Here is a 57671-nt window from a genome sequence, read left to right on the forward strand (position 1 = left end):
GTGAATTATAACCTGAATGGACAAGTGAACTCGGAGGGGAAGCTGAATGGAACCACTGTGGTGGAACGCGCAAGCTATGTTCGCGGAGACCGGCTGCTGGCGAAGAAGGATAAGATAGCCAACAAAGACTATTACTATCTATATAACGGTCATGGTGACGTGGTTCAGATCGTGGATTCAAGCGGCACAGTGAAGAACTACTACAGCTATGATGCTTGGGGAACCATCACGAGCCAGAAAGAAGAGATTTCTAACTCATTTAAGTATGCGGGTGAAACTTTTGATGCGGAGACAGGCCTTTACTATCTGCGGGCACGGTATTATGATCCAAGTATCGGACGGTTTTTAAATGAGGATACGTATGAAGGGCAGATAGATAATCCGCTGAGTCAAAACCTTTATACGTATGTGCATAATAATCCGTTGATTTATACAGATCCTACAGGGCATACTGCGGAATGGGGAGCTGGAGTTGGTGGAGATAGTCCTCCAAAATCAACCTGGGTGAAGGCTGGGGAAGGGATTTTTACAGCTGCTGATTTTTATACAGGCGGAGCAATTAGTGATTATGTGAATAATTACAGTGGGCAATCATGGAGTCCTCAACAGTTCTTGGATGCTGGTGTAATTTTAATTCAATTTATCCCGTTATCCGCGGCTGAAGCAAAGCTTTTACAGGTTGGTCAAGCGGCTGAAAAAGCAGGAGTAAGTCTTATACAAAAAGCTGGTCAGTGGATTAAAGTTGTTTTTAAAAGTGAGGAAAAGATATTCCTACCTAAAGCGGAGTCTTTAAAAATGACTAACACTGTAAAGAATCATATAGATGATATAATTAAGAAGGGGGCTTTAAAAGGAGAAAAATCTAGACCATATGTTGAATCCAATGGAACAACATTATTAATGCAGGAAATTATGAACGCTGGAACTCCTTTAGCAGATGCATCATTGAAGAATGGACTTAAGTGGGATGTGAGTGGGACTTTTCGAGGAAGTACTGGTGAGTGGCAGTTAGTTGTTGACCTAGATACAAACACAGTAGTCCATTTTAATTTCGTTACAAAAAAGTGAAGGATTTGATATATATGTTTTTGGCCGTAGATAATGGTAAAAAGCTATCAGGACAATTGTTTTATATAAAATCAGAGTATTCATTTGATGTTAGACCGAGTAGGAATTCTGATATTACTTTGATGTTGGACTTCTTGTACCTTGGGTTTGATTCAGAAACAATGTTGGCTCAACAAGTCTGGGGTTATAATCCTTATGTTACTTGGAACGAAAGGAATTTGATTTCCCCCTGTTACTTTGTAGGAGAACTTCGACTTCAAGAATTGTTCGAACCTGGAACTTCAAACCAACTGAAAGAAAAATGGGACACCAGTTATGATTCTAAGACAGGATGGTTATGCATTGGTAATGAAAAGCATTCGAAAAATGACATTGGTGTTGAATTTGCTAATGATATTATTGCTGTTGTGGCTGATACTGGTGAATTAAAGTCAATTTGGTTAAAACCATATATACAAGAATAAAGATTATCATCGTCTTGGTATGCATGAAAACACACTATGAACAAACGATATGTAATTATTTAACCACATGTGACTAATCTCCATGTGGTTTTTTAAATCATTCTTATTGACGTACATTTACGGATGAAAATGGAAAACAGCATGAGTACACAAAGTCCATTGACCCTCATCAAGAAGAGAAACACTGGATATACGCGGAATTGAAGTTGGAAAGAATCATTTTGATGCTTCAAGGTGCCTTATATGATGAACTGTACGCTGGGGAAAATAAAGATAAGGTGTATGAGATATTGGAAAGAACTTCGAACCTATTAAACGAATCTGCTTCCGATGATCTGAATGCCGAACAGCATTCTTAATGGGAGAGTAAGCATGACAAGCGTATTGAGGCGATGCGTTCCATGATGTATTTCATGGGAGTCACTGGATTCATGGTGTGGGATGAAGAAGAGGGAAGTTTCCATAACGAATTGTTCAAGCTATTGAAAAAGTATGATTTACTGTGGATGCAAGAATAAAGCTAGAACGTACCAAGGGAGGTGGTTACGAAGTAGGAGCATTATCTTTTCTTGTAACATAGCTAATCTGATCCAGAATATTAATCTATCCAGAAAACAGAAAGAAGGAAATGAATAATTGATACGGTAGTTATAAAAGTAAGACCAATCCATCTTGAACCAGTAGTATTATTAGACATTAAAAGTTGTAAAGAAGTTACATTTCTTAACAAGGAAACAGGTGTACTACAAACGATGAGGAACTGTCTTATATCAAGTATCTTAATGGTAGTAAAACATTGTCACTTCAAGTTTCCATACCCAAACTGCTGTATGGTAACAATGTGAACCAAATTACCGAGACCGATATTCCTCGTTTTTTTGAGCGTGTACAGAAACGCTTATTTCAACTTTTTTCAATTGACATTCCCCATTTGGAATGGTCAATCAGTCGAGCGGATATATGTTGGAATTTCCAAGTGGGTAATAATGTTGGTGAGTATGTGCAAATGCTCAGTAAACAAAAGTTCCCCTTTAAAAACACAAGAATCTACAATCAAGATCAAACAGTTGAATTTTATAATAAGAGTAGCAGAATTATCCTTTATGACAAACAACGTCAAATGCAAAAGGAAAAAGCTTCTTCTGAAATTATCGAGCAGTCCAAAGGAATCCTAAGGCTTGAAATTCGACCAAGTGTTAGCGATGTGAAGAAATTCTCAGTGACCAAAAATGCAATTGAATTACTTAACAAGTCATTCTTTGAGTATATGACGGGTAGAGTGCTAAATGAATTTAAGTATCCATCATCAGAGAGTCTGATGGACTTATCTTGGCTAATGGAGAACAGAGAGAACATATCCAAGATCGAAACTGTTCTTGGTTTCCAACTACTGCAAAGCATATTCGATGAGCCTGCATTAAGGCAGCTTTATACACCATCTACTTATGCCAATCGCAAAAACTTAGCCAAAAAAATAGCAATCCCCCAAGGGGACTGCCTAGATCGTCTTGCTATAAATAGCTAGAAGACACATCCTCACCGATGGACACGTTATTTTGCCGATAACGATAAAAAGTCCAACATGCTGGATGAAATAAAAATAACATAGTCTCTATTGTACTTGAAAATAAAGAGATTTCAACCCCTACCTTCCGGGAAATGTTCACCATTATGATAGGAAAACACCCGGGGGTGGTTTACATCAAAAAGCATGGTTCTTGTTGAAGAATAGGGCGTAGCACATCCAGCGCCCGACCCGACTTACATTTGAGCACCTTAAGCTTCCGAATCTTCAACAATCAGTTCATGGATGGAGATGTCTAGGGCTTCACAGATCGCTTCCAGCGTTCGGATATAGACTCTGTCTACTGAATCGGAACAGAGATGATTGATCGTTGCGTAGCGAATGTTCATTTGCATAGAGAGTTGACGTTGAGAAATTCCTTTCTCAGCAAGTATTTCTTTTAAGCGAATCTTTAATTTCATAGGAAAATAATCCTCCAACGTAAAAACGTACTATTAACCGTACTATATCACATTGTATCCAATCTAGCATTGATATATACGCTTAAAGGTACTATAATTACTATATACTCTTAAGGGTATATAGTGGCGGTGTTACAGCAATTCTAATTCATGTAACGCAAAGGTTATGCGAGGGAGGTAAACCTTATGAATGTCATAGGCTATGTACGGGTCAGTACGCAAGGTCAGGTAAAGGATGGCTACAGCCTCTCTTACCAGCAAGACGAGATTCAGTCGTACTGTGAGCAGCAGGGATGGCATCTGATTCACGTCTTTACTGATGAAGGCATCAGTGGAGCAAAAGTGGACGAGGAAGCCTTAGAAGTCGAACGAGAGGGCTTCCAAGACATGCTGACCTATATATCGAGTCACAAAGTGGATTACGTTGTTGTCCTGAATACAAGCAGATTATGGAGAAGTGATATTGTCAAAGTCCTTGTCCATCGGGAACTGAAAAAGCGCAATATCGACATTCGGAGTATTGAACAACCGACCTATAGCCTTTTTAAGAAAGACCCGTCTGACTTCCTCATTAACGGTTTGATGGAATTGCTGGATGCATATCAGCGGCTGGAGATTGCTATGAAGCTGGGACGTGGACGTAACAAAAAGGCTTCCGAAGGCAAGTTTGCAGGTGGAGGTATTCCTTTTGGTTACAAAGGGAAGCGGGGATCAAAGCAAATGTTCATTGACGAACAGAAGGCATCCACGTTTCAGCGGCTATTTCAACTGAAAGAGCAATACCCTGAATGGTCATTGTCGGCTTTAGCAGAGAAGTTAAACGAAGAAGGATTCACAACGGAACAAGGGAAAAGATTCACCAAAGTACAGGTGAAACGAATCCTAGATCGTAAAGCATTTTACCAAGGAACGTATCGTTATGGTCAGATCGAAGCAGACGGTAAACATCAAGCGATCCTACGGTCTGGAGAAATGTACTTGTGACGATATTACAAGATAAGTATGAATCGCTGGTTGAGCAAGAAGATCAGCTTCTAACAAGTCTCCGAACCACTGCCGCTTATGAAAATGCCGTTTTTCAAATTACACATGAACATGCTGCGGAAATTGACTTGCCGACAGCGGAGAAAATTATAGATAAGATTCACGAGTACACAGAAGAACTGCGGCTTGACCTGCTTTATGTACGTCTAGAGAAGTCACATGTTGCTGGAATGTTAAAACTTACAGCTTTCTAAGCATTATCGTAAACAAGAGATTGCTAACGTATCTTTGCGGCATCAACCGCTCGAACTGAGGATGCAAACTTGTTTATCCATGATGTTTTCGCCACTCATTTGAGTGGTTACTAATGGGCTGGATACATACAGATCAAGCGATAAAGACAGCAAAGATTCTTGAATGCAACGAGTCGAATCCATTAGTAACAATTCAAATACAGAGGGAGAAAAAGAGGATGATTGAACAGCAGAATTTAATCTATGTAGGAGTTGACCTGCATAAACAACATCATACAGCCGTCATTATTGACTGCTGGAGCAAGAAGCTAGGGGAACTAAAATTCGATAACAAGCCGTCTGCCTTTCCTTTACTGCTCAAGGAATTGAAGAAGTACACCAAGAAGGGCTTGTCCGTCGTCTATGGACTGGAAGATGTCGGAGGCTACGACAGAGGACTCGCCGTCTATCTTAAGGATAATCGTTGCTGGGTGAAGGAAGTGAACGCAAAGCTAGCTAACGCCAGAAGAAAGAGCCATGTGACCGTTCAGAAGTCGGATAGCTGGGATGCGGAATGTGTTGCCAAGGTACTCAGAGACGAGTTGGAGCGCCTGCCGGATGCTCAGCCTGTTGATCTGTTCTGGGCGATTAGCCAGCTTGTGACGCAGCGGAAATGGTTGGCTAACAGTTTAACGGAAACGGTAAAAAAGATGCACCAGCAGATTAGCTATTCCTATCCCAGTTACAAAAAGTTCTTCTCTGAAGTAGAGGGGAAAACGGCGCTTGCCTTCTGGGAGACCTACCCTTGACCGTATGCCTTGAAGGACATGTCAGAGGAAGCCCTTGCTGCCTTCTTGCGAAAGCACAGCAACAATGGATTGTCCCATAAGAAGGCAAATCAAATTCTTGCTCTGATCGACGCAGATGGAGAAACGTATCGGGATTTTCAGGATTCAAGAAATTCAGTTGTGATGAGTCAAGTGGAATCCGCTCGTTTTTTTCAAGAACAATTGGTCTGTATCGAGGGTAAGATTGAGCATTTGATGCAGCAGCTTGGCTTTCAGCTTGAATCCATGACAGGGATCAATGTGGTGACAGCGGCGCAGCTTGTGGCAGAGATTGGCGATATTCACCGATTCTCTTCCTCTGATAAGCTTGCCCGATTTGCTGGCATTGCACCTGTAACGGTTGGTTCAGGAAACAAGTCACGAAACTTCAAGAGTAAGCAAGGCAACAGAGAATTGCATGATATTATCAAGAGTCTTGCAATTCGTCAGATTGGTGTCACTCGTACCAAGCGAGAACAAAAGAATGCCTATTTTCATGCTTATTATGAGCGAAAGATAGCAGAGGGCAAGACGAAACAGCAAGCAATTGTGTGCTTAATGAGGAAGCTGGTAAACATCATCTACGTAATGATGAAGAAAAAGTCAGCCTACGTGATGCCGAATACACCAGTACAGCAGGCGGGATGATAGAATGGGTGGTAGCTGGGATTGCATTCTCATTCTCAGTTGCCACCTTCTTTATTCAAATCTCCGCTTTATAAACTAGGATACGTATGAAGGGCAGATAGATAATCCGCTGAGTCAGAATTTGTATACGTATGTAACTAACAATCCGTTACTTTATACTGATTCCAGTGGACATGATAATCAAATGGGACCCGGGTGGGGCGGCTTTGCTGGAGATAAATATCAAACCGACGATCCATGGAATTGGAGTGGGCCGGTAGCTGACATAGCTGATTTCCTAATATTGAGTGATATTAACACTCTTCGAAATTCCGATTCGTCATTGCTAGCTAAAAGCTTAGCAGCAGTAAATTTAGTGCCAATAGGGAAAATCATTAAAGGCAGCAAAATGACGCTTCAATTTCTTAACAAAGAAGGCAAGCTGATTGAAAAAGAGTTCCAGCTAACTGGAGACGCATTAACTGCTGCAAAGAAGGCTGGTTGTAATTGCTTCACTGCTGGAACTAAGGTCCAAACAGACGAAGGGGAGAAACCTATCGAGGAAATCGAGGTAGGAGATAGGGTTCTTTCTAAAAATGAAGAGACTGGCGAGCAGGCTTACAAGGAAGTCACGCATTTGTATCGAAATGATAAGGAAATCATCTTCGAACTTACAGTAGGCGACCAAGTCATCGAAACAACCGATAACCATCCGTTTTGGGTAGAAGGTAAAGGATATGTGCTAGCGGCTGACTTGCAGGTTGGGGATAGGCTACAACAGAGTAACGGAAATACCTTAACAATTGATAAAATCAATATTGTAAAACATGATGAAAAAGTTGAGGTTTATAACTTTACTGTTGCCGATTTCCACACGTATTTTGTAAGCGATTTGGGAATATGGGTTCATAATACTGGTTGCGATGTTATGAAAGTCTGGGATTTAGAGGGAACAGGCGATGCAATATCAAAGAAGAATCTTAAAGACATCACTGAAAATATGAAAAAGAACGGATGGGTTGGCGACCCGATAGAGATATATCAAGTAAATGGTAAAAACTTAATCGTAAATGGACATCATAGAGCTAAAGCAGCAAGACAAGCAGGGATTGAGAATGTACCTGTTAAGATGTTAACTGAGCAGGAACTCAAAGAAATTTATAAGAGAACACCAGAGCAGTTGCTCAATGAATATTACGGAAGGTGATTGTAATGGGTATGGAATCATACAACTTTTTATTAGTTCCATATGACTCCCAAGTTACTATTGAAGATGATGTTGTCGATTATGTAGGTGGAGAAAGAATACCTTTTTCCAAAGCAGTTGAAGCTATTTTATCTATAAAGTGGATTAGAGCTTATGTTCCACCCGATGTAGCTACGAGAAAAAATATAGAATGTTATTATGCTTATTCAGATGGTACAGGTATTGTTGAGATTGAAATAAACGCAGGTATATTTGAAATGGAAGGGATCGAGGAAATTTCCGTGCGTTTAGCGGTAACTAGCAATGAAGAAACATTTAAAGTGGCTATATCTATTTGCAAGATTTTGAACAAACAGTTACGAATGAAAACGATTGATATGCGACTGGGAGAGGAGATTGATGTAACAAACGATTTTCGCCTCAGAACGAGTCAGCAAGCGTTTGAGAAAAAAAAACGGAAGTTTTACGAAATGTATTCTCTACCTTATAATTGTATTACTGAACCCATGAATTGCGGAAAAGCATTTTTTGAAGCACTAAGAGGCAAGTAATCTGATATAAAAAATAGTAGGGTCAGATATTATAAGACCTTGAGGGCGGTAATCTTCAAGGTCTTTCTTTTACCTATACCCAGTGTCGATTGAATTGGGCGGCACGTCCCGAAAGGACTTAACCCCCATCACTCTCTTATGATATTCTTCTAATATGTCTGTACGCACAGAGTTGCTTGTGTATTTTATTACCTAATAGCGCTATTCTGTTTCATTAATTAGGTTGATTATGGTCAGATACCTCCATGATTGACCTGTTTTTTTGTTATCTTTGCGTTCTTGCGTTTTGAGTCGCAACTGTACATTATTTTTTCTCGATAAAGCGGGTAAAAAGGTCAAAAACGCATTTCAAGCTGCAAAAAGAACTAAAGTTTTAAGTATCCGATTCCTGAATTTCCCTTATACACTCGACTTTGGCTGGTACCAGAAAGAATTTGCAGTAGTTGTGATTAAAGATTCAGATTGGCAAAAGCCCGCACTTGAAAAAAGATGCACGAAGCCAGAACAACTGCACGAGCTGGTACAGGAATGTGCTGAATTTATCAGGGGAAAATTGAAAACCGAGCGGAGTCTTTAACCGGATATTATCATAAATAAAGCAGTATTTTTCCGCAGGCGGAGGAATGCTGCTTTTTTACTGGTTTGTGCTTCATTCACCATATTTTTACTATAAATACACGTATAAGAGAAGGGTTATCCCGTATGGATGTTGAAATTATTTACAGGTATATTTTATATTTGAATAAAATGGAACTGTGGGGGCGGCAATGATGAGCACATTTACTGCAAACTTTATATATGCACAGGCTGATGACGAGAATGATGTTTTGATGATAGGCTTCGCTGATGACCAGTATGACCCGCAGGCGTATATCCTCTTCCAACAAACCATGCACCCGGATGAGCAGGACCTGGCGCTGGGTTTTGATAAAATCCATATTACTTACAACGATGAATCACAGTCACAGTATGGCGGAATCGAAAAAGTGCTGCTTAAACCAGGCTCAATCGAAATTTCTCTTGACGAAGAAGCTGTTGAAGCATTGGCTTGTGAAGCAGCGGTGGTGCGGGTTAATTTTGATCCGGGGGCACTTAAATTAGAAGAGCGTAGAGAACTTTTTGAACAGATGTTTGGAGAGTTACTTGAAATAGACGCTGAAGCGGGGCTGCTATGATAATCTACCTGCTGCTATATTCAGATGGGCAAAAATGGTACTTTGAAGCAGATGACAAGGGCGTAGTCTATAGACAAATGATATTGGAAGAGGGCAAGGCGAGCAAAATTTCTAATGTGAAAAAATATGATTTTTTCCTGGCAGAGCATGAATTGTCTTTGGACGATCCTGAACTGGAGCCCATCCCCAAAGCGACATTCGAGGCAGTCTGGAATGAACTGATCAAGGAGCAGCTGCCGGATTGGCTCGAAACCAAACGTACCTTTACACAGGGCACCAAAATATTCGGCTATCTAGAAGTGCTATATCCGCATGGAGTTATTGTAAGCATTCCAGATACTAAAGCCCTTGGACTTGCTGACTATGACGAATGTGCTGCACATGCCGGGCATCGCAGTATATATAAAGGCTTGTTAATTGAGGCAACAGTCAGCGGATATGATGAGGTTAATGGCTGGCTTTTACTGGCAGATCCGTGTGTATGGGGATTTAGAGAGGAGTCCAGCATGGCAGACCAATCATCAGCTATTAAAGAGCTGGCATTGCACTATAAAAAGTTACACCGTTCTTTTCCATACCAGGATTCAGTACGCTTGAAGGAGGATTTTGCAGAAGCTTTTGCACATTTAAAAGAGGGATGGTTCGACGGGGACTTTAGTGAATATTGTGCGTTAATTGCTGGAACGGTCAGTTATGTTATTTATAACTCCGTTACTGAGATTCCTCAGAGACAGCTTACTTTGTTACGAAAAAGCTTTTTTGAGCGCTATCCGGCGTATGCTTTTATACAGCCAAGATTGTCTGATTATCCGACGATTTCAGCAGATCTGGAGGATCATGAGCGTGCCAGGGGGATGCTGCTTAGTCTGATACACGATATTGATGGTGAGGCATAGCTTATTTGAATAAAAGGAGGCAGAGAAAAGTGAATATAAAAGTTCACACGATGCAAAAGCTGATCTCACTAGGTGCTATACTGATTCTGCTTATCGGCATTTCACTCTACTCCGGGTATTCGTCGGGCCAAGCCGAGATTAGCTATAGGACAGATATCAAGCCAATCAGCGAGCGATTTCCCAACCTGGCGGGCATTGATAAAGTTTTTTGGAGCGGAAGCAGCATTGGCGGTGATTTTGGACCGACTAATTATTGGATGAGAGGGTATGTGTTTTTGAGCCAGGCTGCTTCAACAGCGCTTAAACAGAGCTATACTTGGGAGAATGCGCTGATTATTCCTGAGCTTCAGTATGATTTTAAAGGTAAGCTTCAGCATTGGAGCAGTAGTGAAGATTTTGATGCCTACATTAAAAGTTCAAGCTACGCAGGCAATTTTTATTTTGACCATAAGCGGAATGTTCTTTATTTTGATGTGGAGCGGTAGTGTCAAAAGGTAGAACACAGAGGTAGGAATGTCGGAGGTGTGGGCAATTAAGAAGAGACTTAAATATTATATTCCGGTGTATTCAGCTGGATATTGCCTATCTTTATGGATTACAGGTGTTCCTCATTGGTATTACCTGCTTCCGATCAAACTAATTCCTTTATGCATTATGATGATTGCAGGAAACAGCATGTATAATATCTCTGTTAAAAAGATGCCTCTATACAAAGCTAAACTTCTAAGCTTGAAGTATTTAATTATCTCAATTTTATTTTTGTTCATTTTCGCCATCCTATATCAGCTTTTGCTGCCATATTCCATTGATATATCTTCACTAATTGGAGTGTAGGAGAGAATTATTATAAGGTGTTGTAGAGATCGTACATAATAATGTGTATATGGTCACAGATAAAGATGTTGGGGAAGAGGAGTCCGAGCTGGAGAGACAGGTTAGGGAGGCTTTGCATGCAAATTGATCAAATACAAACTATAATGAAAAACCACCATCTGCATGAGATTTTTTCAGTAGGCGTTGTAGACTTGGAGGAAACAGGGCCAGCCGAATTCGTTACCTTAATGGACCGCCTTTTTTTCGAATTTGGGGAAGTGTTGATTAAAATGGAAACGATTGAGCAGTATTCGAAATTGGCACTCACGGCAGTGAATAGTATTCAATTCGAAGTTGATCTGGAAGATGTCATTTTGGCAAAAGCAAGAATCAGCAATTTTGTCTTTAACAACCCCTTGACTGATAATAAGGTAGCGGAAATTGTGTTATACAATATGGAAAATAAGGCTGAGGAGCTCATATGCGACGCCTTGAAAATTGTTTTGTTAAATCAGCAGGAAATCTTTATCGATCCGTCCTTTTTAGGTAGTAACATCGGAGGGCCTGAGGTTGAAGCCATATGGAGGTATAACCTGGCAGATAACTATACACCTGTCCCAACGATACTTAAAATCCATTCGAGATGATACATATCCCATTCTCCCCATCACACTCCATATGCTACATTTATTCCAACACAAGGTAACCTTTTAGCCCCTAAACGGCACTTATAGTTAAGAACATGTGAAAAGAGGTCCGGCAGGCATGGAAACGCGGTGGATTGAGGAAGCGCAGCAAGGGGATACGGAAGCGTTCGGGCGGCTGGTGGCGCATTTTCGCGGGATGGCGTTTGCGGTGGCGTATGACAGGCTGAGGGATGTACATTTGGCGGAGGATGCTGTCCAGGAGGCGTTTCTTGAGGCCTACACTTATATCGGCAGGCTGGAAGAGCCGGCTGCGTTCCCGGGATGGTTCAAAACAATAGTTATCAGACAATGCCAGCGGACGCTGCGGCGCAAACGGCACTCCAGTCTTCCGCTGGAAGTGGCAGTCCATCTTACGGACGGGTCACAGGCGGTAGCAGAGCTTGCCGAGCAAAAAGAGGGCGCACGCATTCTGCACCAATCGGTGGCGGAGCTGGGTGAGCGTCTGCGGGTGCCGCTGCAGCTGTTTTATTTTTACGGATATTCCCTGCAGGAAATCTCCGCATACCTCGACATTCCGCTGTCCGCACTCAAAAAACGGCTCTTCGATGCCCGGCGCAAGCTGCGCGGAGCACTTCCGGTCATCGACCTGGCTTCCGTGTTCAACAGCTTATATGAAGGAGGCAGGAACATGCTGCATATCGTTAACGGAGATAGTGTGGGTAATATGCTGAAGCAGGGCATCGTGCAGGGGGATGTGCTGGTTTGGAGAGAGATTTACTCGGCAGGGCCGAATTTTGTGAATTCCGGAGGTGACCAAGAGCGCGCCTTCCGGGCACAAGCACTCGAGCAGTCCATGGGCATCCCGTCAGCAGTATATATAGCCGGCTGTGCGGAGCAGGAGGAGAAATTGCACGGCTTCAGCCGCTATGAGGAAGTGGTGCTGTGGTTCGAGCATGACCTGTTCGACCAGAGTATGCTGGCCTATCTGCTGCACTGGTTCAAGGGTCAAAGGCTAGGCCGGACCAGGCTCAGCCTGCTCTGCATCGGGGAATTTCCGGGTATTGAGCTGTTTCACGGTCTGGGCCAGCTGACTCCGGAACAGCTTAGTACGTTGAACGGGACGTGGCGGACTATCGGGACTGAAGAGCTGGAGCTGGGCAGTGAGCTGTGGCAGGCTTATGCAGCTGCAGAACCGGATCACCTGGCAGATCTGCTTGAGCTGAGAAAAGATCAGCTGGCGGCATCCGCGCTGCCTTTTGCTTATCCTGCATTTCAGGCCCATCTGTCGCGCCTGCCCTCAGTGGAGAACGGGCTTGGCATCGTGGAGCAGACGACCTTGCACAAGGTGCGCGGCGGAGCTGACACTCCAATGAAGCTGTTCCGGCAAGTGGCAGATGAGCTGCACATGCTGGGGATGGGTGATCTGGAATACTGGCTGTATCTGCGGGGAATGGTGCAGGGGGCAAATCCGCTGCTGCATATTGACGGTGTGGAGGCTGCGGACAATTGGGATTTCCGGCAGGTGCCGGATTTTCTGAACCGGAAAGTAACGGCTACAATGCTTGGCGGACAGGTGCTGGAGGGTACAGCGGACCGGGTGGCTGCACAGGGTATTGATGTCTGGTACGGCGGACTGCATCTGCATGGCCATTCGGTGCCTTGGCGGTGGGACAGCTTGGCGCAAAGACCCGTGCGTATGTAGTTTTTGATGCTATAATAAGGTTCTGATATGTACCGGAGGGAGGAGAAGATCATCAGAACCTTAGTGGTTAGCGATATTCACGGCTGTTACCGGGAATTTAACGCGCTTTTGCGACAAGCAGATTATGTCCCGGACCGGGACAAGCTGGTGCTTATCGGCGATTATGTGGACCGGGGGCCGAACAGCAAGGCTATAGTGGAGCAGGTGATGTCTCTTCATGCGGAATATGGTGCAGTTATCCTGAAGGGCAACCATGACAAAATGGCCTGTGATGCGCTGCTCAGCGACGATGAGGACAAGCTCGATCTGCACTGGATGAACAACGGCGGGTTTTATACCCTGGCTAGCTATGCAGGAGCGGATGCAGATTTTGTACAACAGGATCTGGGCTGGGCAGAGTATATCCGGATCAAGCACTGGATCAGGCAGGCGTATAAGCAGCATCTGGATTTCTTGAGCTCGCTGCCGCTGTATCATGAGACGGAGGGCCATCTGTTCGTGCATGCCGGGATCGATCCGGCGCTGGCGGACTGGAGAACACAGAAGGATTATGATTTTATCTGGATCAGGGAGCCGTTCTACAAGCATCCGGTAACAAGCACCAGCAAAACTGTAGTATTCGGCCACACGTCAACCTTCGAGTTCCAGGATGACCCCGGCATCTGGTTCAGCCCGCACGGCGACAAAATCGGCATTGACGGCGGCTGCGCCTATGGCGGGCAGCTGAACTGCCTGGAGATCGGTGAGGATGGATATAAGAGCTATAGTGTGCGGCTTGGGGAGAGTAGCTGAGGAGCCACTAACAATCAATATTTTGTCCGGGATCGGGATTCTTTTTTATAGATTTACTGAGGGAATAGATTTAAGTAAAGTAACGATAATCGCAATGCTGCTTATATTATGGTGCATTCTGTTTCTAGTCAGAAGGAACTCCCGCAAGCTGGTGCGCTTTATAATCAGATAGATTTTTGGGATATTAAATATCATTCTAACCTACGTCTGCAGATAAGCAGTTTTATCGGACATAGCTGCACTCTATACACTTAAATCCAGCCTTTTACAGACTAAATAGAGTTTAGATGTACTTTGTGCAGCTATATTCAGCGATTATTGGCGTTTGGAGAGAATTTCCTGATTTTAGTTGTATGGAGTGTAGTTATTGGGCTGATTTTGTGAAAATGGGCCGGAATAGTTGTACAGAGTGCAGCTAAGTTGATGTTCTGATATGTGCAACACTCCATCTCGTGAAAAATAATACATATTCTTCCTGCTGATAGATTTATAGTAGGTTTGGAGCGCATTTTGTGAAGTGCTGAGCCAGCAGGATAGCAAGCGCAGGCAGAAGGCATCACAGTGTTTTAATTTTAAGCATGTTACGGTTAGTAAAAACCAGGAGGTCATTACTGTGAAAACAATATTGTCCAGAATCGGACTCGGATTATTGCTTTTGCTCATCGTATCCATTGGGGTATGCTTTTATATCGGTGAATTTAATTATGCCTATTCGCTGATGATTCTGCTGCTGTTCGTATTTGGCGGCATGGGGGCAATCTATAAGCTGCGCAATGACGAGTACATGTATGACAGGCACCTGAGCAGCAGAAGCAGCGGCAGAAGCGAATATGAGGAGTATACAAGGTAACCGTGGTCTTTATTGGATACGGTGAACCGGGCGCAAGGTCTGCCCGGGCTGAGTCTATCATAGAATAGGATAAGTCTTCATCTACTCTGCAGCGCAGGAGGTATGCCGGATGGATGAGAGGATTCAGTCACTTACCGTGTCTATCCAGGGAATTGTAACCGATATCATGGGGCCGCTGCGCCGGAAAAGCATCAATGAGCCTGCATTTGCCCGGTTATATGCGGCAATGGAAGAGGCGGAGCTGCTGATCCGGGAGGAGCAACAGATTGACCGGCAGCTGGCGGCACAGCTGTTCCAGGTCTATTCACAGCTGGTAACCCAGTCGGGTTACGTGTATGACAAAAGTCTTTTTGTCCCCCATATCGGCAAAATGCAGGGGATGATCCGCAAAATATTCGGGAGTCCCCTGCAAAATGTCTAAAGTTAACCGGTTGCCTGAAGCCCCTGTATTCCCTGTCCTGACAGAGAACACAGGGGCTTTTTCGTATGACAATAGATTTTTTTTAAGCAGGTGTTTAGATTTGTCCATTGCCAAACCATGGCAATCTATCTTACAATACTATAATGATAATGAGAATCAATTTCAGAAGAATGGGTGAGATTCATGAATCAACAGGCAACAGCCAGCAAGGGGCAGATCCCTACTGCGGATCACGTGAAGTTTCGTTCACGCCCGTGGGCGGCGACGCTGATCCTGATTGGCGGTCTGATTGCCTTGGTATTCGGTATTGCAGTTTCAGTATCGTTTGGAGCGGCGGATATCAAGCTGTCAGTGGTATGGACCGCTGTCTTTCACTTTAACCCGGATTTGACAGACCATCAGATTATCCGTGAGCTGCGGATGCCGCGGGTGCTCGGTGCAGCAATGGTTGGGGCAAGCTTTGCCGTTGCAGGTGCTATTATGCAGGGAATGACCCGTAATCCGCTTGCGGACTCGGGCCTTATGGGGATTAACTCCGGCGCCGGATTTGCGCTGGCGGTCTGTTTTGCCTTTTTTCCGCAGCTTCCGTTCATGTACCTGATTATGTATTCCTTTATAGGTGCAGGTATGGGTGCAGGCATTGTCTATGGAATCGGCTCCCTGTCCAGAGGCGGATTAACGCCTGCCAGGCTGGTGCTGGCCGGTGCAGCCTTCAGTGCGCTGCTCTCCGCGCTCAGCGAAGGGATTGCTTTATATTTTAACATTGGACAAGATCTGGCCTTCTGGTATGCCGGAGGGGTAGCCGGAACGAAATGGTTCCAGCTCAAGATCATGTTTCCGTGGATCGGCGGAGCCATTATTGGAGCTATCATCCTGTCCAGATCCATCTCCATGCTGAGTCTCGGTGAGGATATCGCCAAAGGACTTGGACAGCGTACAGGGCTGGTCAAGCTGGCAGGGGCGTTAATCGTGCTGATTTTGGCCGGAGCATCCGTATCAGTGGTCGGGGCTGTAGGCTTTATCGGCCTGATTATCCCCCATCTGACGCGCTATCTGGTGGGTGTCGATTATAAGTGGATTATTCCCTGCTCGGCAGTGCTTGGCAGCCTGCTTGCGATCTTTGCTGATCTGACGGCCAGAATGATTATCCCTAAGCATGAGACCCCATTTGGTGCGATTATCGCGCTGATCGGCGTGCCTTTCTTCCTGTACCTGGCCCGCAAGGAAAGAAGGGAGCTATGAGTGTGCAGAGAACGACAACGGGTATGTCCTATGAGTCTGCCAGACGCAGACGCGGACTGGGTATTCTGGCAGTGATTTTTGTGCTGATCGTGATTGCTTTTATTATAAGTGTGAATACAGGATACATACGTTTAACCCCGCTGCAGCTGCTGAACACAATGCTGGGAAAGGGCACGGACAAGCAGGAGCTGATTCTGTTTGATTTCCGGCTGCCGCGGATCGTCATCTCGCTGCTGATCGGTGCCGGACTGGCTGTTTCCGGGGCCGTTATGCAGGGTGTCTTCCGCAATGACCTGGCTGACCCTGGTATCCTTGGCATCAATGCCGGTGCCGGGCTGATGGTCATGCTGATGGTTTCCTTTTATCCGACAACCAATGCGGCTCCGGTCTATTTTCTTCCGGTCATTGCCTTTGTCGGGGCAGGGCTGACTGCGGCCCTGATCTATGTACTGGCTTACAAACGGCATGAGGGCATCAAGCCGATCCGTCTGCTGCTGACCGGTGTTGCTGTGGCTGCCGGAATCAGCGCCGCGATGATTGTACTCACACTGCGCCTCGATCCCGACAAATACCAGTTCGTTGCGACCTGGCTGGCGGGCAGTATCTGGGGGACCAGCTGGAAGTTTGTCCTGTCTCTTTTGCCGTGGATTGTCATCCTGGTACCCTATGTCATCTATAAGGCGCGGGTAATGAATGTGCTTAACCTGGGTGAGCAGACAGCGGTTGGCCTGGGGGCTAACGTCAACAGAGAGCAGTTCAAGCTGCTGGCAGCCGCTGTCGGCCTCGCTGCATCCAGTGTTGCGGTCAGCGGCGGAATCGGATTTGTCGGTCTCGTCGGGCCGCATCTGGCCCGCCGCCTGGTTGGTCCCAAGCATCAGCTGATGCTGCCGGCCTCAGCATTGCTGGGTGCTCTGCTGGTGATTACGGCCGATACGATCGGCCGCTGGATCCTGCAGCCGTCGGAGATTCCGACCGGCATCGTCGTCGCCGTCATCGGCGCACCTTATTTTTTGTATCTGCTGGCACGTACGAAGTCATAGACAGCTTGACCAACATTTAACCGGAGGGGATAACATGAGTGATCAGGAACTGGAATTATATGATGTGACGATAATCGGCGGGGGACCTGCCGGGATGTATACAGCTTTTTACAGCGGGATGAGAGATTTGAAGACAAAGCTGATCGAAGCCAAAGAAGAGCTGGGCGGAAGAATGCTGATCTACCCCGAGAAGATGATCTGGGATGTGGGCGGCGTTACCCCAACCCTCTGCGGTGATCTGATCAAACGGCTGGAGGAGCAGGCACGTACATTTGAACCGTCCATTGTACTCGGGCAGCAGATTGTTAACCAGGCACGCCAGGAGGATGGCACGTTCATTCTGACTTCGGCTACAGGGGAGCAGCACTGGACACGGACTGTCATTCTGGCCATCGGATACGGCATTCTGCAGATGGCCAAGCTGGAGATTGAAGGTGCTGACCGTTACGAAGTAACCAACCTGCATTATACCGTGCAGGAGCTGGAGCCGTTCCGCGGCAAGCATGTGCTGATCTCCGGGGGCGGCGACTCCGCGGTAGACTGGGCCAATGAGCTGGAGAAAATCGCTGCCAGCGTTACAATTGTGCACAGAAGAGATCAGTTCGGCGGACATGAGAAAAATATCTCCCGTATGAAGGCATCCTCAGTTAAGGTACGGACACCGTATACAGTAAGCCAGCTGCATAGCAGCAACGGCGAAGCCATTGACCAGGTGACAATTACCCATGCCGATTCCGGCGAGAGCGAGCAGTTTGCAGTAGATGCGGTTATTGTGAATCATGGGCTGAGGAGTGATTTCGGCCCGCTGCGTGACTGGGGCATTGAGATGGGCGAATGGTGGGCCAAGGTTAGTCCTCGGCTTGAAACGAACCTGCCCGGTATTTTTGCCGCCGGAGATTTTGTTGATTATGACAGCAAGGTCCGCCTGATTGCCGGAACGTTTACGGATGCGGTGCTGGCACTCAACAGCGCCAAGCTGTTCATGGACCCGGATGCGCCTAAATATGCTTATGTATCCTCGCACAATGACCGGTTCAAGGAGAAGAACAAGGCGCTGGGCGTAAGTGATGATCACTAGAAGACAGCTGGTATTCCGGCTAACCTTCCTATTATAGATTAATAGTTACCTGGGCTGCCGGCCTGTAGGATGTTCTACAGGCCGGCAGCCTTATTTTTGCTTGCGGCCCTGCTCATTCCATAAGCTGCATAAAAAAAGTTTCGCAGGCAAATAGTAACAGGGGAGGTGCTGAGCATGCCAAATGAGACAACAGAATCCAGACCTGGAGAGATCAGCAACAGCAAGGAGCAGGGACCGCCCATCTATTTAAAGCTTGAAGATAATATTAAGCAGATATGTGACAGGCTGGGGAACAGCCCGGATCTGATTGTGCGCGCCTATGAATCACCGTTTCAGAATATCCGTGTAAAAACATTGTATATCAACGGTCTTATCGATAAAGAGCTTGTAGAAGAGTATATTACACATGCTTTGTCGTTTGACTCTTTGCGGCAGGGTATAGAGCCGGCTGCTGAAGAGGCCTTTGCTTATGCCAAGGAAAAAGCCCAGAATATCGGCAAAGAAAAGATAGTAGAGGACCAGAACAGTCTGCTGGAGGGGCTTCTGTCCGGGGATACGATGATCCTTTTTGACGGCCTTGAGAAGGGAATCAGCGTAAGCACAAGCGGCGGTGAAGGCAGGTCTGTTACAGAGGCAACGACACAGGTGAATATCCGCGGTCCCAAGGACAGCTTTACGGAATCGCTTGGGACGAATCTCTCGCTAGTACGCAAACGGATCAAGAATCCGAATCTCTGGGTTGAGACCCTGACCATAGGCGCTGTAACCAAAACGGACGTATCCATTGTGCATATTCACGGCCTGGCGAAGGAAGAGACACTGCAGCAGATCAGAAAGAAGCTGGCGGATATCCATGTGGATTCCATCCTGGAATCCGGCTACATTGAGCAGCTGATCGAAGAAAACAATTATTCGCCGTTTCCTACACTCTATAATACCGAACGTCCGGATAGTGTGGCCGGGAATCTGCTGGAGGGGAGAATTGCCATTTTTGTGGACGGGACTCCCTTTGTGCTGATTCTTCCGGCTACCTTTTTTATGTTTTTTCATACAGTTGAAGACTATTACCAGCGTTATGATATTTCCTCAATTATCCGGATATTGCGGTTTATTTGTCTGCTGGTTTCCCTGTTCGGCCCGGCGATTTTTGTTGCTGCGCTTAACTTCCACCAGGAGATGATTCCAACGCCGCTGCTGATCAACTTTGCCTCCCAGCGTGAGGGGGTGCCGTTCCCGGTAGTTATTGAGGTGCTGCTGCTGGAGGTGACCTTTGAAATTATCCGCGAAGCCGGTATCCGCATGCCCTCGCAGATCGGCCAGACGGTCTCTATAATCGGCGGTCTTGTACTGGGGCAGGCAGCCGTTCAGGCAGGGATCGTCTCGCCGGCAATGGTCATTGTCGTTTCGCTGACGGGAATATCCAGCTTTGCGACGCCGGCCTTTAATATGGCCCTGTCCATCCGTATCCTCCGCTTCATTATTACTTTTGTCGCTGCTTATATCGGACTGTACGGGATTGCCATTATCGGGCTTATGCTCGTTGCCCATCTGTGCAGCCTGCGTTCTCTGGGTGTGCCGTACATGTCGCCGGTAGCACCTTTTGCATCGGGTGACCAAAAGGATATCTTTCTGCGCACACCGCTGCATTTCATGAAGACACGGCGCCGTCTGATCAGCAAGGACAGCAAGGTGCCGGGAACTACCGCACAGCTCAGCCGGGACGGCCGTCATGAAAGCTAAGCTGGCGCTGCTGCTCGCAGCTGTTCTGGGCTGCTCCCTGGTGCTAAGCGGCTGCTGGAACAGCCGGGAGCTGAATGAGCTGGCGATCGTCAGCGGAATCGGATTGGATGCTCTCGACGGCAAGCCGGGCTACCGGGTAACCTTTCAGATTATTAATCCGTCCTCATCCGCACAGACAACGGGATCTGCCAGCAATCAACCGCCGATTATCATCGTCTCGGCAACCGACCGTACCATTTTTGGGGCACTCCGCAAAGCATCGCGGCGGGCAACCCGGCAGCTCTTTTTTGCCCATACCCAGCTGGTGCTGATCGGAGAGTCCCTGGCGCAAAAAGGAATTACCAGCCTCTTTGACATTTTTGAACGGTCCCATGAGCTGCGGCTGAATTCAGCGGTGCTGGTCTCCAAGGGGACGGATGCGGCATCGGTTCTCAAGCTTCTGACGACACTTGAGAGCATGCCGTCCATGGGACTTCTCAAAAAAATGCAGAACACCTCCAAAGTATGGGGGGAGAACCGAATCATTACGGTGTTTGAGGTGGTTAACGGCATTACCGGGGAAAGCGATTTTACCATTAATGGTGTAGAGATAGTAGGGGATGCAGCAGAGGGGGAGAAAAAAAGCAGCCTGGAGCAGTCTGAGCCGATGGTTGGTTCACTAATGAGCGGGCTAGGCGTCTTTAAGGAGGGCAGGCTGATCGGCTGGCTGAACGGGCCTGAGTCGAGGGGAACGCAATGGGTACTTGATAAACTGAATGAAACCAATGTGAACATCGTTTCTCCGGACATGGAAGAAGATATCGCCGTAAATATTTTTTATTCCAAGACCCGTGTGAAGGTGGACCTCCAGGACGGCAAGCCGGTATTTCATGTCCATATCAGTGAAGAAGGGATTATCAATGAAACCGGGGGGTTCGTGGATTTGGGCAAGGAGGACGAACTTCAGGCGCTGGAAAAGGGTATCGCAGACAAAACAGCGGCCGAGGTCCGGCAGGCGGTTAAGGCTGCACAGGACATGAAAACAGATATTTTTAACTTTGGCAATGAACTGAAGCGAATCCATCCGCAGGATTGGGAGACGGTAAAAGAGGACTGGAGTGGCGCTTTTGCCGAAGGGGAGCTGGATCTCAAGGTGGATGCCTACATCCGCAGTACGGGAATGCGGCTCAAGCCGTACATTCCCGCCAAAAAATAAAGCCTGGTGAGGAACGGGGGCGTAGTATGCGAAAGGAAGTCATAGGACCGTTTCAATTGTTTGCGATGATCGTTCTGTTCGAGCTGGGAACGGCGGTGGTTGTGCCCATCGGCCTGGAGAGCGGGCATGCGGTATGGATCTCCATCCTCATGGCGCTGCCCGGCGGCATCCTGCTGTATCTTGTGTACGCCTACCTGTACCGCCAGTTTCCGGATCTTGTAATCAGCGGGTATACGCGAAAAATTCTCGGCAAATGGATTGGCTGGCCGCTCAGCCTGCTGTACCTGCCGGTTCTGACCTATAACGGCTCGCGGAACCTGCGGGAGGCTGGTGATCTGCTGATCTCCTCATCGTATGACCGGACACCGATTTTTATTATCAATTGCATTATGGTTATTGCTGTTATGTACATCCTGTATCAGGGAATCGAGGTGTTCTCAAGAACAGCAGAGATTTATTTCTGGGTGATTGTCCTGATGGGGCTGATTGCGAACTTCGTGGTAATTATAGCCGGTCTGGTACAGTTCAAAAATCTGTTTCCGATTCATCCCGGGGAGTGGGTGGAGGCGCTGAAATCAGCTTATCCCAATATTTGGATTTTTCCATATGGAGAGCTGGTTTGCTTTACTGCGATTCTGCCGCATTTCAATTCGAAGCATAAAATCGGAAGGACCGGGGTTGGGGCGATGGCGCTGAGCGCCTTTCTGCTGAGCTTTACCCATGCGGTTGAAATGTCAGTGCTGGGCGAGGATATTTACAGCCGGACCACTTTTCCGATGTTTACTACGATTACGCTGGTCAATGTGGCTAATTTTCTGCAGCGGCTAGACGCACTGGTTATATTGACACTAATTATCGGGGTTTTTTTCAAAATGTCCATTTACTGCTATGCGGCAGTCTCCATTGCGGCTGATTTATTCCATGTCAAGGAGCCCCGGAGGCTTGTGATTCCAGTGGGGTCAGTGGTTCTGTACAGCTCGTTTGTCAGTGCAGAGAATTTCCCGCTGCATATGAATGACGGTAAAGTGTTTCTGGAGAACATCCTGCCTATTCTGTGCGCGGTGATTCCGGTTCTGTTATTTATCGTGCATCGTATCCGGCGGAGGTTCGGATGGTACAAGTAGGCTTATTTACGTGTGGGCTTACGGGGTCTGAACATATCTGCTGCGGCAACAAAAACCGGCAGGGCAGCAAAAACAATCATACAGAAGGCTTCCTGCAGTGTTGTGGTAGCAAATACAGTGACAAGAGAGTGCAGGGAACGGGCCATGGGGGTTCCGCCAATCATATCAACGCCAACAATCATTCCCATCGTCAAAAGGGCGAGTACCAGATAAATTCCGATGATTTTCATGACTAACAATCCTCCTCCTGTTGCCGAAGCGGCAGACAAAGGTATTATCCCCATTTGCCGGAAAAGGTAGTCGCCTTGCCTTCAGATAAGTAATAAGGGGGATTAAACAGACGCCCTCTCAAAAAAACACGGCCAGCAGGCCTGTGAAGACCCGTTAGCCGTGTACTGTTATTGTGCTGAGGTGAGCCAGTCAGCCAGCTCCTCTGTCTGGGAAAGGACGGCAATCGGATCATAATACCAGGAGCGTTCTTCCTTCCATACGTAAAGATGACCGTTCTTAACGGCAGGCAGACTGCCCCAGACCGGGTCTTTTGTAAAATCATCCGCAGTCAGAGTGTTGTCCGTTATGATAAGGTAATCCCCGGCATAGCTGTTCAGCATCTCTGCAGAAATTTCGGCCCACTGCTTCTCCATAATCTCATCCGCTACTGCTGCCGGTGGTTTGCGGCCAAGCGCCTGATAGACTGGCTGTCCGCCGCGTCCAAAATTGTCGCCATAAGCCCAGGTGGATTTGTCGGCATGCTCCAGAATGCTGAAGGTGGCATCCGCCGGAATGGCTGCGTCCACTTTGGCTTTGGCTGCAGCAATACGTGTATCATAATCGGCCAGCCAGTCTTTGGCTTCCTGTTCCTTGCCCAGCAGCTCCCCGAAATAAGTCAGCTCCTCATGGGCATTCTTCAGGTCACCGTAAGGAACAATGACTGTCGGCGCAATCTGGCTCAGCGTTTCATAGCTGTCGGCCATACCTGAGATAATCAGGTCAGGCTCCAGTGCGATAATATTCTCAGGAGACATTTTCCCGTAGGTTCCGGTATCCGTCACTCCGGCAAGCGCTTCTTTAAAGTAGACATTTTCCAGGGTCAGGCCCGGGGCACCGACCGGGATCGTTCCCAGGGCAATCAGGCTGCCGAGGTATTCTTCCGCAACGATGCGTTTCGGTTCCGCCGGAATTTCGATTTCACCATTGATGGTGGTAACGGTTTTGAAAGCGTCTGGTGCAGCGGTGGCTGCGGGCTGCGGGGATGCGGTGGCTGTGGCGTTGTCCCCTGTATTGGCCGTTTCCGTATTAGTGTTGCCGCTGCTATTTCCGCAGGCGGATGCCACAAGGGCCAGGATCACCAGCAGAGGAAAGAGGCTCCAGTATTTTCGTGCTTTTCGTTGTTTGCTGCCGTACTGCCGGTTAATCAAAGTTATTGCCCCCTTATTTATATTGATTATCATTCTCATTTACACTTTACAGATAACGGCCCGTGAAGACTATGGCCGGATGTGATCATGTCCCATGTAAATTTGTGATCTTATAGATTGCATTAGCGTATTCAGCTGTGCCAGCGAAGACAGGGGGTCAAAGCCATAGAACATTTCCGTCTGGTCTACCAGATAAACCCGGTTGTTACGGACTGCCGCAAGCGTCTGCCAGCGCGGAGAATGCAGCATGCTGCTGAATCGCTCGTGTCCGGCAGGCGTAGAAGGGCCGCTGGTAATGAAGATATGATCTGCATTATAATCCGGCAAATGTTCAATGGCAGTCTCAAGATACCCGTGGCCGAGTAAGCCCTGCTCAAGTAAGGCAGCAGGCGGACTGAACCCGAGATCACCGTAAAGGATCTGGGAGCCGTGCCCATAGCTGCTGCTGTAGCAGTAGGCTGCTGCTCCGCCGACCTCCCAGGCAACGGCTGTCCCGCGCGGGCCGATCAGCCGGTCCAGCTCCCGGTTATAGCGGCAGCACAGCTCATCATACCGGCTGAGCCATTCTTCAGCCCGGAGCTTGCGGCCGGTGATATCCGCAATGGCTGTGAACTGTTCCCGCCAGCCCATCTGCATATAGGGAAGCTCAATAACCGGAGCGACGGGCAGAAGCTGCTCACGTCCCCCCGGGAGCGTATAGCTGATTATGACATCAGGCTTCGCAGCGGCTACCGAACGGTACAGATCAGTGCCGTTAGTACCCTCTGCCCGTAGTCCTGGGTAGGCGGGCACGAGCTCAAGCTGTTTCATCCAGCCCGAATAAACACCCAGCTCAGGCACAATTTCCAGCGCCCTAAGACTGGCAGTATGGTTAAAATTCAGCGAAGCAATTCTTTTGGCTTTGCGGTGATAGACCGCCGGTGAGACACCCACCACCTGTTTGAATTTACGGCTGAGATAAGTGCCTTCGCTGTAGCCTACTTCAAGTGCCAGCGTGCTGAGGCTCTGTGTTTCAGTCAGCAGGCGCTGCTGAACCCGGCGGATCCGCTGCAGGGTCAGATATTCACTGAAGGAGCGTCCGGTAGCCTTGCGGAAGGTCCGTGAGAAATGCTCCGGACTGACCTGTGCCAGCTCGGCCAGCTGTGATCTGGTCAGGTCTTCATTGTAATGCCCGTCTATGTATTGCAGAATATGGTCAAGCCAGTGCTCCTGCGGATGAATAATCTGAGTATGCAGCTTGTAGAGCCCGGCCAGCAGCTCAGTGAACAGCAGCTGTACAGCAAACGGGTTATCCTCTGACGGTTCATTCCATTTCTGCAGCAGCCGGCAGGCCAGGCTGCAGATCGCTGCGGGGGCTGAACTGTGCAGCCCGCTGTTATTTAGCGGGCTGGCATCTGCATCTCCCGGCCGGGTGACAGAGGTATATTCTATCCACACACCCTGAAGACTGAACTGGGCATTCAGGGAGAGCGGCAGGCTGCTGCTGCAGCACAGCATGCTGCCGGCGGTGAGGACATGCTGATTGCCATCTACTTCTATGCTGCCGCTGCCTCCGGATACGATCATCAGAATAGAGCAGGGAGCCGGAGCACCGGGGCCGCTGCTTGCCGGTAGTCCGGACAGATTAACGATCCGGCGGGGGAGCTGGAAGCTTGCAGTAAGCGGGAACGGGGTGCCGGAATAAGGAGCGGTCATATTAATATTCCCTCTTTTCATATGATAACAGTTCTCAATTAGAGTATATCAAGTTTTTTGGCTATTGACGATCCTCCCGGAGATACGTAGTGTTTAGGTTAATCTGTGATCAGGGTATAATTGAGTACAAGGAGGGGACTGCCTGTGACGACCTGGAACCTGCAAGGAACGGTAAGCCACCTGCTAATCTGCAATGGAAGCAGCTGCAGAAAGAACAAGGGTGAGGAAATAGCCGAAGCAATCGAAGACGAAATTGAGAAGCAGGGGGCCGGAAGCCTTATTCATACGACTGTTACCCGCTGTAACGGAAGATGCTCCGATGCCTGTGTGGTGATCTCTTACCCTGAGGGTGTATGGTACCGGGAGATGACCCCTAAATCCGGTAAAGCGCTGGTACGCAGGCTGATTGAGGGCGAGCGGCTGGAGGATAACATCTTATACACGTATGACGGCCAGCTTACCGCAGCTTCTGCCAAGGGTACCAAGGGGAAGAAGAAAAAGTGACCGGTTCAGCTTTTTTCTGATACATAAGGTTAACATGGGTTATTTGACTTGCAGGGCCTGCGTTGACTATGCTTATTGCAAGTGCATTTTATCACACTATTAGATGAAGACTTGTTGCAAGGGGGAGCATTAGCGATGGAGAGGCTGCAGGTATGGCCTGAACGGTTTAGAAGATTTTTTCTGAATAACAGATTTGTCGTATCATTACTGGTTGTTCTGCTGATTGGCATTAACATTCTGGTATTTTCCAAGGTTCCGTTTATATTCAAGCCGGTATCGGCGCTGCTGCATACGGTGGCTGCACCGCTGCTGCTGTCGGGAATTGCCTATTACCTGCTGAATCCGCTCGTAGACCGGATGGAGTCAAAAAGCCGGATTAAGCGGGCTTACGGTATTGTCATCCTGTATCTGGGTATTGCAGGGATTGTCACGCTCATCCTGCTGACTGTAATTCCGATTATCCGCACACAGCTCGTAGGTTTGATCGATAATTTCCCCAAATACAGTAACCAGATCCAGGAGGAATTTATTAATCTGACCGGAAGTGAGCTGTTCGGACGGATTCAGGAGAATGTCGGTGTAGGCACAAGCCTAGACTTTGGAGATTTGACGAACAGGGCGACCACTTGGGCCACCTCTTTTTTAAATAATGCGGTTAGCGGTGTCGGCAACTTTGTCGGTGCGCTGACGGAGGTTGTACTGGCTGTGGTCACTACTCCATTTATCCTGTTCTATCTGCTCCGGGACGGCAAACGGCTGCCTGACTATCTGATGCGCTTTATCCCTAATGCCCTGCAGCCGCAGACCCGTCTCGTCATGAAGGAAATGAACAGCCAGGTGGCTTCTTACATCCGCGGGCAGATTATTGTCAGCTGCTGCATTGGCGCACTGCTGTACATAGGTTACCTGATTATCGGCCTTGAGTATTCACTGGTGCTAGCCATTGTTGCGGCGTGTACGGCAGTTGTCCCTTATCTGGGTCCGGCAATTGCCATTACTCCGGCCCTGATTGTCGCCCTGGTTACCTCCCCGTTCATGCTGCTTAAGATGATCTTTGTCTGGACGGCAGTCCAGCTTATCGAAGGTAAGTTTATCTCACCCCAGATCATGGGCAAATCACTGAAGATTCATCCGATTACGATCATATTTGTTATTATTTTTGCCGGTAAAATGTTCGGCGTGCTCGGTATCATTCTGGCTGTTCCGGGTTATGCCGTGCTTAAAGTTGTCGTTACGCATATTTTTCAATGGTTCCGGTTCCGCTCCGGGCTATACAGGGTTGAAGCCGCAAAAGAAGTTGAGCAGGAACAGCCTGCCGAGGAATAGCATGAGAGGATGATTGTAAAATGACTAGACCCGTTGCTGATACGGTATACGGAAAAGTAAAGGGAGCGCATAGCGGCGGAGTGAACGTCTGGCGCGGCATTCCGTTTGCGGCACCGCCTGTCGGGGAGCTGCGCTTTCGTGCCCCTCAGCCGCCGGAGCCCTGGCATACCGTAAGGGAATCCGAGGCATTCGGCCCGGCAGCCCATCAGCCGCCAAGCTCAAGCAGCATCCGGTTCGGCGGGACGCAGCCGGTCTTCTCGGAGGACTGCCTGTATCTGAATGTCTGGTCACCGGCCGGAGAGCAGACGGCGCTGCCGGTTATGGTCTGGATTCACGGAGGCACCTTCTTAACGGGAGCAGGCAGCCAGCCGATGTTCGACGGGGCAAGGATGGCGGAGGCCGGCAAGGTGATAGTCGTAACTGTCAATTACCGGCTGGGGCCGTTCGGTTTCCTGCACCTGTCACCGTTCGGCGAGTACGAATCAAATCTCGGCCTGCTGGACCAGATTGCTGCGCTGGAGTGGGTACAGGATAATATCGCCGGCTTCGGAGGCGATCCGGCAAGGGTAACCGTGTTCGGCGAATCTGCCGGCAGCATGAGTATTGCCGCCCTGCTGGCGATGCCTGCGGCCAAGGGACTGATCTCCGGGGCCATTATGCAGAGCGGGGCGCCGCAGACAATGAAGCAGGAGACAGGTGCGCAGATTGCTGCTGCCTTCCTTGCCGAGCTTGGCGGTGATGCCGCTTCTCTGCAGGCTGCACCTGCAGAGGAGATTCTGGCAGCTGCGGCCCGGATGGCTTATAAGGTGGCTGGCAATTCGCTCAGCCTGCTGTTTCAGCCGCAGATTGACCCGGCAACCCTGCCGCTGGAGCCGGCGGAGGCTGTAGCCGGGGGCGCAGCCGCCGGAATCCCGCTGATGATTGGTACGAATCTGCACGAGGGCTATCTGTTCTTCCGGGGCGACCGGGAAGGTGCAGGCTTTGACCAGTCGCTGAAGGCGCTTGAGCTGATGCTCGGAGTGGAGAATCTGGCGGAGCTGGCCAGCCATTACCCTCACAACTGGGAAGGGCAGGCGGACATGATGACTGACCTGTACTTCTGGGACAGTTCTATCGCCTTTGCTGAGCGGCAGCTGGCGCACGCGCCGGTCTGGATGTACCGGTTCGACTGGACGATTCCCGGCCATCCGCTGCTGGATAAAGCGGTGCACGGTGCAGAGATCTATTATGTATTTAATACAATAGACCTGCTGCATCAATACGGGGTGTCCGTCAGCCCTGAGCTTACAGCGCTGGCGGAGCGGATGCAGGAGGCCTGGACCGCATTTGCGCACCGGGGCAGCCCGGATTCAGCCGGCCTGAGCTGGCCGTTATATGTGCCGGGTGAGCGTGCCACAATGATCTTCGGTCCGAGCATTCATGTGCAGACCGACCCGGACCGGGAGAAGCGCAGACGGCTGCTGTCGGCGCAGCAGGGCAGCTGAGCCCGAAATAACATAAAAAGAGTGCTCCCCGGATACAGCGCGGGAGCACTCTTTTTAATATACACGTTCTCAGTTAACCGGCACATAGCCGGTCTTTGCTACCAGCTCCTGCCCTTCCGGGGAGATGATCCAGTCGAGGAATTCCTGCTGCTTAGGTGAAGGTGTTCCTGTTGTTACGGCATAAAAGTTAACCGTGTACGGATAAGCACCGCTGCTGATGTTCTCTCTGTTCGGCTCAATCCCGTCGATCGCAAGCAGCTTAAGCTCGTCGCTGCTGTTCATCTGGGAGGCATAGTAGAGGAAGCTGAAGCCGATGGCGTTTTTGTAGTTACGGTAGTTGGAGGTCCGGGAGATAATGCCGCTCATCAGGTCCATCACATCCTCAGAGGGGGGCTGCATCAGGGTGCGGTCCTGCATGATTTTTTGCAGCATGGACTGGCTGCCGCTGCCCTCATCACGCTGGAAGGCCCGGACCCGGTCGTTCCGTCCGCCGGCATCCTTCCAATTGGTCAGCTCACCGGAATAGATGTCCATAATCTGCTCTGTGGTCAGGCTGTCCACCGGGTTGCGTTTATTAACAAAAAAGACAAAGGCCTCACGGCCAATCGGGGTAAGCACCAGCTCGCGCCCGGACAGCTTTGCATCTTTTTCCTGGGCGAGTGAAGGGGTGGCGGTAAAGATGATATCGGTCTCTCCGGAGATCAGCCGCTTATAGGCATACGAGGTAGAGGAGCACACTACCGGACTAACGTCAAAATCATACGGATCATACTTATCCTCGGGATATACAGCCTGCACAAAGGCAGAGTAAAGCGGATAAAGCGCAGTGGCCCCGTCAAGACGCGGCGGTACCGTGTCCGTGATCTGATAGGATGCCGGCGCGTCCAGCACCGCAACCTTGGATTCAGCATGGAACGGCTGGTACTGCTCAAGAGAAACCTCCTGCTCGCGTACTTCAGCCAGACTGTTCACATAGGCTTTATTGATCTCGTATCCGCCGGTGGCCAGCAGACACAGTCCCAGGAATGAAGCGAAGGCAATACCCCGGGTGCGCGGCTCAAACCAGTCGAAGATGGCAGCGACAATGTAGGCAGCTAGGACGGCAGCGACAACGGCAGAGAGCGGAGCGTAGAACCTGAAACCGCCCATTAGGGCGATCAAAAAGTACCCGATAAAGGCTACCAGGGCGAGTGGAACTACAGCTGCAACGGAAAATAGCAGGTTTAACCAGACGGATCTTTTCACAGCTACCTCTTTCTTGTTGATAAAGTATGGAAAAAACAGATGATTTTATTATACCTTAATAATTCAGTATTTTCTTCCAAATATCTCGGCCTGTTGGCTAAGCCCTGTAATACGAAAATGAAATAAAGCAAAATATTTTCATAAAAGACTGGACGAAATGACATAATGGAGGTATTCTGAGATTGTGAAAAATATAACGGAATACAAGATTCTCGGGGTAAGGTGAAATTCCTGACCGGCGGTGATGTTCAAAGCGAACTAAGCCCGCGACTCAAGCTCCGCTGTTAAGGCGGAATTGACTGATCTGGTGACAATCCAGAGCCGACGGTAAAGTCCGGATGGGAGAGGATCAAAGAATAAGGACACGGGTGTATTCCTGCTGCCTTTTATTCGAAATGCCCCCGATAATAGCCCTTTGCAGGGTGTATCGGGGGCTTTTGGTCTCTTATCGAGGGTTTGTATCGACAAGGAGAATGAATTATGAGTAATGCATCGGCTTCATCATCAGGTATGCGCACAGCGCCGGTCCGCAGCGGCTTCTGGCTGGTTGTAATGGGCGCGGCGCTCTGGGGCGTCGATCCGCTGTTCCGGATCATTTTATTAGAATCTTTGACGTCCTCACAAATTGTTCTGCTGGAGCATGTGGTGCTGTTTCTCGCAGCTGCACCTGTACTGTGGCGTCACCGGGCTGAGCTGAAGGGCATCCGTCTCCGCCAGGCGGGAGCATTGCTGGTTGTTTCCTGGGGCGGTTCCGCCCTGGCAACTATTTTGTTCACCAAAGCATTATCCAGCGGTGATCTGAACGCCGTCCTGCTGCTGCAGAAGCTTCAGCCGGTATTCGCTATCGGCCTGGCTGCCGTTATTCTGAAGGAACGCCTCCCGCGTAACTTCGGCCTGCTGATTGTGCTTGCTCTGGGCGGAACTTATCTGCTGACCTTCGGCTGGACGGTTCCTTTCGGCCATGTTAACAATTTTGTCAGCGTAGGCAGCCTGATGGCAATGGGCGCTGCCGCACTGTGGGGCGGCTCAACGGTTATGGGCAGATACCTGCTCGGCTCTTTGAGCTATGAGACCGTAACCTCGCTGCGTTTCATTCTGGCCCTGCCTTTGCTGTTCGCCCTGACTACAATGGAAGGTGCCCCGTGGCAGGTAAGCGGCGGCCTGGGAGCTACGTCGCTCGTTGCAGTTAACCTGCTGCTGCAGGCGCTGCTGCCCGGACTGCTTAGTATGCTGCTATATTACAAAGGCTTGAATACGACCAAGGCCTCCTTTGCAACGCTGGCTGAGCTCAGCTTCCCGATGACCGGGATTCTGATTAACTGGATTGTTTATCACCAGCTGGTAACCATGGCTCAGGTTGTCGGATTCGCTCTGATCTGGACGGCGCTGTTCTATATTTCCAGCCAGCAGAACAGACAGGCGCAGGCAGAATTAAAGCAGGCAGCCTAACCATATATACGATAGATGCCTGAGGGGATAGACCCCAGGGCCCGAATACAGGAAGAGGATGTCATCACGCAGCCGTACGGCCGGGAGGACATCCTCTTTCTTTGTATGCCTGGCTTAAACCGCCCGAAAGGCAGCTGGAACTGCATGCAACCTCTTTTTTAAGCGTGAGCTCTCCCTCCGCTTACATAAAAAGGAGGTTTTTTTGTGCTTAAGAGTAAAAATAAGGCCTTTCTCCCATACTACCGATATTCTGCTGTCAACCTTTGAGGAGGTGTATGAAGATGATGGATAAGCAGGCACCCGCCATTTACATACAGCTGAAGAACAGGGTCACGGTGCCCAAGGGGCGGGGCGTTATGCTGCGGGATGTGGCCTACCTGATTGCCGGACCGGAGTGGAGGGAGCCGTTAGACTCGATTCTGCTGCACCAGCCGGAGCAAAGTGACGGCAATCTGATCCTAATTGATCTGCTGAGCATTATTCCGCGGATTCATGAGCTTGTTCCGGGGGCTGATATTCAGCCAATCGGTGAGGGGCGGACTATTGTGCAGATTGAAGGTCCGCTTGAGGCGCGCAAGCCGTCTATTACCCTGTTTGTACTGGTCTGGCTGCTGCTGTTCTTCGGCTCGGCACTGACGATTATGAATTTCCATGCCGACGTCAGCATGCAGGAGGTGCATGTACGGATCGTGGAGATGCTGACCGGGCGGCGTGACGAGCATCCCTATGTTTTTCAGGTAGCCTATTCGCTGGGAATCGGCTTCGGGATGGTTGTTTTTTTCAATCACCTGTTCAAGAAAAAATGGAATGAGGAGCCGACACCGCTGGAGGTGGAGATGTTCCTGTACCAAAAAAATATCGATCATTATGTCGTGCATGAGGAATACAGCAAGCTGGAGCACCGGCAAAGCACCCAAGGTAAGAAGGGGGGAGTTCCATGACTGCGCCGGTTTCCCTTGGACTGCATCTGCTGCTGGGTGTAGCTGCCGGAATTGCCGTCGGCGGAGGGGTCATAGCCCTGTTCATTGTGCTGGATATGGTGCCCCGGCTTGCCCAGCTGACTTCATCCTACAATAAGGTGCACTGGTATGAAGGCGCGATGGTCGGCGGTTCACTGCTTGGAACGGTGAGTGATTTCTGGAACTGGAAAATATCCGCAGGTCCGCTGGCTGAGCTGGGAGTGGGCCTGCTCGACGGTATTTTTGTCGGCATGCTGGCTGCGGCCCTGACGGAAGTGCTGAACGTGCTGCCGATTCTGGCGAAACGCCTGCATATGACACATTATATGTTCGGGCTTCTGATGGCGATGGTCTGCGGCAAGGTTGCAGGTTCCTTATTTGACTGGTTTGTGTACCAGCGCTAGGAGCTGCAGCTGCTGTCCCGGCTGTCCGGAGAATCAAGGAACTTTTAAGGGGGTTATGGAGTGACGAGGTATATTCACAGCGGAGACCAGGTGAAAGCCGAGAAATCAAAGGCTTCTGCTCCGGCACAAGCAGAAGTGCAGGGGGCTCGAACAGAGCCGCCGGATGAACTCGGCAGATTGCTTGAGGGAGGCCAGACGGTTCCGGAAGGTGAACATGAGACTGCTGCAGCCGGCAGATCAGAGGGAGACGCAACTATGCAAACAAATCAGCCGCAGAACAAAAAGCCGGAAGACAGCAATACCGGCAATAATAATAATCAGGGAAACGTCAGTAATGCCGATGCCGGCGCAGGGCAGCAGGATGAAGAAGGGGCAGGAGGGGCTGACATAGGCGTAGATGCCTCAGTGACGGGATATGGGGACCATGACCTGCAGACCTCTGATGTTGCCGGTACGCCGGATCAGGAAGGGGAGAAGACACCGGAAATATCCGGTGCCTCTGACACAGAGACAATGACAGGGGCTGACGGCAGTGCCGTGCGTGATGCGGGGGCGGAGTCAGAGCCTCACAGCAGAAGCAGCCAGCAGGATGCAGCGGCAATGGACAATAACCCTGAACAGGGAGCTTCGCCGGAACAGGAGGAGGCCCCGGAGAAGGGCAGCGGCTTAAGGGGTTTCTTGTCCACACTGTTTGGCGATGACGGAGATCAGGAGGATACTACCGGCGCTGAGAATTCCGGCGGACAGAATGAACGGAGCCCCGGTCAGCAGGACAACGGGAATTCCGGTCAGCAGGACAACGGATTCTCCGGCGGCGGGGATGCCGAAATTTCCAGTGAGCTGGGTACAGAGGAGCCGGAAAAGGCCCAAAAGGGTTTTTTCGCCAGGCTGTTCGGCGATGAACCGGATGAGGATGCGGAGGGGGAGGAAGATACCGGCGGCGAACAGGGAGCGGATAAAGTAACGGTCAAGAAGGACAAGGAGCAGACAGGGAAAAAAGCCGGGAAGCGGGCGAAGGAAGGGCAGGATCCGCAGGAGAAAAAGGCTGATCCGCTGCAGAAGAAGCGGGATTCGGAGCGCTCAGACTCGCTGGAGCAGTCAATCATTTACTGGCAGGGGCATGATAAGATTCCTGAGCGTCTGGAGGACACCAAGAATACACTGACAGAGGTGCTGGGGCTCGGGTCCTCCTTTGACATCGTATTCAGGGAGATGACCTTTGGCGGCCGAAAGGCCGCGCTGCTGTGCATCAGCGGCTTTGCCAAGGATACGATCATTGATGAAATTCTGAAACGGCTGACGTACCTGACCCCGGACGAGGTATCCACCGGTGCGCTAAGCAGCTTTATGACCGAATATATTCCTCATGTGCAGGTGGAAAAGGGCGAGCTGCTGAGTGAAAGTATTAACAAGGTGCTGTCCGGCATGAGTGCATTCTTCCTTGAAGGGGAGAACCAGGTCATCATCATGGATACCCGTGCCTATCCGGCGCGCGGTCCTGATGAACCCTCCATTGAGCGTGTTGTACGCGGAGCCCGTGACGGCTTCACAGAAACACTGCTGAGCAATGTGGCGCTGGTACGCAGAAGAATCCGCGACCCCGGACTGAAATATGAGATGCACCAGGTCGGACGCCGGACACGGACCGATGTCTGTGTAGCCTATATTGATGATATCGTGGACAAGACTCAGGTGCTGGCAGTTACCGACAAAATCAAGAGCATTGACATCGACGGCATTCCGCTGGCGGATAAGCAGCTGGAAGAGGCGATTGTGGGCAGAGGGTGGAACCCTTATCCGCTTGTCCGCTACTCAGAGCGCCCTGATACCGTGGCATCACATCTGCTGGAAGGCCGGGTTGTGATCTTTGTGGATACCTCACCAAGCGTCATTGTCCTGCCGACGACGTTTTTTGATCTGTGTCAGCATGCCGAGGAGAACCGGCAGACCCCGTTCATGGGAACTTATCTGCGCTGGGTGCGGTTTATAGGCGTATTTGCCTCCATGTTTCTGCTGCCGCTCTGGATGCTGCTGGTTATCCATCCTGAGCTTAAGCCGGCCATGCTGGAGTTTATAGGTCCGCAGAAAATGGCTAAGATTCCGCTGCTGGCCCAATTTCTGATTGTTGAGCTCGGGGTTGACCTGCTTCGTATGGCAGCCGTGCATACGCCGACTCCGCTGGGCTCAGCGATGGGGCTGATCGCTGCCATTCTGGTCGGAGACATCGCCGTACAGACGGGGCTGTTTGTCAATGAGGTCGTGCTGTATATGGCGGTTGCCTCAATCGGAATGTTCGCTACGCCTTCCTATGAGCTGGGGCTGGCGAACCGGATTGTCAGGCTCGCGCTGCTGCTCGCCGTGGCTGTCTTCCAGGTGCCGGGGTTCATGATCGGGACAACGCTGCTGATTATTCTTCTGACTACCCACCGGTCATACAACTCCTCATATTTGTGGCCGTTTATACCATTTAATGCAAAAGCTCTCGGCGCGATTCTGGTCCGGCAGCCGGTGCTCAGCTCCAAAGCAAGGCCGTCATTCAACAAAACACGGGATAATACCAGAATGCCGCCTGTCCAGGAGAACGAGAAGTAGCCGTACAAAAAATACAAATCAACTGCACATTAGTCCATTCTATGACGTTCCCCTTGTCTGGTATACTGAATACACTAAATAGCCCCTGTGAAGTCCGGGTTTCAGCCTGAAGCCTGTTTTTGGAACTCTGAGGGGCAATATTTCATACAATAGACAGGGTGGAATCAAGACGTTCCACGGAAATTGGAGGATTGGACAATGTTTTTACACGGGACGAGCCGGATTAATGATGCCGGACATCTGGAAATCGGCGGATGTGATGTAACAGAACTCAAGGCGGAATATGGTACCCCGCTATATATAATGGACGAGCAATTAATCCGTCAGCGCTGCCGCGAGTATATGGATGCCTTCAGAGCCTCCGGGCTGGGCTTCCAGGTTGCTTATGCGAGCAAAGCCTTCTCCATCATGGCGATGTGCCGCCTGGCTGACGAAGAAGGACTGTCGCTGGACGTCGTATCTGACGGCGAATTGTACACAGCACTGCAAGCCGGCTTCCCGGCTGAGCGCATTCACTTCCACGGTAACAATAAGACGCCGGATGAGATTGAAATGGCGATTGAAGCGGGCATCGGCTGCTTTGTGGTTGATAACCTTGTGGAGCTTGGCCTTCTGCAGGCTATCGCTGCCAGCAAGGAAGTTACTGTCAATGTGCTGCTGCGCGTGACGCCGGGGGTTGAAGCCCATGCCCACCATGCCTATGCTTCTACTGGCCAGACCGACTCCAAGTTCGGCTTCGACATCGGCAACGGTTCTGCTTATGCAGCTGTTCAGCAGGCCGCGGGCAAAGCCAATCTTCAGCTGCTGGGCGTTCATTCCCACATCGGCTCACAGATTTTTGAAACGGAAGGCTTCCAGCTGGCAGTTGAACGGATTGCCGATTTCACCCGCAAGGTGAAGGAAGAGCTGAACGTCGATTTTCCTGTCGTTAACCTTGGCGGAGGCTTCGGCATCCGGTATGTGGACGGCGATACTCCGCTGCTCGTATCGGAATATGTTGCTGCTATTACAGATGCGGTTAAGACACATTTTGCCGGGATCGGCAGCCAGCTGCCGCAAATCTGGGTAGAGCCGGGCCGCAGCATCGTCGGTGATGCCGGTACGACGCTGTATACAGTAGGTACGAACAAGGAGATTCCGGGTGTCCGCAAATATGTTGCTGTTGACGGCGGCATGACGGATAATCCGCGCCCTGCGCTATACGAATCCAAGTATGAAGCACTGCTGGCTAACCGGGCTACTGAGGACAACGCAGAGACGGTTTCCATCGCCGGCAAATGCTGTGAGAGCGGCGATATGCTGATCTGGGATGTAGAGCTGCCTTCCGTGAAGAGCGGGGATCTGCTCGCAGTAGCCTGCACCGGTGCCTATAACTATTCGATGGCCAGCAATTACAACCGAATCCGCCGTCCGGCAGTGGTGTTTGTGCAGAACGGACAGAGCGATCTGGTTGTGCGCCGTGAGAGTCATCATGACATTGTCGCCAACGATATTGTCCCTGAGCGTATTGCCAAGCAGGCTGTAACGAAGTAAATTTTTTACTCCGGCACAGGCTGGACGGGCTAGGTGTGCTGCAAAGCAGGCGGGAAACCCTCCCGCTTGCTTTGCTTTGTGCAGAGTTTCATAGTAAACTAATAAACGTATTCTACATCTGAACTTTTGGAAGGGGTCATTTACATATGGCAAAGCAAGCGAAAGTAACACTTGAGAACGGCGGCGTAGTGCTGATCGACCTGTTTGAGAACGATGCTCCTAACACTGTAGCCAACTTTGAGAAGCTGGCTAACGACGGCTTCTACAACGGTCTTGTATTCCACCGCGTTATCCCTGGCTTCGTAGCACAGGGCGGCTGCCCTAACGGAACAGGAACTGGCGGTCCGGGCTACACCATTAACTGTGAGATCAACCCTAACAAGCATGAGCGCGGGTCACTGGCAATGGCTCATGCCGGCAAAAACACAGGCGGAAGCCAGTTCTACATCTGCTACGGACCACAGCCGCACCTTGACGGAGTACACACTGTATTCGGTAAAGTAGTACAAGGCATGGAGCTGGTTGACAGCTTCCAGGGACGCGACAAGATGACTTCAGTTGAAATTATTGAAGCTTAATTAATCCGGTTTAGGGGTACATGCCCTTTTCGGATAACGCAAAAGCACCGTGCTGGTTTTTCCAGCGCGGTGCTTTTTTTGATATAAATGAATTTATATGTTTTACACTATCCATAATCCTTATCTTTCTCGCAGGAACGGTTACCGCCTTCTCTGGAGGACGGCATAGCCGTTTCTACTTGTACAAACCTACAAGCTTCTTTTACGGGAGTTGCCCCGGCTTCTAAGGGTTTCCGGAAGTTTGAAGAAGATCAGAAACATCATCAGGAAAATGAGAAAGGCAAAGGCCTCCTCCACCAGCAGATAATAGGGATAAGGGCCAAAATAATCGAGTACAGAGAATGTGCCGGGCTTATGCGCCAGGAACATATAGTTGGCACCCAGCAGCTTATCCAAGCCAAAGACCACGGCAGCAACCAGGTTGAGGCCCAGCATCGTGAACAGCAGTGACCGCCAGGTTGGACGGTAGCCGTAGGCCCAGGTCATGAACAGGGATGAGAGCACGATCGCCGCATGGGCGGTGAAAAACAGTATAAAACGGAAATGAGGAAAAGGATACACCAGATTGGGGGTTAAAAGAGCGATAACCGCTCCGCCGATTCCGGCAAAATAAAGAAAGTCATAGAGCAGCCGGCTGCGGGTCAGCAGCATAATAATGGATAATAGCAGAGTAATCCCGCACAGCTCAAGCGGCAGCGAGTGCCGGGCTGTCCAGATGCCGTGCGAAAGATACCAGGCATGCAGTCCGCCATCTGAAGCCAGCAGCACTATGATCAGCAGCCAGCGGACGGAGTTCCGCAGTGACGGGCGGGTACGCAGCGCAAATCTGGCCGAGAACAGCAGCAGGCAGAGTATTGCTGTCACACCAAGAGCAATGAAATGCGGCAGCGAGAACATAATGAAATCTGTTTCATGCTTCCGTCCAAATAAGGTAATCAGGTCCACAACGGTCGCTCCTTTTTAAATAAGTCTTGCTTATCAAAAATAAATATTCTGATTTTAAACATTATTCTGATTCTAAGCTTCTATACTTAGGTGATATAAGTATATAACGCTCAAGCTGACCAGAAAAGGAAGGAATTCTGTGTGTTTACATAAGATGGACGTTTTACGACCGAAATACATAACTGGCCTTGGGGCGGAGTATGTCATTACAAACAGGTTCGGCGACATCTTTAACAGAATCCTTGGCGGGAGCTTGATATGAAAACCAGGAAATGGGGGCTACCGGGGAATGGTGAAAAAAAGGATTAGTCTGGCGCTTGTGGTTCTTATGCTATTTGTGCAATACGCTTACGGTATCGGGTCTATTTCACAGGTTAAGGCAGCAGCGATTGAAAATGAGGCGGACATCATTACCAGTGTGTCCATGGCTGTTTACGGACCTGACGGAAGTACGGTTACCGGCAGCGTCTATGACGTGAACTCAACCGTCACCCTTGATTATACATGGGCGCTTCCGGACGGACACAGCTATAGCGCAGGGGATACTTTTACCTTCAAGCTCCCTGAGCAGTTCCAGCTGTACAATGATATCAGCGGGGAACTCGTCTCAGATGACGGGCAGGCAGGGGTATTCACGATCAGTAAGGATACTCATGAAGCGGCTATGACCTTTGGCAACTACATTGAGAGCCATGGGAATGTCCACGGAACCCTGCGGGTCAATACCAAGTTTGACCGGACAAAAGTCGGCGGGAGCACGACAGAGCAGATTGTCTTTCCGGTTAAAGGCGGTTCACAGACCATAATTGTGTCATTCAAGCCGGAGGTAGGCTCAACAATCGGCAAGTCCGGTGTTGCCAGCGGCTTCAATGCCGGACGGATTGACTGGACTGTGGATGTGAACAAACGGCTGGAGCCGGTGACAAATGCAGTTGTTACCGATCCGGTCCCGGCGGGTTTGTCACTGGACAATACGGTGACACTGGCTGTGTATGAGCTGAATGTGCAGCTTGACGGCTCAGTGCAGCAGGGGGGCCTGGTGGATACCGGGAAATATACCGCGGAGGTTGCCGGTGGCGTGCTTACCGTGCGTTTTGCCGATCCGGTCATTAACGGGGCTTACCGGCTCACCTATTCCACAGGAATCACTGGCGATGAAGCCAGCTATACCAATACCGCGACCTTTACGGGAGACGGACGCGATCCGGCCAGTGCCTCTGCGACTGTTACAGTAGAGCGCGGCGGCAGCCTCAAAAAACAAGCGGTGCACTATGATTGGGGTATTCAGGTCATTACCTGGGCTATTGAATACAACTACAATCTGAAGGCTATTCCGCAGCAGAGCGCAGTGCTTACAGACCTGTTCGATGATTCCCAGCGGCTTGTGCCCGGTTCGGTTGTTGTTTATCCGGTAACCCTTGATTCAACCGGAACAGCAATCAAGGGTTCGGCCCTGACAGAAAACACCGACTATATAGTGAGCGGTATTACCGGGGACAAAAAGCAGGGCTTCAAGCTTCAGTTCACTAACGGTATCAGCTCTGCATACCGGATCGAGTATAAAACGGAGGCGGTCGGCCGTGTGTTTAAGGACCATACGGTGACGAATACCGTATCCGAAAGCACCTACAGCTCTACAGCTACACAGCTGGTCAGACCGATCATTATTTACAAAACCTTCTCGGGGGCAGATTACAAAGCGCACACCGCAAACTGGAAAATCACACTAAATGGTGATAACTATCCGATGAAGGAGGTACTCGTTACTGATACCTTCCCGCAGGGCGGTCAAAAGCTGCTCCCGGATACCATTGTGGTGCGGAACAGCAGCGGTACCGTGCTTGGCGATTCAGCGTACACACTGGAATATGTTTCGCCGGTTGTGCCGAATGCCGGCTTCAAGGTGAAATTTAAATCTGCTATCAGCGGATCTTATACCATCAGTTATACTACACAGTTCAGCAATGACTGGCTGAAGGGCACCACCGATGATTTTATCAATACCGCCAGAATTGACTGGAAGGATATCGAAGGCGTAACTCAGACTGCCAGTGCAGACGGTAAATTCATTCCCCGTCCGGAGTGGAAGAATAACGGCTTCAAAACCGGGGTATATGATGCTTCCGGGAAGGAACTGACTTGGACGGTAGGGGTTAATTACACAGCGAAAGCAGTAGCAGCTCCTATTGTTTCAGATGTGCTTACTGCAGGGCAGAGCCTGGTTCCGGATTCCCTCAAGGTCTACAGATTGAATGTGGACGCCAAAGGGGATTATAAACAGGGAACAGAGCTGGGCAAAAGTGCATACTCGTATTCAGTAGGAAGCGGCAATGAACTGCGGGTTGTGTTCACAGACAGCATTAATGAACCGTATGTTATCGTCTTCAAGACCAGCCTGGCCGGACAGCTGATAGGCAGTACTGTAGTTAATACTGCAAAGCTTCTGGATGGGACCGTGAAGGTATCCAAGGATCTGATTGCCTCAGTGACGATTCCGCACGGCGGGGAATACATCCTGAAGAGCGGGCTGCAGAACGGGGATAAGGTCGATTGGAGCCTGGCAGTGAACCGCAGCCAGTCCCATGTGAAGGATGCCAAAATTATTGATACACCAAGCTATAATCAGATATTGCTGCCGGATTCATTCCGGCTGTACGCCGGAGTTGCTTCCGCTAACGGTGACATCACCAAGAGCGGTACAGCACTCGTTAAAGATGTGGATTACAACTTGAAGGTACTGGCCGATGAAGATGGCAGACAGAGCTTTGAATTAAGCTTCGCCGGAGACATCGACAAGGCGTATATCCTTGAATATCAGTCACTGATTGTAGCAAAGACCGGTGACAAGCTGACCAATACGGCTCAATTCACCGGAAATAACGTTGTGCTCGTTGATAAGGATACAACCTCAGAGCTGATCGTGGGCGTATCCAGCGGTTCGGGTACAGGCAGCGGCGAGCGGGGAACACTGACTGTCAGCAAGCTGGACGCACAGGATAGCGGGAAGCACCTGGCGGGCGCAACCTTTGAGCTGTACCGGCTGAATGGTACTGAACGTGTTCTGGTAAACACCCGGACTACGGAAGCTGCAGGGACAGCGGTATTTAACAACCTGTGGCTGGGCAGCTATGTTCTGATTGAAACAGCAGCGCCAACCGGATACGTGCTGGATACAAAAGAATATCCTGTAACCATAGGCTCGGTATCAGGCGTTAACCTGACGGTGTATAATACCGCAGTGCTGCCTACAGCGACGGCTGCTCCGACAGCTACACCAACTGTGGCACCAACAACAGCACCAACGGTTGCCCCAACCGTGGCACCATCAGCAACGCCGGCAGTTACAGAGTCTCCGGCGCCTACAGCATCACCGGTTCCAACTGAATCGGCAGCCCCTGGCATAACGCCGTCCCCGGCGCCTACAGCTCCGGCAACACCGGTACCAACACCGGCGGTCACTCCGGCAATTCCGGGAGGTACACCGGGAACACCGGCTCCAGGGACTGAAGTGCCTGGCATAATTGTAGTGGATGATGAAATTCCTGGCGGTCCGGCAATCCTTCCTTCCGCAACACCGGGAGCGACAGCAACTCCGGGTGAAGGTCCGGTGGAAATCCCGACCGATGAGATTCCGCTGGGCGGCGGTGATCCGGATAGCGGTACCCCTGGTACCCCGGATACTACAACCCCTGATATTGATATTACAGATGACAGCATTCCAAGGGGAACCGTAACAGATCCGGCAGCCGGCGGCCAGCTGCCGCAGACCGGGGAGAACAGTCCCCTGCCGATCTATCTGGCTGGTCTTGGACTGATAGCAGCCGGCGTGGTACTGAACCGGGTGTTTAGGCACAGACGTAATCAGTAGCAGGCGATACGAATAAACGGATCTCATAAACAGTTATAGCAAAGAGCCTGCGGCAGATGATGCCGCAGGCTCTTTTTCAGCTAATCCAAAGTGAGGATGTAATGAATTTCAGTACCGTCCTTGGCATAGGAGAGGTTCCAGCCTAGTATTCCTGCCGTAAAGGACAGCGGGATCAGCGCTTTGCCGCCGGCCAGCAGGGGGGCGGCCTCAAGTGGCAGGCTTATACCGTCGGCGAGCGCAGATTTGCTGCCCAGCGTAAACACTACCGTATGCTGCTGATCTGATACGCTCACAGTCTTGCTTACGGCGTCCCAGGTGACTTCCGCTCCTAATGCAGCGGCTATTTCTTTAGCGGATAGCCATAACTCCTGATTACCTTGGATCAGCCGGCTAGTAAAGGCCAATTTATGTCCGTCTATGATAACGCTGCATGTATAAACATAACCGCTGGTGTCGATAGCTGCGCTGCCGGCCTGAGCTTCCAGGACACCGTTAAATCTGTCGATATTATCATCTGTTACGAGATAATCGCTGTCCCGAATGCCTATGGCTTCAGCGATCCGGCTGTTAACCTCACCGCTGTGATGGCTTAGATCCTTGTACAGGTCGAGGTTGTATGTCCAGCCGGAAGCGCTCTGGAAATCATACAGGCTGACATTATCGTACCGGCTGAACTGTTCGTACATCCATTTACGCATCACTAGCTGGTTGGCAAAGCGGACCGGATTATCGTTGTACCAGGCGACCTGGCGCATCACACTGTAGGGCGGATAGTAAAAGTGAAATTTGACCTCGGGATAAGCCTCCAGCAGCGGCAGGATATATGTGTTGAAGTGCTCTTTAAGCTGGTCTGTGCCTTCCTCATTCACCCCGAAGTACAGCTCATTATCACTGACCTGGAGATAGGCTTCGGCCACATGCTTTTTACCGAAGCTTACTTCTTCATTCCAGTTGTTCAGCAGCTCAAGCTCTTTGCCGGCCGTGCCTTCAAACATACTTTTGATACTGAGTGCAAACTGCCTGTACACGGAGGAATTGAACCAGTACCGATAATCGTTCCACAGTTTGTTGTCGTACAGATAATCCGGGAAATCTGCGGCGGCGGTCTCCGTTTCAAGCTTCAAAGAGAAATAATCAAGTCCCCAGATTACCTGCTTAACTTTGCCGGTCTCCAAGGCCAGCTTGGCAATTTTATAATGCTCATCAACAGTCGAGCCTTCCATCGACAGCTTCAGCGTAGTTCCGCCAATGCTCTGATTCACCTGGGCAGGCAGAAAGTTCTCCGTCATGGAGGTACCGATGATGATATTGTCATAGTTATAGTTTTTGGCCAGCCCGGGGTTCTGGTACCGTTCTTCTTCAGAGAAGAGAGGCGTATACCATGAGGATTTATGATAGAACTGGAGCGGGTCAAGGAATGCGGTAAGCAGGGCGGCAGCCGCCGCGGTAAGCGCAAGAAACAGCAGGAACAGGAGCATCAGCTGCCTGGAGCGGGTATGTGGGCCGCTCGGCTGTGCTGTGCTTTTTGCACAAATAACAGGTTTAGGCTGTGGTGTGGGCATCTTGGACAGACCTCCTATGGCGGTTTTAGAAGTTAAAATACAGGAAAGGTGTAATCCGGTTGAAGAAAAACAGGGAGAATACGAAGATCAAGGCCATTGCCAGTAACGTTTTCCAGCCCCGCACCCTTAACGGCTGCTCCGGACGTACAAGAATAACAACGGTCAGCAAAAGAATCAGCAGGATTGCCCATTTGAGTCCGGGAGCCGTACCGAGTCCAAGTCCGTTCAGCCCGCTCATCCCTTTCAACAGTCTGAGGGCAACCGGCATTTCCTCAGCCCGGAAAAACACCCAGGTCACATTGATAAAGACGAACGTCAGCGCCCAGGCCAGCCATTTAGGCAGGGTCAGCCCAATGCGGGCTCCGATTTTTTCCACGGCCTGTCCTACCCCGTGCAGCAGGCCCCAGAGCAGGAACATCCAGCCGGCCCCGTGCCACAGGCCTCCCAGCAGAAAGGTGATAATTACGTTGCGGATGGAGGTCCAGAAGCCGTTGCGGTTCCCGCCAAGCGGAATATAGATATAATCGCGGAGGAACCGGCTGAGCGTCATATGCCAGCGTCTCCAGAAGCCGCTGATACTGATAGCCCGGTAAGGATTGTTGAAGTTCTGCGGAAGCACGATGTTGAACAGCAGGGCAATTCCGATCGCCATATCCGTATAGCCGCTGAAATCGAAATAAAGCTGCAGCGTATAAGAAAGCACGGCTACCCAGGAGTCGATAAAACAGGCGGCCGAGCTGAAGCCGCTGTCTGCATATCCGGCAAGCGTATCGGCAAGGATCACCTTTTTGCCGAGTCCGGTACAAAACAGCAGGGAGCCCTGCAGAATGTTCCCCCAGTTCCACCGCTTGCCGCGCAGCCGGTCAAACTGCGGCATCATGTCCTTGTGATGGAGGATAGGACCCGCGATCAGATGCGGAAAAAACGTGACGAAGAGTATGTAATTAACCAGACTGTATTCACGGGCCTGCTGCCTGTATGCATCAACCAGATAGGCGATTTGTGTAAAGGTGAAAAAGCTGATGCCCAGCGGCAGGACAAGCTCCAGCAGAGCTGCATTGCTTCCGGTAAGCCCGTTCCAGCTGCTGATCAGAAAATCAGCATACTTGTAATACAGGAGCAGCAGCAGATTCGCAGTCAGGCCGGCAAGCAGGAGCAGCCGGGGGTGCAGTCTGCCGCCGTGCATGTTCCGGCCAAGTGCATAGTTGAACAGAATGGACAAAAGGATCAAAGGGATGTAACGGATATTCCACCAGCCATAGAATGCAAGCGAGGCCAGCGCCAGCCACAGCTTGGAGCAGAGGAATAGACGGAGACGGTTCAGGAGGAAATATCCTGCCAGCACAGCCGGCAGGAAAGCAAACATGAAGGTGTAGGAATTAAATAGCATATGTACCCTCGCTTATAGAGAATTTAGTATAGCCATTACTATAAGCGACAGTTCTTAAGAGCGGCCTGGCAGAAATCTTACCATTTTCTTAACAGGTATGAATGTTTTCTTAGGAATGAAGCTGCATCCCTGTTTCCAGCGTCTGTTGTGCTTCCTTCCGTGAGCCCTGCTTCAAATTTCTGGAGCCGAGGATGGTGACCAGCAGGATCGACATACCGGAAGCCGCAAGCAGCAGGTAGGAGGGGACCCTGTCTACAAGTACACCGTAGAGGATCATTCCAGCCGGTGCAATCGCACCTGAAGCTGTTTCCACAACGGCAAACACTCTTCCAAGATAGGCTGGCTCGACACTCTGCTGCAGGTACACCTGCACCGGAATATTAATATTCATTACTGTGCAGCCGACCATAAACAGCATGGACATCAGGTAAATAAAGGCTCCGGTACGGCTCAAATCCACAATTAGCGGTACTGCAAGGCCAAAGAACAACAGGCCGAGCATGAAGAGGCCGCGGATGAGCGAGCCGGTTGGACTGCTGCTCTGGCGGCGGACGGTCAGCAGCATGGACATTACCAGCATGCCGGCGGCAAGCATTGCATTAATGGTGCCATATTGTCCGGAGCTGAGTGAGAGGTTCTGCACAACGGCATAAGGAAGCACTACATTCAGGGCAACGACGAAAAAATTGACCCAGAAAACAATGACCAGGACGGAGCGGATGACCAGGTTCTTATATACGTAGGATATCCCCCCGGCAAGACTGCCGCGGAACTCTGCGATTACCGGGTTCCTGGTCCGGACGGCGGATATACCGGGCCGCGGCTTATTCCTTTCAGTGTTATCAGCAGGGTTAGCCGCCGGGCTAAACTTAAGGCCTATGCTCATGAGGGTGGAGACAGCAAAGCCGGCAGCATTCAGCAGCAGGAACAGCTTCAGCGGGACGATGGCATAGAGCATGCCGCCGAGCACAGGGGCAAGCAGATTGCCGATGGAGCCGGCGGTCTGATTAAGTGAACTGGCCCGCTGGAGTGAGCCGGGCTCTACAAGCTGGATCAGGGAAGAGGAGATTGCAATGCTGTAGAAGGTAGAGCATACGGACAGCAGAACTAGGGTCACATAAACAGGCGTCAGGGTAACTCCGTTCAGCGAGACGGCCAGATACGCCAGCAGCAGCCCTGCTACAGCGGCGAGATCAGAATAGATCAGCAGCCTGCGGCGGTTCATCCTGTCGGCCATTACTCCGGCAAAAGGTGCCAGCACAATCCGGGGCAGCATTCCACAGACCATCGTAACCGCGAAGCTGCTTCCGGAGCCCGTCAATTTCAGAATGTACAAGCCGACTACAAAAGTAAACATGCCGGAGCCGAGGATTGAAGCTAGCTTGGCTGTGAAGAACAGCAGCATATTACGGTTGCCTGGAATAGCCCATAAGCTTGTTGGTTTAACCATTTACACAACTCCTTTTGAAAACTTGTTTAATTTAATTAAACTTATTGTATGGTCGGAAGCTTGGAATTGCAATAAAAAGTTTAATTTAATTAAACTTTGTTTTTTCTTCAACCTATATTAAGTTATACTGGGGGAAAGACAGACAGAAGGATGGCTAAATAGATGACAACGAAACAGGCGATCGGGGATAAAATAAAAGTTTTGCGCCTATCCAAAGGGCTTACACAGAGTGAGCTGGCCGGAGAAGATATGACCAAAAGCATGCTCAGCCAGATCGAAAACGGCCGGGCACTGCCCTCCATGCGCAGCCTGCAGATTTTGGCTGAACGGCTTGGAGTGGATGCCGGATACTTCCTGGAGGACGACCAGAGTGCGGAGCTGGCCAGGATGGTGCGTGATATAGAAGTACAGTTCAAGCAGAAAAATTATCAGGCAGTTGTCTCCAGTGTGCAGCCGCTGCTGGGCGGCAAGCTGCCGGTAACCGTCGATGCTGCAAGGCTGATGGAATTCTATGTGGGTGCCTGTTACTATACGGGAAGTGCCGGAGGTGAAGAGGCGGTTGCCAGGGCGGCAGAAATTTACGAGCGTTTCGGCTTGTTTGTGGAGAGCGCCAAAGTACAATATCTGACGTACGCATTGCTGTTCACGCAGGGGAAGTATGAGGAAAGCCTGGAGCTGATCCGGAGTGTACGGGGAAAATATCTGACTAAAAAGGTAGGCAACAATGTTCTGTTTGAACTGGACCTCCATTATGCAGAGAGTGTGACGCTGTCCGCCCTGGGTAATTACAGCGGAAGTAAGGAAGCTGCACAGGCAGCTGTTGCCTTGTCCCGCGAAGAAAACGTCTTTTATCTGACGGATCACCTGTACCGCGTGTTATCCAGTCTTGCCCTCATGTCGGGTGACCTGGACGGGGCGAAGCAGAATCTGGAGAAGGCGCGGCTGTATGTAGAGCTGTCGGAGAATGAGGAGTCTGTACAGCTGCTCAGGCTGGCAGATATCAGGCTGGCGAATGCGGAGCAGCGGTATGAAGAGGCGCTAGAGCTGGGGCACAGCTTCCAGGTGACAGGGGACCGGTATGTATCCAGCTGTAACCTGATGGTTGGAATAGCCCTGTATCATCTGCACCGTGATGAAGAGGCGCTGGAGGCATTGTCCCGGGTTACCTTGACAGATGACGTTCACCATCCGCTGGACCGGGCGGCAGTGTTCACTTCTTATGCCTATAAAGCCAGAATCTATGCCAGAACAGGCAAGCTGGAGGAAGCGCGCCAGCAGTCGCAGACTGCCTACGAGCGTGTGCAGCATTTTCCGTCCTCTGTATATTGCACGTTCATCCGTGATACTTACCGTGAGCTGCATCAGCAGTAGGGTAGTACAAATACCAGTGCAGCACACAAAAAGAGCGAAACCGGGATTGGCCGGCTTCCTCTTTTTTGTGCTGGCGGAAGCTCAGCGATTGCACTTATCTTTACGGTTTGGACTGCGGAAAGCTTGTTTCAAACTCTGTTTGTCTGCGTGAACTTGTAGCAGTAATAACCCCGCCGTGCAGCTCGGCAATGCTCTTGGCGATCGCCAGGCCGAGTCCGCTGCCGCCGGTCTTCCGTGAGCGGGATTTGTCCACCCGGTAAAAGCGCTGGAACAGATGGGGCAGATCCCCGGCTGGGATTGGCGGTCCGTAGTTGGTGCAGACGGCTACTACCTGATCCTGCCTGCGGAAGACGGAGATATCAAGCTGCTTGCCTTCTTTTCCGTAACGCACTGCGTTGGTGAACAGGTTCTCATACAGCCGGACCAGTTCATCGGCATCTCCTTGTATAACCAGCGGACCGGGACCGGTGCGGATGCTGTAGCTCATGCCTGCTGCCTCAAGTACAGGGACGAATTCTTCAGCAAGCTGTTCAAGCAGGTTGCCAAGATTGACCGGCTCCTGCCGCAGCGGCAGACCGCTTGAGGTAATGCGGGTATACTCGAACAGATCGTCGATCAGCTTTTTGAGCATCAGTGATTTATCGTAAGCAATGTTGATATAATAGCGAAGTTCGATTTCATCGGCATAGCGGTCTTTTTCGGCATATTCCAGAAAGCCCAGCACAGAGGTCAGCGGTGTACGCAGGTCATGTGATACCCCGGTGATAAGCTCATCCTTGGCTATGGCTGCCGCCCGTTCTTCATCCATCGCCGATTTGAGCCTGCCGGCCATCTTGTTGATGTTATCAGCAAGCGTCCCGAGCTCCTCTGTGCCTGTGACTGCGATGCGGTAGGACAGGTTGCCGTCCGCCATTTTTTGCACACCGGATGAAATGCTGCGCACATAACTCATCGTATTTTTGGTCAACGCCAGAAAAAAGAAAATGTATAGCGGGATGCCGATGATCAGTACAACCGGAAGGGAGCCGATATTGTTAATCACCCAGCGGAGCAGCTTGACCCCCCAGAAGGAGCGCGAGGGATTGAGCCACAGCAGCATGGAAGCCCCCCAGAACAGGACCATGATGATGAGTGCGGCCAGCACAATGCTGGCCAGGCCAAATCCGGCCAGCCGCCAGGATAAAGTATTGAACCGCTTCGTATTCAGAGCAGCTTAACCTCCCTTTTCAATTTTGTAGCCGACGCCCCAGACCGTCTTCAGATATTTCGGCTGGCGCGGATTATCTTCGATTTTTTCCCTGATTTTACGGATATGCACCATCAGCGTATTATTGCTGTCCAGATACTGCTCCTTCCAGACCTTGGAGTAGATCTGCTCCATGCTCAGCACTTGTCCGCTGTTGCGGGCCAGCAGCTCAAGAATAGCGAATTCCCGGGGTGTCAGCTTAACCGGCTGGCCTTCTACACTAACCTCATGCGTGGAGGAGTTAACCGCCAGCCCGTCGATAATCATCCCGCTGTCCTTGGTGGCGTTACCCAGATAGCTTCTTGTCCGGCGCAGCTGTGATTTGATGCGGGCAACGAGCTCCAGCGGACTGAACGGTTTGGTAACATAATCGTCGGCACCTACACTGAGCCCGGTGATTTTATCCAGCTCCTGTCCTTTGGCGGACAGCATAATGATCGGGAATTTACGGGTTTCGCGGATTTTGATACAGGCCTCCAGCCCGTCCATTTCCGGCATCATAATGTCAAGCACCATCAAATCAATGGTTTCTCTGCCGACAATGTCCAGCGCCTCCAGCCCGGTCCTTGCGGTCAGCAGCCTGTAGCCCTCGTGCTCCAGATAAATCTGCATTAATTTGATAATCTCCGCCTCATCATCAACGAGCAGCAGTGTTCCGTTATTCATGGTCCAACTTCCTTTCCTTTGTATCCGCGCAGCCGTTCGATTCCTACCTGGATTATACATGATCTGACGCTGCCCGTTCATTGTAGTCCAGGAATCTTAACGCCGGCAGGAAAGCATCTGTACAAAAGCTTAATATATTCTTAACAAATCTTTAGATTTAACAATTCCGGGACCGGCTTATTGGTCATTTGCTGCGGTAATGCTATAATAACTAAAATCCAATGATCGGGGGAAATGGAATGTGGAAGGAATTTAAAAGCTTTGCCATTAAGGGGAATGTGCTGGATCTGGCGGTTGCCGTAGTCATCGGGGCAGCATTCGGTAAAATTGTATCCTCGCTGGTTGCCGACATTATTATGCCTCTTGTGGGCTTGCTTAGCGGCGGGATCGATCTGGAAAAACTCACCATAACCTATCTCGATGCCGAGGTGAAATACGGGATATTCCTGCAGAGTGTGGTGGATTTCTTTATTATCTCTTTCTCCATTTTTATGGTGGTCAAGCTGGCCAACCGCTTCAAGCACAAGGAGACGGTAAAAGTTGAGGTTGTAGAGCCCCCGGCACCGGGTCCGGAGATTGTCCTGCTGACGGAAATCCGCGATCTGCTGAAAGTGAATAAGCAGGGAGAGGTGTAGCGGTAAGGTGCTGGCTATGCTGTAGGCGAGGCCTGCCGGACAGGAGGGGTTAAGCCGTCGGCATTCAGTACCCGCTTGCTTTTTTTACCGTATAGTGCTAACTTTATTTTAGCCAGTATTGCTGGCTGTGCTATAATAGGTACTTAATTTCATACTGGTTTGATCCTTCAGGGCAGGGTGTAATTCCCTACCGGCGGTGATGTCACTGTTCAATGGCTGTTACAGCCTTAACATGCTCAGTCCGCTACCCGCGCTGTATCTTGTGATACAGACGGTGGACCCGGTGTAATTCCGGGACCGACAGTATAGTCTGGATGGAAGAAGGAGAGAATAACGTACTGCCCCTGAACGGGCAGGCGTACTGGTGTATTTCATAATATATTGTGCGAACTTTCACAAAGGTTAGTGGGAGGGTCTATTTACGCACCATTTTATTTGAATTGCCGGCAAACTCTCGTATATCCCGTCTTGAACTCCGCCTGGAGATTGAGACGGGTTTTTCTGTTTTTTTACTGAAGGCAACTCAGCAGAGATTGGAGGCAGATCATGGATATCATGAATGATGAATTTTACATGTCACTTGCGCTGGACATGGCGGAAAGAGCGCAGGGGCAGACGGGAATTAACCCGGTTGTCGGCTGTGTCGTCGTAAAGGACGGGGCCGTGATCGGCCTGGGCACACATCTGCAGCGCGGCACCGGCCATGCTGAGGTGCATGCACTGAATATGGCGGCAGGCAAGGCACAGGGAAGCACCGCCTATGTCACGCTTGAGCCGTGCAGCCATTACGGCAAGACGCCGCCGTGCAGCCAGCGCCTGATTGACGAGGGGGTTACCCGGGTGGTGGTTGCCTGTGAAGACCCTAATCCGCAGGTAGCGGGCCGGGGCTTTGAGATGCTGCGCGAAGCGGGGATCGATGTTGAAGTCGGGATACTGCGTAGCCGTGCTTTGCGCCTCAATGAGCGGTTTATCAAGTATATTTTGACGAAGCAGCCGTTTGTAACCCTGAAGAGTGCCAGCACGCTGGACGGCAAGCTTGCCACGAAGACCGGTGACAGCAAATGGATATCGAACGGACAGGCAAGGGAAATTGTACATACGCTGCGGCATCGTCACCAGGGGATTATGGTAGGTGTAGGCACGGTAATTGCTGATAATCCTTCGCTCACTACGCGTCTTGAGGTTCCCGGATTACATCCGGTGCGCATCGTCATTGACTCCGGCCTGCGGACTCCGCTGGATGCGAATGTGGTTGCCGACGGGCAGGCGCCGACGATTATTGTGGCAACAGCAGCGGCCGACCCGGCCCGCAGAGCGGCGCTGGAAGCGGCAGGCGTTACAGTTGTAATCAGCGGGGAAGGGGCGCGGGTAGATTTGAAGGACGCGATGGTCAAGCTTGGCGAGATGGAGATCAGCTCCATTCTCCTTGAGGGCGGCGGAACGCTGAACGGTGCAATGCTGGAGAACGGGCTGGTTGACCGGGTGGTTCTGTTCTATGCGCCGAAGATTGTCGGCGGCGGATCAGAAGCTCCGGGGACGTTCGATTTCCCGGGTGTGGCACTGATGAAGGACGCGATCACGCTGGAGGGATTGGAAGTCGAAGTGCTCGGGGATAATGTCTGTATCAGCGGGACTCCGGTGCGTTAACAGGAGAAATGCTTCCGAGGCCAGTTTTGTCCGAAGTAATCTTCATAGTAGTATTCCTAACAAAACTTTTAGGAGGGGATAATATGTTCACCGGATTGATCGAGGAGATCGGCGTGCTGCGCGGTGTCAGCAGCGGCGGTGAGATGATGGTGCTGAACATCGGCGCCTCGCTGATTATGAGTGATCTCAAAATCGGCGACAGCGTGGCCGTCAACGGAGTCTGCCTGACTGCTACCTCGGTTAGCGAGCATTCTTTTACCGTAGACGTCATGCCGCAGACTTACCGTAACAGCAACCTCAAGGAGCTGCGCAGCGGAAGCCGGATGAATCTGGAGCGGGCGATGGCTGCCGGCGGCCGGTTCGGCGGCCATATCGTCCAGGGACACGTGGACGGCACTGGCGAGATCCGCAGTGTCAAACGTGAGCAGAATGCGGTCGTGTTCGAAATTACGCCGGACCGCAATTCCCTGTTCAAATATATTATCCCCAAGGGCTCCATTACACTTGACGGTATCAGTCTTACCGTAGTGAATACATCATCCGCTGCATTTAGCGTATCCATTATCCCGCATACACTCGGTGAAACGGTGCTTACCCATAAGCGGCCGGGTGACAGCATCAATATTGAATGTGATGTGCTCGGCAAATATGTCGATCATCTGCTGCATTACAGGGGCACAGGCAGTGAGGAAGAAGAGAGCAGTTCCAGGATCAGCCGTGATTTTCTGGCGGCTAACGGGTTTGTATAACAGGCCGTAACGGCTGCGCTGTCCTGAACGGGACCGGTATCCGAACGTGCGGGAACTAACTAAGCATAAAGCGATCAGGAGGACAGAATAATGAGCGAGCATAACAAGCAGGACAGTGTCCTGGACCCTGTTGAAGAGGCCATATATGATCTGATGCGCGGTAAGGTGATCATCGTGGTTGATGACGAGGACCGTGAGAATGAGGGAGACTTCGTTGCGCTGGCTGAACGGGCTACGCCGGAGGTCATTAATTTCATGATTACAGAGGGCCGCGGCCTGGTCTGCGTGCCAATTACCGCAGAGCGTGCAGAAGAGCTGGATCTGCAGCCGATGGTGACCACGAACACCGACAATCACGGCACTGCTTTTACCGTATCCGTTGATCATGTCAGCACAACTACCGGAATTTCAGCCGGAGAACGTTCCCAGACAATCAAGGCTTTGATGGATCCGGATGCGAAGCCGGCCGATTTCCGCAGACCGGGACATATGTTCCCGCTCATCGCCAAAAAAGGCGGTGTACTGCGCCGCTCCGGCCATACAGAGGCTGCTGTCGATCTGGCCCGCATGTGCGGCTCTTATCCGGCCGGCGTTATCTGTGAAGTGGTTAAGGTCGACGGCACGATGGCCCGCCTGCCTGATCTTGTAGAAATTGCGAAGAAGCATGATCTCAAGCTGATCAGCATCCAGGATCTGATTCATTACCGCAACGAGAAGGAAAACCTGGTTACCCGTGAAGTATCGGTGAATCTGCCGACTGACTTCGGCATCTTCCAGACTATCGCCTACACGAACGAAGTGGACGATAAGGAGCATGTCGCCCTGGTGAAAGGGGATATCTCCGGTGATGAGCCGGTGCTCGTGCGTGTCCATTCCGAATGTCTGACCGGCGATGTGTTTCATTCGCACCGCTGTGATTGCGGGCCGCAATTTGAAGCGGCGCTGCGCCAGATCGAAGATGCGGGGAGGGGCGTACTGCTCTATATGCGCCAGGAAGGCAGAGGCATCGGCCTGATTAACAAGCTGCGGGCGTATAAGCTGCAGGAGGAAGGGCTGGATACTGTTGATGCCAACCTTAAGCTCGGTTTCCCGGCAGACCTTCGGGATTACGGGATTGGCGCGCAGATTCTGAAGGATCTGGGCATCCGCCAGATCAAGCTGCTGACCAACAATCCGCGCAAGATCAAGGGGCTGGAAGGCTATGGCCTGGAGGTTGTGGAGCGTGTGCCGATCCAGATGCCGGAGAACAAGGACAACACAGGATATCTGCATACGAAGCAGGCCAAGCTGGGGCATCTGCTGTCTTTTGACAATATTGAACAAAATGAGGATTCGAAGGCTTAACTTTTACCATAAAATACTAACTAACCAATGAAGGGTTGATGAATGATTATGCCGAATTATTTTGAAGGACATTTAGTCTCCGAGGGATTGCGTTACGGTGTCGTTGTAGGACGTTTCAATGAATTTATTACGAGCAAGCTGCTGTCGGGCGCATTGGATGCCTTCAAACGCCACGGTGCAGCCGACGATGAAGTGGATGTAGCCTGGGTACCGGGTGTATTTGAAATCCCGCTGATCTGCCAAAAAATGGCTGAAAGCGGGAAATACGATGCGGTTATAGCGCTCGGAACGGTTATCCGCGGCTCCACAACCCATTATGATTATGTGTGCAACGAGGTTGCCAAGGGAGTAGCAGCTATTAATCTCAAAACCGGCGTTCCTACAATCTTTGGCGTTGTTACTACCGAGAATATTGAACAGGCGATCGAACGCTCGGGAACTAAAGCAGGCAACAAGGGCTGGGATGCAGCTACCTCCGCCATTGAGATGGCCAACCTGAACAAGCTGTTTAAGTAAGCTTTTTTGGGCGGTAAGGAGAGCACCCTCTTGACGGAATGGCAGGATTCGTGCTTAGTTATAAGTATAAGAAGAAAGCTTGGACTATAAAAAATCTTTCTACTTGTGTAGCGTCCTTTTAGCGGCGCTGCACTTTACTTTTTTTTGCAGGAGGAAATGTCGTGACTGTATTGTACAAGCTGGAGACGTTCGAAGGTCCGCTCGATCTGCTCTTGCACTTAATCGACAAAGCGGAAATCGACATCCAGGACATTCCGGTCAGCGAAATTACCGAGCAGTACATGGCCTACCTGCAGAGCATGCAGGAGCTTGAGCTGGACATTACCAGTGAGTTTCTCGTCATGGCGGCTACTCTCTTGTCGATCAAGAGCAAGCTGCTGCTGCCGAAGCCGCCGGTTATCGAGATCGAGGATTTCGAATACTACGAGGATGACGGGTATGATCCGCGGGCCGAGCTGGTTGAGCGGCTGATTGAATACCGCAAGATCAAGAGCATTGCCGTACAGCTGATGGATATGGAAAGCGAGCGCAGCTTGATTTTCACCAAAGAACCAGAGGATCTCGGACCGTTTGTGCCGGTCAACCTGGATCATACGCTCAAAGGGCTGCATACCTCCGACCTCATTGCCGCTTTCCGTAAAGCGCTGAGCAAGGCGGCAAGAAGAACCTCCTATCAGCGGATTACCCGCGATGAAATCTCGGTTAAAGACCGGATCCGTGATGTATCAGAGGCGCTGATGCGCAAGGGCATGGGCGGCAGGCTGCGGTTTTCGGCGCTTTTGCACGAGAGTATGGACCGCCATGAGATCGTTACGACCTTCCTGGCTATTCTTGAGCTGATGAAGATGAAGGCGATTTTCTGCTTTCAGGAAAAATTGTTTGATGACATTGTGATGGAGTGGAGAGGAGGAGAGGAATTCAGTGGACTACAAAACGCTGAAATCAATTATTGAGGGTCTGCTGTTCCTGTCCGGGGATGAAGGGCTGTCTGTCCGGCAGATTGCTGAAATTACCGAGCAGCGTCCAGAGCTGGCGGCCAGGGCACTGGAGGAACTGAAGGATGATTATGTGGCCCAGCTGCGAGGCCTTCAGGTAGTACAGATTGCGGGTAATTACCGGCTGGCAACGCTGTCGGACCATGCCCCGTATTTCGAGCGGCTGGCGTATTCGCCGGCAAGATCCTCCTTGTCCCAGGCTGCACTTGAGACGCTGGCTATTGTGGCTTACCGCCAGCCGATTACCCGTGTTGAGATCGAGGAGATCCGCGGAGTGAAGTCTGAGCGGGCGATCCAGACGCTGAACAACAAGGATCTGATCCACGAGGTTGGACGGGCTGAAGCCGTAGGGCGGCCTATTCTGTATGGTACAACGAAGTCCTTCCTGGACAGCTTCGGGCTGGCCAGCCTGAAGGAGCTGCCGGAGCCTTCAAGCTTCGATACAGCCGACAATCTGGAGGAGGAAACCCAGCTTTTGTTCAATAAGCTGGACAGCCAGATGTCCTTTGAAGATGTAGGGCAATAAAGCCATTATTCTTATCTCTATCATTGACCGCTGCTCCGGAAGGAGCAGCGGTCTTTTGTGTACAATAAGAATTCCGTCTTCCCCGCAAAGCGATTGAATCAGCTCGCTGTAAGCCTCCGCGCTGCAGGCTTATTTTGCGTATTTGGATTTGTCCGAATGTTTTCCAGCGAACATTGCCATACTAATCCAAGGGTTCTATAAAAAGGCTGCTTGGAGGTTAATCCGTGACGTTATGGCTTGCTGTACCCTTAGCGCTGCTGCTGCTTGTAATAGTACTTGTGATGTCTTCCTCCATTCATTTTCACTTCCGTCTATGCAGAATCGGCAAGGATGACCGGATTGAATTCGATATAAAAGCTTTATTTGGCCTGGTTAAATTCCATTATGAGCTGCCCAAGCTGATCTACGAGGGAATTGCCCGCGGTATAAGGGTTAAGCTTGAGGAGAGCGGGATTGCTCCTGTTACCAAGGAGGCTGACTCGGTTGAGCGAATTGATGATGAGACGCTGCGGGACTGGAGGGCCAAACTGAAAGAGGCACTGCAGGCTACTCAGGGGCTGAAGCGCTGGATGAAAAAGCTGCTGTCCCATGTCCGTATTACCCGGCTTGACTGGTCTACTGATTTCTCTCTGGGTGACGCTGCTTATACAGCCACGGCTACAGGAGCGCTGTCCGGGCTGAAGTGGGGCCTGGTCGGCTGGATCTCGCGTTATGTGCGCGTGCAGCGCAGTCCGCGCATGTTTGTCGTTCCTGTATTCCGTGATGATGAGCTGTGCTTTTCTACAGAGGCTGTCTGTACAGGCAAGCTGCCGGTTTCAAGTGTTTTCTATGCGGGAATCCAGCTGCTGTGGCGTGTCATCACGGTAAAGGGCGGGCTGTCGCGCTGGATACGCCTGCTTAAGAATAAAAGCT

The 57671-nt window shown here is 50.5% G+C and carries 52 protein-coding genes, 1 pseudogene and 2 riboswitches (1 of these 55 running past the window's edge); of the genes and pseudogenes, 42 read left to right on the top strand and 11 right to left on the bottom strand.

The genetic code is table 11. The features are described 5' to 3' along the window. From BN3772_RS03950 to BN3772_RS03960, 3 genes are all read left to right on the top strand, one after another. The coding region (locus BN3772_RS03950) for an RHS repeat-associated core domain-containing protein (RefSeq protein ID WP_167336648.1) at nt 1-1068 on the top strand (1068 nt) is incomplete at its 5' end. A 14-nt stretch (nt 1069-1082) separates the two neighbouring features. Then, a complete protein-coding gene (locus tag BN3772_RS03955; protein ID WP_042196909.1) occupies nt 1083-1532 on the top strand; it encodes a hypothetical protein in 450 nt (149 codons plus the stop codon). A 796-nt stretch (nt 1533-2328) separates the two neighbouring features. After that, entirely contained in the window at nt 2329-3057 is a 729-nt protein-coding gene (locus BN3772_RS03960) for a hypothetical protein (RefSeq protein WP_042196911.1), read from the top strand. Between the two features lie 251 nt (nt 3058-3308). On the opposite strand, the gene BN3772_RS03965 is transcribed toward BN3772_RS03960, so the two are convergent. Then, nucleotides 3309-3518 carry a helix-turn-helix domain-containing protein gene (locus tag BN3772_RS03965; RefSeq protein ID WP_025694734.1) on the bottom strand — a complete coding sequence of 70 codons (210 nt, stop codon included), beginning with the start codon at nt 3516-3518 and terminating at the stop codon, nt 3309-3311. Nucleotides 3519-3704: 186 nt separating this feature from the next. Between BN3772_RS03965 and BN3772_RS03970 the strand changes: the two genes are divergently transcribed. The 19 genes and pseudogenes from BN3772_RS03970 to BN3772_RS04060 all read left to right on the top strand — a co-directional run bounded on the left by BN3772_RS03970 (nt 3705) and on the right by BN3772_RS04060 (nt 22662). Further along, nucleotides 3705-4502 carry a recombinase family protein gene (locus tag BN3772_RS03970; RefSeq protein ID WP_042196914.1) on the top strand — a complete coding sequence of 266 codons (798 nt, stop codon included), beginning with the start codon at nt 3705-3707 and terminating at the stop codon, nt 4500-4502. Next, nucleotides 4499-4756, top strand: coding sequence for a hypothetical protein (locus BN3772_RS03975; protein WP_042196917.1), 258 nt, complete (start codon nt 4499-4501; stop codon nt 4754-4756). Before BN3772_RS03970 ends, BN3772_RS03975 begins: the two co-directional genes overlap by 4 nt. A gap of 218 nt (nt 4757-4974) precedes the next feature. After that, nucleotides 4975-6210 (top strand): annotated as a pseudogene (locus BN3772_RS03980) (IS110 family RNA-guided transposase). A gap of 184 nt (nt 6211-6394) precedes the next feature. Continuing rightward, complete coding sequence (locus BN3772_RS03985; RefSeq protein ID WP_042196920.1) at nt 6395-7396, top strand: polymorphic toxin-type HINT domain-containing protein; 1002 nt, start codon at nt 6395-6397, stop codon at nt 7394-7396. 5 nt (nt 7397-7401) lie between these two features. Then, entirely contained in the window at nt 7402-7947 is a 546-nt protein-coding gene (locus BN3772_RS03990; RefSeq protein WP_042196922.1) for a hypothetical protein, read from the top strand. Between the two features lie 767 nt (nt 7948-8714). After that, nucleotides 8715-9122 (top strand): Imm10 family immunity protein, encoded by a 408-nt coding sequence (locus tag BN3772_RS03995; RefSeq protein ID WP_086074391.1) that lies wholly within the window; start codon nt 8715-8717, stop codon nt 9120-9122. Further along, entirely contained in the window at nt 9119-10018 is a 900-nt protein-coding gene (locus tag BN3772_RS04000) for a YxiJ family protein (RefSeq protein ID WP_052380373.1), read from the top strand. The genes BN3772_RS03995 and BN3772_RS04000 overlap by 4 nt, the downstream gene beginning before the upstream one ends. A gap of 29 nt (nt 10019-10047) precedes the next feature. Next, nucleotides 10048-10503 (top strand): hypothetical protein, encoded by a 456-nt coding sequence (locus BN3772_RS04005; protein ID WP_157643540.1) that lies wholly within the window; start codon nt 10048-10050, stop codon nt 10501-10503. A gap of 465 nt (nt 10504-10968) precedes the next feature. Beyond that, the gene (locus BN3772_RS04010) at nt 10969-11478 is read left to right on the top strand and encodes a hypothetical protein (RefSeq protein WP_042196927.1); all 510 of its coding nucleotides are present in this window, start codon (nt 10969-10971) and stop codon (nt 11476-11478) included. 118 nt (nt 11479-11596) lie between these two features. Beyond that, nucleotides 11597-13180, top strand: coding sequence for a sigma-70 family RNA polymerase sigma factor (locus BN3772_RS04015; RefSeq protein WP_042196929.1), 1584 nt, complete (start codon nt 11597-11599; stop codon nt 13178-13180). A gap of 27 nt (nt 13181-13207) precedes the next feature. Then, nucleotides 13208-13972, top strand: a complete 765-nt coding sequence (locus tag BN3772_RS04020; RefSeq protein WP_086074392.1) for a metallophosphoesterase family protein — start codon at nt 13208-13210, stop codon at nt 13970-13972. 613 nt (nt 13973-14585) lie between these two features. Then, on the top strand, nt 14586-14822 hold the full coding sequence (locus tag BN3772_RS04025) for a hypothetical protein (protein WP_157643541.1): 237 nt from the start codon (nt 14586-14588) through the stop codon (nt 14820-14822). A 109-nt stretch (nt 14823-14931) separates the two neighbouring features. Then, nucleotides 14932-15243 (top strand): hypothetical protein, encoded by a 312-nt coding sequence (locus BN3772_RS04030; protein ID WP_042196932.1) that lies wholly within the window; start codon nt 14932-14934, stop codon nt 15241-15243. Between the two features lie 183 nt (nt 15244-15426). Beyond that, entirely contained in the window at nt 15427-16485 is a 1059-nt protein-coding gene (locus tag BN3772_RS04035) for a FecCD family ABC transporter permease (RefSeq protein ID WP_042196935.1), read from the top strand. Nucleotides 16486-16508: 23 nt separating this feature from the next. Then, on the top strand, nt 16509-17525 hold the full coding sequence (locus BN3772_RS04040) for a FecCD family ABC transporter permease (RefSeq protein WP_042197041.1): 1017 nt from the start codon (nt 16509-16511) through the stop codon (nt 17523-17525). Nucleotides 17526-17559: 34 nt separating this feature from the next. Next, nucleotides 17560-18603, top strand: coding sequence for an NAD(P)/FAD-dependent oxidoreductase (locus BN3772_RS04045; protein ID WP_042196938.1), 1044 nt, complete (start codon nt 17560-17562; stop codon nt 18601-18603). Nucleotides 18604-18777: 174 nt separating this feature from the next. Continuing rightward, a complete protein-coding gene (locus BN3772_RS04050) occupies nt 18778-20343 on the top strand; it encodes a spore germination protein (protein ID WP_042196940.1) in 1566 nt (521 codons plus the stop codon). Further along, nucleotides 20333-21538, top strand: a complete 1206-nt coding sequence (locus BN3772_RS04055; protein WP_042196942.1) for a Ger(x)C family spore germination protein — start codon at nt 20333-20335, stop codon at nt 21536-21538. Before BN3772_RS04050 ends, BN3772_RS04055 begins: the two co-directional genes overlap by 11 nt. A gap of 26 nt (nt 21539-21564) precedes the next feature. Next, nucleotides 21565-22662, top strand: coding sequence for a GerAB/ArcD/ProY family transporter (locus BN3772_RS04060; protein ID WP_042196944.1), 1098 nt, complete (start codon nt 21565-21567; stop codon nt 22660-22662). Nucleotides 22663-22664: 2 nt separating this feature from the next. On the opposite strand, the gene BN3772_RS04065 is transcribed toward BN3772_RS04060, so the two are convergent. The 3 genes from BN3772_RS04065 to BN3772_RS04075 all read right to left on the bottom strand — a co-directional run bounded on the left by BN3772_RS04065 (nt 22665) and on the right by BN3772_RS04075 (nt 25775). Further along, the gene (locus tag BN3772_RS04065; protein WP_042196946.1) at nt 22665-22892 is read right to left on the bottom strand and encodes a YczF family membrane protein; all 228 of its coding nucleotides are present in this window, start codon (nt 22890-22892) and stop codon (nt 22665-22667) included. Between the two features lie 168 nt (nt 22893-23060). After that, nucleotides 23061-24080 carry an ABC transporter substrate-binding protein gene (locus BN3772_RS04070; RefSeq protein WP_244444679.1) on the bottom strand — a complete coding sequence of 340 codons (1020 nt, stop codon included), beginning with the start codon at nt 24078-24080 and terminating at the stop codon, nt 23061-23063. A gap of 69 nt (nt 24081-24149) precedes the next feature. Then, nucleotides 24150-25775, bottom strand: a complete 1626-nt coding sequence (locus tag BN3772_RS04075) for a helix-turn-helix domain-containing protein (RefSeq protein WP_042196948.1) — start codon at nt 25773-25775, stop codon at nt 24150-24152. A 144-nt stretch (nt 25776-25919) separates the two neighbouring features. On the opposite strand from BN3772_RS04075, the gene BN3772_RS04080 reads away from it, so the two are divergent. From BN3772_RS04080 to BN3772_RS04090, 3 genes are all read left to right on the top strand, one after another. After that, nucleotides 25920-26279: a (2Fe-2S) ferredoxin domain-containing protein gene (locus tag BN3772_RS04080; protein WP_042196950.1), complete on the top strand. Its 360-nt coding sequence runs from the start codon at nt 25920-25922 to the stop codon at nt 26277-26279. 135 nt (nt 26280-26414) lie between these two features. After that, on the top strand, nt 26415-27605 hold the full coding sequence (locus BN3772_RS04085; protein WP_042196953.1) for an AI-2E family transporter: 1191 nt from the start codon (nt 26415-26417) through the stop codon (nt 27603-27605). Between the two features lie 20 nt (nt 27606-27625). Continuing rightward, nucleotides 27626-29089, top strand: a complete 1464-nt coding sequence (locus BN3772_RS04090) for a carboxylesterase/lipase family protein (RefSeq protein WP_042196954.1) — start codon at nt 27626-27628, stop codon at nt 29087-29089. Between the two features lie 69 nt (nt 29090-29158). Here the strand turns inward: BN3772_RS04090 and BN3772_RS04095 are convergent, their stop codons facing one another. Beyond that, nucleotides 29159-30334 (bottom strand): PstS family phosphate ABC transporter substrate-binding protein, encoded by a 1176-nt coding sequence (locus tag BN3772_RS04095; protein ID WP_052380374.1) that lies wholly within the window; start codon nt 30332-30334, stop codon nt 29159-29161. Nucleotides 30335-30538: 204 nt separating this feature from the next. Continuing rightward, nucleotides 30539-30688: riboswitch (FMN riboswitch) on the top strand. A gap of 126 nt (nt 30689-30814) precedes the next feature. Here BN3772_RS04095 and BN3772_RS04100 point away from each other — a divergent pair. The 6 genes from BN3772_RS04100 to BN3772_RS04125 all read left to right on the top strand — a co-directional run bounded on the left by BN3772_RS04100 (nt 30815) and on the right by BN3772_RS04125 (nt 37849). Beyond that, nucleotides 30815-31783: a DMT family transporter gene (locus BN3772_RS04100; RefSeq protein WP_042196956.1), complete on the top strand. Its 969-nt coding sequence runs from the start codon at nt 30815-30817 to the stop codon at nt 31781-31783. A gap of 281 nt (nt 31784-32064) precedes the next feature. Continuing rightward, complete coding sequence (locus BN3772_RS04105; protein WP_042196958.1) at nt 32065-32724, top strand: stage V sporulation protein AA; 660 nt, start codon at nt 32065-32067, stop codon at nt 32722-32724. Beyond that, complete coding sequence (locus tag BN3772_RS04110; RefSeq protein WP_042196960.1) at nt 32721-33146, top strand: stage V sporulation protein AB; 426 nt, start codon at nt 32721-32723, stop codon at nt 33144-33146. Before BN3772_RS04105 ends, BN3772_RS04110 begins: the two co-directional genes overlap by 4 nt. 687 nt (nt 33147-33833) lie before the next feature. Next, nucleotides 33834-35738, top strand: a complete 1905-nt coding sequence (locus BN3772_RS04115; protein WP_425280414.1) for a spore germination protein — start codon at nt 33834-33836, stop codon at nt 35736-35738. Between the two features lie 198 nt (nt 35739-35936). Beyond that, on the top strand, nt 35937-37271 hold the full coding sequence (lysA, locus tag BN3772_RS04120; protein WP_042196963.1) for a diaminopimelate decarboxylase: 1335 nt from the start codon (nt 35937-35939) through the stop codon (nt 37269-37271). A gap of 146 nt (nt 37272-37417) precedes the next feature. Beyond that, the gene (locus BN3772_RS04125; RefSeq protein WP_042196965.1) at nt 37418-37849 is read left to right on the top strand and encodes a peptidylprolyl isomerase; all 432 of its coding nucleotides are present in this window, start codon (nt 37418-37420) and stop codon (nt 37847-37849) included. A gap of 189 nt (nt 37850-38038) precedes the next feature. Here the strand turns inward: BN3772_RS04125 and BN3772_RS04130 are convergent, their stop codons facing one another. After that, complete coding sequence (locus tag BN3772_RS04130; RefSeq protein ID WP_086074395.1) at nt 38039-38794, bottom strand: YwaF family protein; 756 nt, start codon at nt 38792-38794, stop codon at nt 38039-38041. 289 nt (nt 38795-39083) lie between these two features. Between BN3772_RS04130 and BN3772_RS04135 the strand changes: the two genes are divergently transcribed. Further along, nucleotides 39084-42662, top strand: a complete 3579-nt coding sequence (locus tag BN3772_RS04135; RefSeq protein ID WP_042196967.1) for a collagen binding domain-containing protein — start codon at nt 39084-39086, stop codon at nt 42660-42662. Between the two features lie 80 nt (nt 42663-42742). Here the strand turns inward: BN3772_RS04135 and BN3772_RS04140 are convergent, their stop codons facing one another. From BN3772_RS04140 to BN3772_RS04150, 3 genes are all read right to left on the bottom strand, one after another. Further along, nucleotides 42743-44224, bottom strand: coding sequence for a copper amine oxidase N-terminal domain-containing protein (locus BN3772_RS04140; protein WP_042196971.1), 1482 nt, complete (start codon nt 44222-44224; stop codon nt 42743-42745). Nucleotides 44225-44249: 25 nt separating this feature from the next. Further along, nucleotides 44250-45614 (bottom strand): MBOAT family O-acyltransferase, encoded by a 1365-nt coding sequence (locus BN3772_RS04145; RefSeq protein WP_042196973.1) that lies wholly within the window; start codon nt 45612-45614, stop codon nt 44250-44252. Between the two features lie 109 nt (nt 45615-45723). Then, nucleotides 45724-47064: an MFS transporter gene (locus BN3772_RS04150; RefSeq protein WP_042196975.1), complete on the bottom strand. Its 1341-nt coding sequence runs from the start codon at nt 47062-47064 to the stop codon at nt 45724-45726. A gap of 162 nt (nt 47065-47226) precedes the next feature. Here BN3772_RS04150 and BN3772_RS04155 point away from each other — a divergent pair, with 162 nt between their 5' ends. After that, nucleotides 47227-48435, top strand: a complete 1209-nt coding sequence (locus BN3772_RS04155; RefSeq protein WP_042196978.1) for a helix-turn-helix domain-containing protein — start codon at nt 47227-47229, stop codon at nt 48433-48435. 100 nt (nt 48436-48535) lie between these two features. Here BN3772_RS04155 and BN3772_RS04160 read toward each other — a convergent pair whose 3' ends face one another. Next, nucleotides 48536-49582 (bottom strand): sensor histidine kinase, encoded by a 1047-nt coding sequence (locus BN3772_RS04160; protein ID WP_425280415.1) that lies wholly within the window; start codon nt 49580-49582, stop codon nt 48536-48538. Here BN3772_RS04160 and BN3772_RS31480 point away from each other — a divergent pair. Continuing rightward, the gene (locus BN3772_RS31480) at nt 49518-49652 is read left to right on the top strand and encodes a hypothetical protein (RefSeq protein ID WP_280114375.1); all 135 of its coding nucleotides are present in this window, start codon (nt 49518-49520) and stop codon (nt 49650-49652) included. The two genes, BN3772_RS04160 and BN3772_RS31480, sit on opposite strands and share 65 nt — an antisense overlap. Here the strand turns inward: BN3772_RS31480 and BN3772_RS04165 are convergent. Next, nucleotides 49649-50347, bottom strand: a complete 699-nt coding sequence (locus BN3772_RS04165; RefSeq protein WP_042196982.1) for a response regulator transcription factor — start codon at nt 50345-50347, stop codon at nt 49649-49651. The two genes, BN3772_RS31480 and BN3772_RS04165, sit on opposite strands and share 4 nt — an antisense overlap. Nucleotides 50348-50586: 239 nt before the next feature. On the opposite strand from BN3772_RS04165, the gene mscL reads away from it, so the two are divergent. From mscL to BN3772_RS04205, 8 genes are all read left to right on the top strand, one after another. Next, nucleotides 50587-50982, top strand: coding sequence for a large conductance mechanosensitive channel protein MscL (gene mscL, locus BN3772_RS04170; RefSeq protein ID WP_042196984.1), 396 nt, complete (start codon nt 50587-50589; stop codon nt 50980-50982). A 159-nt stretch (nt 50983-51141) separates the two neighbouring features. After that, nucleotides 51142-51312, top strand: a riboswitch (FMN riboswitch). A 216-nt stretch (nt 51313-51528) separates the two neighbouring features. After that, a complete protein-coding gene (gene ribD, locus BN3772_RS04175) occupies nt 51529-52629 on the top strand; it encodes a bifunctional diaminohydroxyphosphoribosylaminopyrimidine deaminase/5-amino-6-(5-phosphoribosylamino)uracil reductase RibD (protein ID WP_042196986.1) in 1101 nt (366 codons plus the stop codon). Between the two features lie 83 nt (nt 52630-52712). After that, a complete protein-coding gene (locus tag BN3772_RS04180) occupies nt 52713-53378 on the top strand; it encodes a riboflavin synthase (protein ID WP_042196990.1) in 666 nt (221 codons plus the stop codon). A 90-nt stretch (nt 53379-53468) separates the two neighbouring features. After that, the gene (locus tag BN3772_RS04185; RefSeq protein ID WP_042196992.1) at nt 53469-54722 is read left to right on the top strand and encodes a bifunctional 3,4-dihydroxy-2-butanone-4-phosphate synthase/GTP cyclohydrolase II; all 1254 of its coding nucleotides are present in this window, start codon (nt 53469-53471) and stop codon (nt 54720-54722) included. Nucleotides 54723-54770: 48 nt separating this feature from the next. Then, a complete protein-coding gene (ribH, locus tag BN3772_RS04190; RefSeq protein WP_042178338.1) occupies nt 54771-55238 on the top strand; it encodes a 6,7-dimethyl-8-ribityllumazine synthase in 468 nt (155 codons plus the stop codon). 161 nt (nt 55239-55399) lie between these two features. After that, nucleotides 55400-56191: a segregation and condensation protein A gene (locus tag BN3772_RS04195; protein ID WP_042178336.1), complete on the top strand. Its 792-nt coding sequence runs from the start codon at nt 55400-55402 to the stop codon at nt 56189-56191. Then, nucleotides 56160-56759: an SMC-Scp complex subunit ScpB gene (gene scpB / locus BN3772_RS04200; protein ID WP_042196995.1), complete on the top strand. Its 600-nt coding sequence runs from the start codon at nt 56160-56162 to the stop codon at nt 56757-56759. The genes BN3772_RS04195 and scpB overlap by 32 nt, the downstream gene beginning before the upstream one ends. 224 nt (nt 56760-56983) lie before the next feature. Then, nucleotides 56984-57671: the 5' portion of a DUF2953 domain-containing protein gene (locus BN3772_RS04205; RefSeq protein ID WP_042196999.1), read on the top strand. 2 nt of this gene lie beyond the right edge of the window; the window shows 688 of its 690 coding nt (coding positions 1-688); the start codon lies at nt 56984-56986; its stop codon straddles the right edge of the window (only 1 of its three bases is visible, at nt 57671).

This window comes from Paenibacillus camerounensis (assembly GCF_000723885.1).
Classification (GTDB): Bacteria; Bacillota; Bacilli; order Paenibacillales; family Paenibacillaceae; genus Paenibacillus_AQ; species Paenibacillus_AQ camerounensis.

Bases quoted from the DNA above. Each gene is read 5' to 3' on its own strand.
- BN3772_RS03955 (WP_042196909.1), top strand. From the start codon at position 1,083: ATGTTTTTGGCCGTAGATAATGGTAAAAAGCTATCAGGACAATTGTTT.
- BN3772_RS03965 (WP_025694734.1), bottom strand. From the start codon at position 3,518: ATGAAATTAAAGATTCGCTTAAAAGAAATACTTGCTGAGAAAGGAATT.
- BN3772_RS03970 (WP_042196914.1), top strand. From the start codon at position 3,705: ATGAATGTCATAGGCTATGTACGGGTCAGTACGCAAGGTCAGGTAAAG.
- BN3772_RS03985 (WP_042196920.1), top strand. From the start codon at position 6,395: ATGGGACCCGGGTGGGGCGGCTTTGCTGGAGATAAATATCAAACCGAC.
- BN3772_RS03990 (WP_042196922.1), top strand. From the start codon at position 7,402: ATGGGTATGGAATCATACAACTTTTTATTAGTTCCATATGACTCCCAA.
- BN3772_RS03995 (WP_086074391.1), top strand. From the start codon at position 8,715: ATGATGAGCACATTTACTGCAAACTTTATATATGCACAGGCTGATGAC.
- BN3772_RS04000 (WP_052380373.1), top strand. From the start codon at position 9,119: ATGATAATCTACCTGCTGCTATATTCAGATGGGCAAAAATGGTACTTT.
- BN3772_RS04010 (WP_042196927.1), top strand. From the start codon at position 10,969: ATGCAAATTGATCAAATACAAACTATAATGAAAAACCACCATCTGCAT.
- BN3772_RS04015 (WP_042196929.1), top strand. From the start codon at position 11,597: ATGGAAACGCGGTGGATTGAGGAAGCGCAGCAAGGGGATACGGAAGCG.
- BN3772_RS04020 (WP_086074392.1), top strand. From the start codon at position 13,208: ATGTACCGGAGGGAGGAGAAGATCATCAGAACCTTAGTGGTTAGCGAT.
- BN3772_RS04030 (WP_042196932.1), top strand. From the start codon at position 14,932: ATGGATGAGAGGATTCAGTCACTTACCGTGTCTATCCAGGGAATTGTA.
- BN3772_RS04035 (WP_042196935.1), top strand. From the start codon at position 15,427: ATGAATCAACAGGCAACAGCCAGCAAGGGGCAGATCCCTACTGCGGAT.
- BN3772_RS04040 (WP_042197041.1), top strand. From the start codon at position 16,509: ATGTCCTATGAGTCTGCCAGACGCAGACGCGGACTGGGTATTCTGGCA.
- BN3772_RS04045 (WP_042196938.1), top strand. From the start codon at position 17,560: ATGAGTGATCAGGAACTGGAATTATATGATGTGACGATAATCGGCGGG.
- BN3772_RS04050 (WP_042196940.1), top strand. From the start codon at position 18,778: ATGCCAAATGAGACAACAGAATCCAGACCTGGAGAGATCAGCAACAGC.
- BN3772_RS04055 (WP_042196942.1), top strand. From the start codon at position 20,333: ATGAAAGCTAAGCTGGCGCTGCTGCTCGCAGCTGTTCTGGGCTGCTCC.
- BN3772_RS04060 (WP_042196944.1), top strand. From the start codon at position 21,565: ATGCGAAAGGAAGTCATAGGACCGTTTCAATTGTTTGCGATGATCGTT.
- BN3772_RS04065 (WP_042196946.1), bottom strand. From the start codon at position 22,892: ATGAAAATCATCGGAATTTATCTGGTACTCGCCCTTTTGACGATGGGA.
- BN3772_RS04075 (WP_042196948.1), bottom strand. From the start codon at position 25,775: ATGACCGCTCCTTATTCCGGCACCCCGTTCCCGCTTACTGCAAGCTTC.
- BN3772_RS04085 (WP_042196953.1), top strand. From the start codon at position 26,415: ATGGAGAGGCTGCAGGTATGGCCTGAACGGTTTAGAAGATTTTTTCTG.
- BN3772_RS04090 (WP_042196954.1), top strand. From the start codon at position 27,626: ATGACTAGACCCGTTGCTGATACGGTATACGGAAAAGTAAAGGGAGCG.
- BN3772_RS04100 (WP_042196956.1), top strand. From the start codon at position 30,815: ATGAGTAATGCATCGGCTTCATCATCAGGTATGCGCACAGCGCCGGTC.
- BN3772_RS04105 (WP_042196958.1), top strand. From the start codon at position 32,065: ATGATGGATAAGCAGGCACCCGCCATTTACATACAGCTGAAGAACAGG.
- BN3772_RS04110 (WP_042196960.1), top strand. From the start codon at position 32,721: ATGACTGCGCCGGTTTCCCTTGGACTGCATCTGCTGCTGGGTGTAGCT.
- lysA (WP_042196963.1), top strand. From the start codon at position 35,937: ATGTTTTTACACGGGACGAGCCGGATTAATGATGCCGGACATCTGGAA.
- BN3772_RS04125 (WP_042196965.1), top strand. From the start codon at position 37,418: ATGGCAAAGCAAGCGAAAGTAACACTTGAGAACGGCGGCGTAGTGCTG.
- BN3772_RS04135 (WP_042196967.1), top strand. From the start codon at position 39,084: ATGGTGAAAAAAAGGATTAGTCTGGCGCTTGTGGTTCTTATGCTATTT.
- BN3772_RS04140 (WP_042196971.1), bottom strand. From the start codon at position 44,224: ATGCCCACACCACAGCCTAAACCTGTTATTTGTGCAAAAAGCACAGCA.
- BN3772_RS04145 (WP_042196973.1), bottom strand. From the start codon at position 45,614: ATGCTATTTAATTCCTACACCTTCATGTTTGCTTTCCTGCCGGCTGTG.
- BN3772_RS04150 (WP_042196975.1), bottom strand. From the start codon at position 47,064: ATGGTTAAACCAACAAGCTTATGGGCTATTCCAGGCAACCGTAATATG.
- BN3772_RS04155 (WP_042196978.1), top strand. From the start codon at position 47,227: ATGACAACGAAACAGGCGATCGGGGATAAAATAAAAGTTTTGCGCCTA.
- BN3772_RS04165 (WP_042196982.1), bottom strand. From the start codon at position 50,347: ATGAATAACGGAACACTGCTGCTCGTTGATGATGAGGCGGAGATTATC.
- mscL (WP_042196984.1), top strand. From the start codon at position 50,587: ATGTGGAAGGAATTTAAAAGCTTTGCCATTAAGGGGAATGTGCTGGAT.
- ribD (WP_042196986.1), top strand. From the start codon at position 51,529: ATGGATATCATGAATGATGAATTTTACATGTCACTTGCGCTGGACATG.
- BN3772_RS04180 (WP_042196990.1), top strand. From the start codon at position 52,713: ATGTTCACCGGATTGATCGAGGAGATCGGCGTGCTGCGCGGTGTCAGC.
- BN3772_RS04185 (WP_042196992.1), top strand. From the start codon at position 53,469: ATGAGCGAGCATAACAAGCAGGACAGTGTCCTGGACCCTGTTGAAGAG.
- ribH (WP_042178338.1), top strand. From the start codon at position 54,771: ATGCCGAATTATTTTGAAGGACATTTAGTCTCCGAGGGATTGCGTTAC.